Source organism: Acidimicrobiales bacterium, from assembly GCA_035536915.1.
Taxonomy (GTDB): domain Bacteria; phylum Actinomycetota; class Acidimicrobiia; order Acidimicrobiales; family JAHWLA01; genus JAHWLA01.
Genome location: DATLNE010000043.1, coordinates 1 through 56533 on the forward strand (window position 1 = coordinate 1; position 56533 = coordinate 56533).

The following is a 56533-nucleotide window of genomic DNA, read 5'->3' on the forward strand; positions in this document are numbered from 1 at the left end:
GACGCGTTCGACCGGCTGCAGGGCGCGCTCACCGCCGACCTGTCCAAGGTCAGCCCGGGGCGAACCCAGTACACCCACCTGCTCGACGAGGCCGACGGCTCGGTGCTCGACGACATCATCGTCTGGTGGGTCGGCGACGACGAGTTCCACGTCATGCCCAACGCCTCCAACACCGCCCGGGTGGTCGAGGCCGTCGGCGGTGACGACGTCACCCGCCAGAGGGCGGTGATCGCCGTCCAGGGGCCGGAGGCCCGGCGCCGGCTGGCCGACGTCTCGCCCGAGGCCGCCGAAGTGCCCCGCTTCGCGGTGCGCCGGGTCGACTGGAAGGGCGTGCCGTGCGTCGTGGCCGGCACGGGCTACACGGGCGAGGACGGCGTCGAGGTGGCGGTTCCGGCCGAGACGGCCGCCGCCCTCTGGCAGGCGCTGCTCGACGCCGGCGTGGCGCCGGCAGGGCTCGGCGCGCGCGACACTCTGCGGCTGGAGGCGGGCCTGCCCCTCCACGGCCACGAGCTGGGCCCCGGCATCACGCCCCTGCAGGCCGGCCTGGGATGGGTCGTCGCCTGGGGCAAGGGCGAGTTCCGGGGCCGGGCGGCGCTGGAGGCCGAGCGGGCGGCGGGCGTCAAGCGGGCCCTGCACGGCGTGGAGACCGAGGGCCGTCAGCCGCCCCGGGCCGGCTGCCCGGTGCTGGTCGACGGCTCCCCGGCCGGCGAGGTCACCAGCGGCAACTTCTCCCTGATCCTCGGGCGGGGCATCGCCCTGGCCTTCGTCCCGCCCACCGTCGAGATCGGCACCGACGTGGGGGTCGAGGTCAGGGGCCAAGTGCTCGCCGGTCGGATCGTGCCCACCCCCTTCGTCGAGGCCCGACGGGGCTGATGGGCCACTTCGTCCCTCACACCGACGAGGAGGTGGCGAGCATGCTCGCCGATCTCGGCCTGTCGTCGGTCGACGAGCTGTTCTCGGTCGTGCCCGAGGCGCTGCGCCTCACCGGCGCCCTCGACCTGCCCCCGGGTCTCTCCGAGCCCGACGTCGCCGTGCGGGTCGAACAGGTGGCGGGTGCCAACCGCCGCTCGGGCCCCGACCTCGTCTGCTTCGCCGGAGGTGGCGCCTACGACCACGACGTGCCCTCGGTGGTCCGCCGGGTGGCCTTCCGCTCCGAGTTCGTCACCGCCTACACGCCGTACCAGCCCGAGGTGTCGCAGGGCGTGTTGCAAGCCCTGTTCGAGTACCAGACGATGCTGACCCGCCTGACCGGCGTGGAGATCGCCAACGCCTCGTTGTACGACGGCGCCACCGCATGCGTGGAGGCGGTGAACCTGGCCGTGGCCGCCACCGGGCGCTCCGAGGTGTGGGTGAGCGGCGGCGTACATCCGCAGTGGCGCGAGGTGATGCGCACGTTCGCGGGCGGCACCGGCCACGAACTGGTCGACGTGCCGTTGGTCGACGGCGTGACCCGGTTCCCGTCAGAGGGCGCGCCGGGGGCGATCCTGTTGCAGTACCCCAACTACCTGGGCTGCCTCGACGACATCGCGGGCGCGGCCGCCGCGGCCAAGTCACTGGGCGCCCTGCTGCTGGTGGCCTTCGACCCGGTGGCGGGCGGACTGTTGCGGTCGCCGGGCTCGTACGGCGCCGACGTGGTGGTGGGGGAGGGCCAACCCTTCGGCACGCCGCTGTCGTTCGGGGGGCCGTACCTGGGGTTGTTCGCCTGCCGCCAAGAGCACGTGCGGCGGCTGCCCGGCCGGCTGGTGGGCGAGACGGTCGACACCGAGGGGCGGCGGGCCTACGTGACGACCCTGCGCACCCGTGAGCAGGACATCCGCCGGGAGAAGGCGTCGTCGAACGTCTGCACCAACCAGACCCTCATCGCTGTGTGCTGCGTGATCCAGATGGCGTGGCTCGGCACCAGCGGGTTGCGGGAGCTGGCGCTGCGTTGTGCTCGGGGCACCCGCTACGCCCGGGAGGCGCTGCTGGCCGTCGACGGCGTGTCGCCGGTGGCCTCGGCGCCGGTGTTCCGGGAGTTTGGCGTGCGGGCGCCGGTGGCGGGTGAGGTGATCGTGGAACGCATGGCCGAGGAGGGCTTCCTGGCGGGCGTGCCCCTCGACGACGGCGGCCTGTTGGTGGCGGTCACCGAGAAGCGCACGCGCGAGCAGATCGACGCCTACGTGACGGCATTCGAGAAGGTGGTCAAGTAGTGGATGCCAAGTCGATCCCGCTCATGGGGCGGGAAGAAGAGCCCACCATCTTCGAGCAGTCGGTGGCGGGGCGGCGGGCGTGGTCGTTCCGAGAGACGGGGGTGCCTGAGTGGGGCGCCGACGAACTGGTGCCCGCCGACCACCTGGCCGACGCGCCCGCCGACATCGCCGAGGTGTCGGAGCGCGACCTGGTGGCGCACTTCACCCGGCTGACCCACCGGCAGTACTCGGTCGACCTGGGGCCGTACCCGCTGGGGTCGTGCACCATGAAGTACAACCCCAAGCTGTGCGACGACGCCGCCGGCCTGCCCGGCCTGGCCGACGTCCACCCGGCGGCGCCGGAGTCGATGATCCAGGGTTGGCTGGCGTTGCTGGCCGACCTGGGTGACGCCCTGTGCGAGGTCACCGGCATGTCGGCCATCACCCTGCAGCCGCCTGCGGGCGCGTCGGGGGAGCTCACCGGGCTGCTGCTGATGCGGGCCTGGCATGAAGACCAAGGCCGCCAGCGCACCAAGGTGATCATCCCCGACTCGGCGCACGGCACCAACCCGGCGTCGGTGACCCTGGGCGGCTACGAGACGGTGACCGTGCCGTCCGACGACCGAGGCCTGGTCGACGTGGGCGAGCTGCGCAAGCGGCTCGACGAGGACGTGGCCGGGATCATGCTCACCAACCCCAACACCTTGGGGTTGTTCGAGGAAGACATCGTGGAGATCGCCGCCGCGGTCCACGAGGTGGGCGGGTTGCTCTACTACGACGGCGCCAACCTCAACGCCATCCTGGGCGTGGTGCGGCCCGGCGACATGGGCTTCGACATCGTGCACATGAACCTGCACAAGACCTTCGCCGTGCCCCACGGCGGCGGTGGGCCCGGGGCGGGGCCGGTGGCCGTGTCGCCCCGCCTGGCCAAGTACCTGCCGGGGCCGGTGCCCGAGCGGCAGCCCGACGGCTCCCTGCGCTGGGCCACCCCCGAGCGGTCGATCGGCCGGGTGCACGGCTGGCACGGCAACGCCTTGGCGTTGGCCCGGGCGTGGTCGTACATCCTCGTCAACGGGGGAGACGGACTGCGCCGGGTGGCCGAGGCCGCCGTGCTGAACGCCAACTGGCTTCGGCACCGCCTGCGAGGCGTGTACGACGTGCCCTACGACCGGCCCAACATGCACGAGTTCGTGGCGTCGACCACCTCGCTCAAGAAGGCCGGGGGAGTGCGGGCCCTCGACGTGGCCAAGCGGCTGCTCGAAGAGGGCTTCCACGCGCCCACCGTCTACTTCCCGCTGATCGTGGCCGAGGCGCTGATGATCGAGCCGACCGAGACGGAGTCGTTACAGACCCTGCAATCGCTGGCCGATGCGCTCGAGCGCATCGCGGCGGACTCCCACGACGAGGCCGCCGCCGCCCCCCGCACCACCCCGGTCAGCCGGGTCGACGAGGCCCGCGCCGCCCGCACACTGATCCCCACCTTCGACGCCCGCCGCTAGAAACAAAAGAATCCCAGCAATTCCGACACGCTGGGCCGCGGTGGTCGTATTACTGGCGACGGCGGTCGACTGGAAGTCCTGGTCGCGCTTACGGCGGAGCACATGACCAATTACACGTTCCCGCTCGGGGGGCGGACGTGTAACGGACAGGTCGACCAGACGGAATTGTCCGCGGCCCGAGCCTTCGAGTTGGCGTGGGGGCTGGGCACCGCAACAACCAGGGTGGCCGTGGCGCGCCTGTTGGACTCGGCCCGCGGCGACGGCGTCGTCTCCGAAGCGAGGCTGGCCGACCTGCGCACCGTGGCCCACGCCCGATTGGCCGATCGGGACCGGATGCAACTCCGTCTGTGTTTCGCCGAGGCAGCCGATGCCCTGGTCGAGGCGGCCGATGGATCGGGCGCCGACGTCGCCGTGCGGGAGTTCAACCGCCGAGTGGGGCGATCGGTCGACATCGTGGTCCACGAGGTCTGTGTGACGGATCGTCGGCTGCGAGCGACGTTGCCCACCCGGCCACCGACAGCTGCAGTCGACCAAGCCCTGCGCACGTGGGACGCAAGCGAGCCTGCCCCGCTGGCGATTGACGGGCTGATCGTGCCGCTCTTGATGGCAGACAAGGTCGTCGGCGTAGTGCGAATGACGGGCCGCCACCAGGCCGAGCCCGACGCCGATGTTGCCACCGCGGTGGGGGACACCTGGTGCGACCTACTCCAGCGCATCCGCCGTCGCCATGCGGCGACAGCACGGCAGGATCGATTCGTCGTGGAGGCGCACGAGGCGATTGCGCCTCAACTGGCAGGCCTGTGCCGGCAATTGGCTGAATACGCGGTGGCGGCGCCCGACAGAGCCTCGCGTGGGCGCTTCGAGGAGCTCCTGCGGGTGGCCGCGGTGGGGCACCGGCAGGTCCGCCAGGCGGGGTATGCCTTGGCCACCGTGAATGCTCGTGACGGTGACGTCGCTGTCGGCCTGCGACGCCTGGTGGCACGCTTCCAACGGCACTCGGTGCTCGATGTCCGCTTCACCCGGCACGGGGTGCAGCAGCCGGTGGAGGCCCGGGTGGCCGACACCCTGCTCGCTGTCGCCCACGCAGCGTTGGTCAACGCCGACGCCCACGGCCGGGCTCGATTGGCAACGGTGAAACTCGACTATCGGGCGGAGGCACTCACCCTTCACGTGCGCGACGACGGGATTCCGTTCAGCGGGCGGAGGGTACTTGGCTCTGAGCTCGGCGCCCTGGTGTCGCGGGTGCGGTCGTTGGGCGGCGCCATGACGTTGCAGGGCAGCACGCCGCGCGGGGCTGCTGTCGAAGTGACGCTTACGTACACAATCAAGGGGGACTGCTGAGCAATGCAGCCAGTTCGAGTCATCGTCGTCGACGACCAGGAGATTGTGCGAGCGGGGGTGTCGAGCTTGCTGTGCAAGAGCGTCGACATCCACCTCGTGGGCACGGCTGCCAACGGAGAGGACGCGCTCGACCTGATGGCCTTGCTGCAGCCGGACGTGGCCGTGGTCGATTACTCGCTGCCCCGCATGACGGGCGTCGAGGTATGCGAAGAGGCATCGGAGCGCTTTCCCGACACCGCAGTCGTCATCCTCACCGACGAATCGAACGACGATGTCGTCAGGCGATCGATCGAGGCGGGTGCCCGTGCTTACCTGTACAAGGATGTCGAGGGGAACGAGCTGAACCGGGCCGTACACGCGGTGGCGAACGGCGAGACCGTCCTCGACACCAAAGTTGCCGGGCGAGTCGCTCGGTGGGCCTATCGAGGGGTGAACCGGGCCCGCGGGGTCCGCTTGTCGTCGCAAGAAACCAAAGTGCTGCGCTTGGTGGCCGAAGGCGAGAGCACGGCAGGCATCGCCAAGCTGCTGTGCCTCAGTGAGAACACCGTCAAGACGTATGTCCGCCGGTTGCTCGACAAGCTCGAGTGCCATTCCCGAACCGAAGCGGCGGCCATCGCCGCCAAGAGGGGGTTGTTGTGAGCCGTCGCATTCGGGTGGTTGCCCTTGTTGCCGCCACCGTCGCTCTCGCTGCCGTCGTGCCTGCGCAAGCGGGGGAGAAGGTGCTTCCCGGGACCTGTCGGGTGGGGCATCCGAAGGTGGTGCCGCCGGGGTGCGCATCGTCGCTGCTGCCGCCCGGAGCCCTTCCCAACATCGTGCCCAAGCCACCGGCGTACGTGAGCGTCGGGCCTGATGCCATTGCCTTCGATCCGGTTGGCCTGGTGACGACCGTTGACCCGAACACCAAGGTGCTGCGGTTCCCGACCCTGGTGGCCAACGTGGGCAGCGTGGCGTTGGAGCTGCTCGGCGAACCCACTGCGGATCCGGAGCGGTGGCGGGCGTTGCAGTGCACGTCGTGGGCGACCAAAGCGTGCCTGACCCGGCAGGAGGTGGGCGAGTTGGCGTGGCATGCAGCCCACAACCACTTTCACTTCCAGGACTTCGCCGACTACGAGTTACGGCGGGTCCTCCCTGACGGGACGCCCGACTTTTCGGCTGGTGGCCAGGTGGCCACCAGCCCCAAGGTGTCGTTCTGCCTGATGGACTCCGAGGCCAACAGCGAGGACAGCCCACCGCAGACCTACGTCGGCTGCCCCGGTGCATTGCAGGGCATCTCGGCAGGCTGGGCCGACCTGTACGACATGGGCCTCCCGGGCCAGTCGTTGCCCATCGCCGGGCTTGCCGACGGCCTCTACGCCATCGTGATCCGACTCGACCCGACCAACCGCCTGCTGGAGTCGAACGACGGCGACAACCTCGCCTACTCGATCGTCGAGCTCTACGACAACGGCAATGAAGCGCGGGTGATCGGCTGATGTCCGTGCACCCTTGATTGGCCGGCGTCGTTCTCGCCGGCGGTGCGACGCTCACCCTGCTGGTGGTCCCCGCTGCTCCGGCGCACGCAGAGAGCGTGGTCCAGCTGCGCTTCACGGGCGTAGCCGAGATGTCTCCTGGCCTGGTGATCGACAACTCTCGGCATGTCTCCGGTGCCATGTACAGCAGTGCTTGCGTCAACGTCACCGCCGGCCTGAAGAAGAGCGCGGGGGCCGGCCCTTGTGCGTTCTCTGTCTCGTGGACCGCCTCCGGCACGTGCGCCTATTTCACCGGGTTCGGCACAGGTCGAATGACAACCCACGACGGGCATGTCTACGTAGCAGCCGTCAGCCTCGTTGGCGTCGACGGCAAGGTCGAGATGGTGTTCGACCCGGTGACAAAGCAGTCGACTGGGCAAATAGGGACCGGGGTAGGAGTCGCCACACTGCGAGCCAAAGACCACACAGGCGGAGATCTCGCGTGCCTGAACGCCGCGGGTGCGTCGCGCTATGACGTCCTGAACGGTCAGGTGACATTGGCAGTGGGGTGAGATGCAACGGCATCCAATTGGCCCTCGGACGACAACCGGGTGACAGACAGGGTGACAAAAAGATCACCCCGAGGGGTGTCGAGACATATCACCCGAAGCGTCACACTGAGGACAGCACTTGGAGGCGGGGACAGGAGCCCGCACGGGCTCCGTTGCCAAGTGTGATGGGAACCCTCCGGGCAGGTCGCTTGTTCAACGCGCCTGCCCGACGCACTCACCGCCGTTGACCGAACATCAAACGAAAATGGAGAGTTGCATGCACAAGCGTCTCGTCCGAGGTCTCCTCGGACTTGGAATGACCCTCGCCCTGGTAAGCGGCGGTTCGCCCGCTCAGGCCCAGAGCTCGGTCGCCCTGCAGTTCACCGGTAGCGCCACTATCCCTGTCGGTCTCGAAGCGGCGAAGATCGAGACAGGCAGCTTCTCGTTCACATCAAGCGCGTGCACCGATGTCACCGCCGGCGTGAAGAAGGCCGCAGGCACCGGGCCTTGCACGATCTCGGCTTCGGGCACACTGACGGGTGCCTGTGGCTCTATCACAGGCTCGGGAACAGCGCAGGTGAGGACGCACGACGGCCACCTTTACACTGCCACCATCACAGTGGCCAGCACCGGCGGGAACATCGGCATTGGGTTGACGGCAGTCGTGAAGGTGTCGACCAACCAGCGAGGTGCTGGTGCCGGTGACGCCACAGCCACCCCGTCGTCGAGCACAGGCGGGGCGCAGGCGTGCCTCACCGCCCCCGGGGCAACAAAGTACGACATCGTGAACGGCGCGGTGACGTTCAGCGTCGCCTGAGCCGCTAATCAGCACCAGGGATTTTGCCAGGGAGGGCGCCTTCGGGCGCTCTCCCTTTCCCTGTCGACCCCGATGCGGATTCACCAGGCAGACTGATCATGTCTCAACCTCCAGGGCAACACGGTGCGAGGCCTTGGACAAGGGGCGTCGTTCGACATCTGGATTCTTTCGAACAGGAAGGCGCTCGTACGCCCTCGGTCATGCAGCCGAACGCGACATGTCCCGGCGGGTCGCTACCCTGACGTCCAGCACGGGTGACAAGGAATGTGCATGTCGCCCGTCGAACAGCAGAACTAGCAACCAGAAAATGACTGCACCTGCGGTCGACGCGGCTACTTCGTACTCAACACGTAGGGGGAATACTTGACGGGCATCGCTGTACGGCGGACTCCACGTAGGCACATCAGCCATGTGGTGAGAGGTACAGCGAGGAGGGCAGCGGTGACGTCGTTGTTGCTGTCCGCTCTTGTTTCCGTTTCCCCGACCCTTCTGACGGGCTCGGCTGCCCAAGAAGCGGGCGCGTCCGGTGGTATCAGGGAAGTCGCACAGCTCCCCGTTGCCTCGCCCCCTGGCCTGAGCGTCGACGAGGAAGCTTCCATGGGGTGGCTGATCCTCAACCCCACCAGTCGCCGGGGGTATCAGATCTTCGAGACGGGCTTCTCTGCCGAGCCTTTCAACTCTGTGATCGTGCAGTCGTTCGACCTCGACACGCTCGCACTGAGACGACGGGTGGCATTTGCCGGTGACGCGTTGGTGACCGGGACCGCTTCCGGAACCAACAATGCGGCGGACGCGGGAGAGGTTTTCCACGCAGTCGACCAGAAGCGAGGCCTGGTCTACATCGCGCTGGCCAACAAAGCCGGCACCGGTAGCCGTATGACGAGCGGGGCCGACGGCGTCCGTCCGTTCAGTCGGATCGTCGTCATCGACGAGGCCGCACTCGACCGGGGCGACGCTGCCTTCTCCGCCACCTTCAGGGAACCCGTCGTCCAACTGCCGCTGCACGACTACTCCCTCAAGTCCATGCAGTTGGAGGAGCGTGGCGACCATGGCCGGCTGCTCATGCTCTTCGCCGACCCGCCGAAAACACCGTTCCGAGACGAAGGCGCCTACACCCACATGCTGGCCGCCTGGCGTTGGGACTCGACAACCAGTCCACTGCGGGCGAACGCGCCATCCGAGACGGCGACGCAATCGACTCCTGTCGTCGATTGGGCGTCCGCCAATCCCCCCCAGGCGGGCGCGCTTCCGGGCACCCGCGTCCTCGAGTCGTGCAGGACGGTCCCCGTCGGAGGTGACCGGGGCCGCTATCGCTGGGAGCTGCTGGTCACCCCTGGCAATCTGCACGTGGTGTGCCAAAGCGGACGCCTGAGCGCACAGGTGATACGGCTGCCGCGTAACGCCAACGGCGAACCGACGGGCGAGGACGCACAAGTACGGCTCGGTCGATTTGCGCTCGACGTCCTCGCCGACCCGTCATCGGGGCGGATGTTCCTGCGCGAGGACAACGGCCAGGGCGAGACGTGGTGGGTGTTCGACAGCAAGGTGCTGCGTTTCGTGGGGTCTATCGCGAGCATGCTCGGCTCGACGTCGTCAGCCGCTGCGGGTCTCGACCCGACCACCGGACGGCTGTACGCAAACATCTCTGACCACGTGTTTTTCAAGGGTGCAGGCACGGAGGTGACCCACAGCCGCTCTCCGGTTCGTGGCGGATTCCAGGTCGTGGACCCGTTCATCGACCCGGTACCGGCGTTCGAGAACGTCGTACCCGAGCTCGCTTACCCGGGGCGGCTGCGGATCCAGGTGGACCCCGTGCGACGTCGCCTGTTCATGCGGCGGGGAGTCCCGAACCCGAACAACATGCGGTTCGTCTATCCCGAGACCGATGCGGCAAAGATGGTCCCTGCGCCGGTTGAGCCGTTCTATCGGGTGCTCGAGGATCGCATCCCCCTCGCGACGCCGCCGCCGTCCTCGGGCGACGATGCTTTCACCACCCAAGTGAACGAGGCGCCGGGACTTACCCAAGCATCGTTCCTCGGCGAGGGCACCGGCTTCGGCAGTCGAGTGCTTCTCACGGGAGGGATTGCTGCAGCGACAGCGGCAGGCCCCGAGGCGGACAGTGGCCTAGGCGGTGACAGATCACCCATACGCGCGTGCGCCACGGTCGATCGCGAGCTGGTGGTGGCGGAGGCTACCTCGGCTTCGGTATCCGACCTGTCGGCCAGCGCAGCCGGATCCGGTTTCGACGCCGACCCAACGACCGAAGCCGACATGGAAGACCCGGCCGGACGGTGCTGGCAGATGACAAACCCTGCGGTCGTGGAGTGGCCAGGCCCGAATCCGGAGGGCTACTCCTTCGACGCCAACGACGACGACATCGACGATTTCCTCTCCGAGTGCGAAGGCGACGAGTCGACGACGAACCAGAAGGTCGGCTCCGACCGCGGTTTCACGGCGGCGGCCGACTGCAAAGCTTCGGAAGATCGCGCCGAGGTAAGGACGACGGGAGCCTTTTCGGTAACCGGCCTGGCCGGGGCCGGCAGCGGTTCAGCGGGTGCGACGTCGTCGTTCTCGACAGTCGAGGTGGAGCGCCCGAAGGACGGTGGAATCAAAGTCGTCGTCACCTCGGAGGCCCGAGGGATCGAGTTGCCGGTGAGTTCGAGTGCCCGCATCGACAGGGTTTGGGTGCAGGCAAAAAGCTGGGCCGGCGGCCGCAAGGAGACGGCGGCCACGTCGTTCGAGCGCCTGATCTGTGGTGTCGACCTTGGGCCAGGCAACTTTCAGCAGTCGGGCTGCCTGACGAAAGCCGACGAGCAGAGGTTCGCAGCCAGCTTCAACCAGGCCTACGGCAGCTCGGGACGGATGCAGTTGCGCGAGCCCGATCCCGACCTTGCCAAAGGCACGGTGCACGGATACCGCGCCGGAGTAATTCGTGACGATCTCGACCGGTTCACCGATCAGGTGATCCATCGGGACAGCTCGTTGGCGATACCTGGCTTGGAGATCATCTTCTTCCGGGGCGACAGCCAGTTCCGTGGAGCTGGTCGGCAGATCTACCAGTTCGCCGCCGCCCAGGCTGCCACCACCTACGGAATCGCCTGTGTGAACGGCATGGGAAGCGACGGTGGTTGCGCAGGAGGCCTCGGCAATCTCGGTGATAGCGGCTTCGGCGGTGTGGGCGACAGCTTCGGCACCGGCGCCACAGCGGGCACCGGTGAGATCCCTGGCCTTCTGTACGGCCTGGGGGCAGGATCGAGCCGGGACGCCGGTGACCCGCTCGGCCGCTTCCTGCGGAAGCTGCTGGGCCTTCCCGCCGACCTGGCCCGGTTGTTCTGGTCCTCGCCGGCCGAGTTCGGGCTGATGATGGCCATGTGGCTCCTTCTCTATTGGCCCTGTTACGCGGGGGAACGGCGCCGCACCTTGCGAAGGCTCGCCGCCGGACGGATGGCAGGGGGAATGGCCTGATGGCACTGCCCAAGATCGAAAGCGGCGTGAAGAGCTTCATCGTCGTGCTGGTGATGGTGCTGGTCGTTTCCGCCTTGCGGTACGAACCCGGCAACAACGCCGACCTGGCTGCTGGACAAGGTGCCGGCACCGACAGCGGCCCCTTGGCCGGTGACGCGGGCACCGCTGCGGGCGAGGGCGTCGCCGGCCCGGGCACCGAAGGTGTGGCGGGCACGGCGGGCAGCGCCGGGACTGCAGGAACCGCGGGCGGCGGCGGCGGTGCTGCAGGCGCCGAGTGCAAGGCCGGACGCAACGGCGGCAACACCGACACCGGCGTCACCGGTAACCAGATCCGCTTGGCCACCACGGCCGTGCTCGACGGCCCGGCCCGTAGCCTCTTGGGCGACTCGCCCGTTGCCATGAAGGCCGTGGTCGACAAGGTCAACAAGGCAGGCGGCATCTGCGGGCGCCTTCTCGACCTCCGCGTCGTCAACGACTCGTTCAAGCCGGAAGGCAGTTCGTTCATCCGCAGCTTCGCCGCCGAGGGGTACTTCGCCCTCCCGGTGGTGCCCTCCGCCGAGGGCCTCGGGGCCGCCATCAAGGGTGGCGTCATCGCCCGAGCGGGCATCCCCGTGGTGGGCACCGACGGCATGCGTGAGGAGCAGTACAACGAGCAGTGGGTGTGGCCCGTCGCATCGGCCACCGTCACCTCGATGCGGGTCATGGCCAAGTACGGGGCCACAAACCGCGGTGCCAAGACCTTCGCCATCGTCTGGGACGGCGAGTACAAGTTCGGTCAGGAAGGCAAGGACGCTTTCGAGCAGCAGGTCAAGGCCATGGGCCTGAACCTGGTGGCCACAGCCCGGCTCGACCCTGACCAGCAGTCGTACGCGTCGGAGGCCGAGGCCTTCAACGGGGCGTGCGGCAGCAGCGGCGAGAAGTGCGACATGGTGGCCATGCTCCTGCTGCCCGACACGGCCAAGAAGTGGCTCCAGCGTCGCCCCGCCCGCGGTCGCCTCTACACCGCCGGCGCCCAGACCCTTTTCACCGATCGCTTCGCCCAGGACTGCGTGCAGCAGATCGGCGGCGACTGCCACGGCTTCGCCGTGTGGACCGGCTACAACCCGCCCATCGGGCCGTTGGCCACCCTTCCCGGGGTCGCTGCCTACGTGAGCGACGTGCGCGCGCTGAAGCCCGACATCGACATCAACAACCAGTTCATCGAGGGCAGTTACCTCGGCATGAGCGTGTTCGTCGAGGCACTGAAGGCGGTGGGGCCGAACCTCACCCGCGCTCGCCTCAAGGCGCAGCTCGACTCGATGGACTTCAAGAACGACTTGGCGTCGACGTTGTCGTGGCGCCCGGGGAACCACGCGGCCAACGTGCGGTCGCAGTCGTTCTCCATGACCGTAAGCGGGGGGACCTTCCGGGGCTGGACCAACGACCAATCCGGTTTCATCCTCGACCCCGCCCGCGGCGGCTGACCCTCCAGAGGCCACCCACGTGACTCGCGTCTTCGTTTCGCTGGTCCTGTCGTTGCCGCTCGTCGGCGCCTACGGGATCTTTGCTATCGGCATCGTCCTCATCTACCGGGCCTCGCGCATGCTCAACCTGGCGCACGGCGCCATGGCGATGGTGCCGGCCTACCTCCTGTACGCCATGGTCCGAGTCGGCATCCCGGTGGTGATCGCGCTGCCGCTCGGCATCCTTGCGGGTGCACTGCTCGGCCTGGCGGTCGAGAAGGTCTTCGTCAGCCGGCTTCGGCCCGACGGGCCGACGGCCCAGACGGTCGGCACCGTGGCCGTGCTCGGGTTGCTGGTCGCCGTTGCCGCCCGCATTTGGGGCACGGCCAGCCTGGACGCCGTGCGGGTGTTCCCGGCAGGCCGCGTCGATGTCGGCCTTTCCAGCATCCAGTACGGCGAGATCGGCCTCTTCATCGTCATGCTGGTGCTGGCGGGCGCGCTGTTCGCCCTCATCCAGCGCACCGACATCGGCCTCATCATGCGAGGAACGGCCGAAAGCCGGCTTGCCGCCTCGTTGATGGGCGTCAATCCCGACCGCATCACGTCGATGACCTGGGCGCTCGGCGGCGCGCTGGCCGCACTGGCCGGGATCCTGTTGGCCGCGGTCACCTCGTTGCACCCGTACAACCTCGCCCTTCAGGTGTTGCCTGCCTTCATCGCCGCCCTCATCGGCGGCCTGGGCAGTCTCCCCGGCGCCCTCGTCGGGGCTACCATCGTGGGCGTCACCCAAGGCCTCGTGCCGGTGATCGGCTTCCTCGGCGAACTGCAAGGCGCGCCGCAGTTCCTGCTCGCCGTGTTGTCGGTCGTGGTGATGGCGACCCGGGGCAAGGCGCTCGTGGCCGCCGACGACGCCGGCGCCGCCGACGCGCCGACGACGGGCGCTGCGGTCAAGCGGGCGCAGCGGTCCGAAGCGCAGGCGAGCGGCGGCCGCATTCGCAACCCCAACGTCGCCCTGCTGGTGGTTGCGCTTGTCGTGGCCTTCCCGTTCTTCCCGAAGGTGCCGTCCTCCATCGTGGGCACGGCCAACCTGGCGGCCATCTACGCCATCATCGCCGTGTCGCTGGTATTGCTCACGGGCTGGGTGGGCCAGATCTCGCTCGGCCACGCCGCGTTGGTGGGCATCGGTGCCTACAGCACCGGCCACATCGCCGAGGGCCTCGGCATTCCGTTCCCCCTGAGCCTTCCGCTGGCTGCCGCCTGTGGCGCGGCGGCGGCCGCCATTCTCGGCGGTGTCGCCCTTCGGGTCCGTGGGTTGTACCTGGCGGTGGCGACCCTGGTTTTCTCGTGGATGGCGAGCGAGTTCCTCTTCCGACAGGACTGGTTCACCAAGCACGACCAGGTTGCAGCCCGTGCCATCGGCAAGCCCGACGCCATCCCGTACTTCGACTTCACCGACCGCCGAGTGTTCTGGTTGGTGGCCGTCGGCATCCTCGGCGGAGTCGTGTTCACCGCCGCCTGCGTGCGCGACTCCAAGACCGGGCGTGCCTTCTTCGCCCTGCGCGGCTCGGAGATGGCGGCCGCCTCCTTGGGCATCGACGTCATGCGCTACAAGCTGCTCGCCTTCGTCGTCTCCGGTGCGATCGCCGGGGCCGCAGGCAACCTGATGATGACAGACGCCGGTGTGGTCAGCGGCGACCAGTTCACCTTCAACATCTCGTTGTTCTTCGTCGCCATTGCCGTGGTCGGCGGGCTCACCAGCCTGCCCGGGGCAGTGGCGTCGGGGGTGTTGTTCGCCGCCCTCGCTGAGGTCTTCTACCGGGTGCAAGCGCTGGGCGCGTTCCTCGAGATCGTCTCCAGCTTGCTGCTGGCCGTCGTGCTGATCGCCTATCGCGGCGGCTTGGCCTCGGTTCCCGACCGTTTCGGGGTCGTGGCCGACCGACTGGAGCCGGTACTGAAGCGCCTGCGCGAGAAGGTGTTCCCCGGCCTTGGGCACTCGGGCGACGGCGAGGACACCCCGGAAGGGGAGCGGGCCAAGCAACAAGAGCCGGGGCCTGTCGCTGCCTTCTTCGCCCGAATGCGGGCCTCGGTGCGCGGGTTCGTCGCCACACTGCCGTTGGGCCGGTTCCGCCCGTCGCCCACACCGGCCTCGGTGACGGCGCGACCGCCGATCGACTTCAAGGACCGCCTGCGCATGGCAGCGCCGTCCACCACCAACGGCTCGGCCCATGCGACGCCGCAACCCGCCGAGAACGGGGCGGCGACGGCGCCGCCGAAGATCGAAGAGGGACTGCTTGTGGCCCGAGGCCGCGTGGCCGAGTTCCGGCCCACCGGTCCCCGGGAGGAGCGCGAGCTGCTCATCGAAGCGCGCGACATCACCGTTCGTTTCGGCGGCCTGACGGCGGTGAACGAGGCGTCGCTCGAAGTTCGTGAGAACGAGATCGTCGGGCTTATCGGCCCCAACGGGGCAGGCAAGACCACCTTCTTCAACGCCATCGCCGGCTACAACACACCGGCGTCGGGCACCATCTCGCTGTACGGCGAAGACGTCACCGCGCTGCCGGTGCACCGCCGTGCCCGCGTGGGCGTGGCCCGCACCTTCCAGCTCATCCAGCTGTTCCGCCAGCTCACCGTCTACGAGAACCTGTTGGTGGCCACCCACGTGCACAACCCGACGGGCATCGGCTCGCACGTCGGCGTCACCCGCAAGGCCTTGGAGGCCGAGCAGGCCGCCGTCGAGCGGGTCGACGAGATCCTCGAACTGCTCGACCTCAGCCACTTGGCCAACCGCTCGACGGGCGACCTGCCTTTTGGCGTGTTGCGCATGATCGAGGTGGCCCGCGCCCTCGTCACGGGCTTCAGCGTGGTCATGCTCGACGAGCCCGCGTCGGGCCTCGACAACAGCGAGACCGACAAGCTCATCGAGGTCCTGCGTTTCGTGCGGGGGCTCGGCGTGACGTTGCTCCTCATCGAACACGACGTGCGCATGGTCACCGGCGTGAGCGACTACCTCTACGTGCTCGACCAAGGCCGGATCATCGCCCACGGCGTGCCCGAGGAGATCCAGCGCAACCCCGAGGTCATCGCCGCCTATCTCGGCGAGCCCGTGAAGGAAACGGTGGGCTGATGGCGCTGCTCGAAGTTCGCGACATCGACGTCTTTTACGGCTCGGTGCAGGCGCTCCGTGGCGTCAGCCTCACGGTGGAAGCGGGGGAGCGGGTCGCCCTGCTCGGCGCCAACGGCGCAGGCAAGACGTCGACGCTGCGCACCATTTCCGGCCTCCTGTCGCCGCGACGGGGCAGCATCATGTTCGACGGCGAGGAGATCGGCGGCATGCCCGCCTACGCGGTGGTGGGGAAGGGGATTGCCCACGGCCCCGAAGGCCGGGCGCTGTTCCCCGGCCTGTCGGTCGAGGAGAACCTGCGCTTCGGCTACTTGCCCCGCCGCAAGGACAAGGCAGGCTACGAGCCGGCGTTGGAACGGGTCTTCGACTACTTCCCTCGACTGAAGGAACGCCGCAAGCAGGCGGCGGGGACCATGTCGGGCGGCGAGCAGCAGATGCTGGTGGTCGCCCGTGCCCTCATGAGCGCGCCCAAGCTGTTGATCGTCGACGAACTGTCGCTTGGCCTGGCGCCCAAGATCGTGTCGTTGTTGTTCGACATCATCCGTGACGTCAACGCCGAAGGCACGGCCGTGCTCATCGTGGAGCAGTTCGTGCACATGGCGCTGGAGAACACCGACCGCGCCTATGTGTTGGCCAAGGGCGAGGTCGTGGTCGAGCGGGCGTCGTCGGAGTTGGCGGGCAGCGAAGAGCTCCTGGCGTCGTACCTCGGTGGCGAGGTCGACCCCGCGGGGGAGATGGCCGAGGCGATGCCCGAGCCTGCGACGTCGTCCGCCCGGCGCCGTCGTCGCTGAACCGCTCAGACGCGTGTCGACGCGGCCCTGAGCACCTTGCCGGTCACGAACCCGTGGGCCGGGCAGTTGCCGTATGTGCGTCCGTCTGTCGTCTGGTCGGCCGTCAACTCGTGGGTGCAGCCGGGCTCGGTGCAGCCGAACCAATAGGTCTGCTCACGGGTACATGCCTGAGAAGCGCGTCGCAGTGTGAGCGGCATGTGCTTCAGGCTGGCAAACCGGGCTGCTGAGGTGGTGGACCGTCGTCAGTGTGTGAGCAGCCACGTCCCGCTGAGGACGAACTTACGGCCGCGGCCGCTGAGGCAGGAGTAGTACGACGTCTCGTCGTTTGTGAAGGTGAAGGCGCCGGCGAATTGGCCCGTGCTCACGCCCACTGTGCCCACCGCGGTCATCGAGAAGTAATGGCCGTTGGCTGTGCCGAACGCCGTTGTCTTCGCGCACGAGCCTGTGATCATGCCGCTCCCGGCCAAGTAGCCCCACTGACTGCAGGCGCCTGTGGCCATGCTCATGGTGAACGAGGTGGTGACCTCGGGAACGACACCTGTGGGCTCGGCCACGATCGGCATGTTCGCGCCCGTGAACAACACGATCTGTCCGGCGCACACCTCGTTGTGCGCCTCGGCGGGCGAGGGTGACACCACCACGGCGGAGACGGCCACGGCGGCGACGAGCAGGCGCTTGAGCGTTCTCATGACGGCACTCCCTTTCGGGCACCCCCCGGGTGCCTCTACAGGGAAGTACGTCCGAACGTCCCGTTCGTGTCGATCAAGGGCGGCCGATGCTCCCACGGCGCGAAGTTGGCTCAGTGCACCAGGGTGATCGCCGCGGTGACGTGGAACGCGTCGCCGGTGGTTGTCAGCGGGTTGGGCACCATTGTCATGGTCCCTGTCACCTGGCCCGGCAGGACGAGGTTGCCTCCCACGCCGGTGAAAGAGAACACGTGGCCGCCGCTGGCCGTCTCTGTGCCCGTTGTGGCGCCGAACACCGACCCTGTGATCTGCCCCCCGGCGATGGGCGGCACGCCTGTGGCGCAGTCGCCGAGCGAGGGGAGCAGAAACCAGTCGGCGGTCGGGCCGCCCACCACGGAGATCGCCGGAAGCGTGGGCCCGAAGGTCCATATGGTCCCTGTGAACGCGCACACATCTGTGTGTGCATCGGCCGGCGGTGCGGCCATGGCGGCGAGCCCAATCACGGCGACGGCAACGGCGGTACGACGGATCATTCGGGGCCCCCTGCTGGCGGTGGACCCTCAGTCGTCGAGGAGGTCGGGGTTCTCGCGCTGGATGCGTTGGAGCAGGGGCTGGAACGAGAACCAACCCACCAGGGGAGCGCCGACTTGGCCTGCGGTGAGCTGGGCCATATCGGGGTCGATGAGCACGGGCGTGCCCGCCGCCTCGGCCAGCAGTTGGACCTGGCACGAACGTTCCATGGTGATGAACCACCACGCCGCCTCTTCCACCGACTGCCCCACGGTCAGCAGCCCGTGGTTGCGCAGGATGGCTGCCTTGCAATCGCCCAATGCGTGGGCGATGCGCTTGCCCTCCTCGACGTCGAGCACCACGCCGGTGTAGTCGTCGAACAGGGCATGGTCTTGATAGAAGGCGCAGGCGTCTTGGCTGAGCGGGTCGAGCAGCCGCCCCAGCGACGACCACGCCCGGCCGTACGTCGAGTGGGTGTGGGCGGCCGCCACCACGTCGGGGCGGGCGGCATGGACCTGCGAGTGGATGGCGAAGGCCGCCTGGTTCACCAGCCCCTCGCCTTCGACGAGCTCGCCCGAGTGGTTGACGAGCAGGAGGTCGGACACCCGGATCGAGCCGAAGTGCTGGCCGAAGGCGTTGACCCAGAAGTGGCCGTCGAGCACCGGGTCGCGGGCGGTGATGTGGCCCGCCACGCCCTCGTCGAAGCCGAAGCGGGAGAACAGGCGGAAGGCGGCTGCCAGCATGCGCTTGCGGTGCAGGCGCTCGTCCTCGGGCGACTCGAATGTCGGCGGCACAGGCAGTTTCATGACAGCCCCCACAGGCAGTTGACGACTGTGCCAGTCTACGGCCGTGGACGGTTCGGAGCGCATCCAGCTCGACGAGACCTCCTGGGTCGACGTGGCCCGCGGTTGGGCGGCGGAACCCGACGTGCTGTTCGCCGCCTTGCTGGAGAACGTGCCCTGGCAGGCGAGCAAGCTGTTCCGCTACGACCACTGGGTGGAGGAGCGCAGGCTCGGAAGCATGTGGCGAATGGGCCGCCCGTTGCCGCATCCGGCGTTGGCCGACGTCCACAAGGCGTTGCAGCGGCGCTACAAGGTGCGCTTCGACAGCTTCGGCCTCAACCAATACCGCGATGGCAACGACGGCCAGGCCTTCCACCGCGACACCGACATGCGTTGGCTCGACGACACGCTGATCTGCATCCTGACCCTGGGCGCGCAGCGGCCGTGGTTGCTGCGACCGCGGGCCAACCGGCACAGCACCGAGCCGGGCAGGGGAGCCACCCACGACCTGGCACCGGGGCCCGGCGACCTCATCGTCATGGGCGGCCGTTGCCAGGCCGACTGGGAGCACTCGGTGCCGTACCTGCCGGGCCGCGCCGTCGGTACACGCATCTCGTTGCAGTGGCGCCACGCCACCCGCACCGGCAGGCCGTTCGTCGGTGCGGGCTACCGGGCTCCCGTCCGCTACGGGCGCTAAGTGGTGCGGCGCACCGCGCTCAGCGCCATCGACAAGGAGACGACCCAGCCGATGAACGTCCAGCCGAGGAACAGGTTGATCACGACGATCGAGCCGATGTTGTGGTGCCCCCGGGCCACAGCGACGATCGACGGCGCGAAGTAGGCCGACGCCAGGATGGCGAGTCCGAACAGTACGGCGATGCCACCGGAAGCGTCTTCGGCAGCGAACAGCAAGTACGACGAGGCGAGCAGCAAGGCGATTCCCCCCTGTGAGCGTCCCGGCCCTGCGCCCGGACGCCCGACAGCGTAGGAGACGGATAGGCACTGCCGCCGGAATTGGCCGCCGGTGCGGGACAGCCGGGGTTGAGGCCGGTACCGTCCTAAGCTGACCCGACGAACTTGCCCCCGAAACGTTGCGCTTTCCGCAACGTTTCGTACGCAGGTTCGGGAGAGGGTCCACCACGGCCCTGGCTGAAGCGGCGATAATTCTGCTTATGGGCGCCATAGGCCTGGACGAGCCGTTCACCCGGTGGGTCTCCCGCCTCACCACCAGGGACATGTCCCCCCACACCCGGGCGGCCTACATCAGCGACCTGGCCATCCTGGGCGGCTGTTTCCTCCAGGCGCTGGGCATCCCGCCGCCTGTCGTGCCCGAGCCCGACGACTGGGTGCAAGGGCTGCGCAAGGCAGGCGTGCGTCCTGAGAGCTTCGTCAAGGCCCGGGCCGCCCTGGCCCAGCTGCGCCCGGCCGACGTGACCCCACGGGCCGTCGAGGACGTGCTCGCCCTCCACGCCGCAGGCCGGTCGCCTGCCAGCCGAGCCCGGGCCCGCATCGCCCTCAACCAGTTCTGCCGCTTCCTGGTGCGCAACGAGTACCTGCCCACCAATCCGCTCGACCAGTTGGAGGTCGACCGGGCCCGCAGACGCCTGCCCAAGCCGCTGGAGATGAGCGTCGTCCAGCGCATGCTGTCGACCATGGCCCAGCCCGACCCCCGGGCCCGCCACCCCTGGCCGGGCCGCGACCTGGCCCTGGCCGCCGTGCTCACCGCCACCGGCGTGCGCCTGGCCGAGGTCATGGGCGCCAACGTGGCCAGCCTGGTCGACTTCGACGGCCCCACCCCGCTGCTGCGGGTGCTGGGCAAAGGCAACAAGGAACGGGTGATCGAGCTCAACGACGAAGCCGCTGCCCTCCTCCGCCGCTACCTGGCCGAGCGCGCCGAGCGCCTCGGCGCGCCCAAGGCCGACGAGCCGCTGTTCGTGCGGGCCGACGGCAGCCGCTTCACCCCTGCCGCCCTGCGCCGCCTGGTCGACACGTGGTACCGCCGGGCGGGCTACCAGCCGCCGCCCGGGGCGGTCGTGCACGCCTTCCGCCACACCTTCGCCACCGAGGCCGTGCGCAGCGGCGCTCCCCTGCGCGACCTCCAAGAGGTCATGGGCCACCAGTCGCTGGAGACGACGGCGGGCTACCTCAAGGTGCTGGGCCAAGCGGGCTCCACCGTGGTGCGCCGCCACGCCTCCCGAGACGCCCTACGCACCGTCCTCGAGGAATGACAGCGTGGCGTCGACGCACCCGAAGTCGCCGGGGGTCCCCAGGTGGTCGACGCCCCGCAGCACCTTGACGGTGACCTCGGCGTTGGGCAGCGCGTCGGCCAACGGCTCGGCCGGGCCGTTGCCGTCGCGGTCCCCCAGCACGATCAGCACCGGGCATTTCACCGCTGCCAGTCGTTCAGGCGAACGGTCGGGCAGCGGTCGGCGCAGGAACGCAGCCAGCGCCAGCGGGTCCTGCCCCGGCGAGTTTGCGAAACGCACGAACGCCTGGGCCATCGGGTGGTCGACCACCTCGGTCTTGCCCTCGAGCGCCAAGGCCAGCGGCTCGGGCACGTCGGTACGGAAGTAGCCCGCCCCCATGCCCAACAGGGCCAGGCGCCGGAAACGCGTCGGGTAGTCGACGGCCAAGTCGAGCAGCACACCCGCGCCGGCCGAGAAGCCGACGCCGTCGACCACCTCGTGGTCCTCCATGGCGGCCAGTACGCCCGCACCGATCTCGGCATAGGCGGCGGGGTCGTGGGGCTTGGGCGCGTCACCGTGGCCCAGCAGGTCGACACCGAGAACAGGCCGTCCGCTGTCGGCCACCAGGTCGGGCCACCCCGCCTGTCGCCACCCCCGATCGAACGACGACGTGAACCCGTGGACGAACAGAACAGGGATGTCGGTCGGCACAGGCCCATCCTGTCGCGTTGTAGGTTGATGGGCCTATGGCCCGCAGGATCGACATCGAGCTCACCAGCGCGCGCCCTGACGGCACGTGGACCTGGCGTGCCGCCGGGGCCAAGCAGCCGAAGGGCGTGCTGGAAGGCAAGCTCCTCTACGAAGGCGCGGCCGTCGGCGATGTCGTACGCGCCGATGCCGAGTTCGAGATCGAAGGCATCACCGTCACCGCCGTCCTGCCCCCCAAGGGCAAGGAACGCAAGGAGCCGCAGCGGCTGGAGATCATCGGCCCGCCGCGCGCCGAGCAAGGCGGCGTCACCTCGTCGTTGGTGCCCAAGGGCCGGGGCGGCCCCCGCCGCGATCGTGACGGCGACCGTGACCGCGGCCCGCGTCCTCCCCGCGAAGGCGGCGGCGATCGCCGCGGCACCCGTCCCCCGCGTCCGGCCTCGGAAGGACGCGAGCGTCCCGCCCGTCCGCCCCGCGAGCCCCGTCCGCCCCGTGAAGAAAAGCCCGCAGCGCCCAAGCCCAAGCGGCTCACCCCGCTGAACGTCCACCGCGCTGCCGTGCTCGAAGCGCTCTCCCCCGAGCAGCGGCCGGTGGCCGAAGCCGTGCTGCGCGGCGGCATCCCCGCTGTTCGCCAAGCGGTCGAGGCCCAGAACGCCAAGCTACGGGAGACAGGCGAGCCCGAGGTGCGCTCCGAGCCGTTCCTGGCCATGGCCGAAGAACTGCTCCCCCGGCTCAAGGTGGCCGAGTGGCGCGACCGGGCCGAGGCGGCGGCCAAGGAAGTCGACGAGATCGCCTTGCGCGACCTGCGCTCGGTGGTGTCGGGTGCCGACGCCGGTGCCCGCGACGACGAGACCCGCCTGTTGGCGGGCACACTGCGCGAGGCGCTCGAAGGCCGAGTGGCCAAGCAGCGCGAGGAGTGGGTCGCGGAGATCACCACGTGCCTCGACGACGGCCGGCTGGTGCGAGCCCTGCGGGTCTCGTCGCGGCCGCCCGATCCCGGCACCCGCTTCCCCGCCGAAATCGCCACCCGCCTGGCTACCGCGGCAGGCGAGGCCCTCAACCCCGAGGTCGCCCCCGACCGGTGGGCCACCGTGCTCGACGCCGTGGCCTCCTCCCCCGTGCGCCGTCAGGTCAAGCCCGCCGGGCTGCCCGCCGAGCCGGGCGAGCAGTTGCTGCAGGCGGCCAAGCAGGCCTCGGGGCTCGTGCCCGCGCTGGCGCCCATGCTCGGGCTCGACATGCCGCCGCCCCCGCCGACCCGGCGTCCGCCGGGCAAGCGGCCGGTCCCGCCCCCTCCCCCGTCGGCCCCACCCGCGGCGGCCGCACCGCCCGCGCCGGCCGAGGGCTGAAGTTCCCCAACATTTTGGTGCGGTTCAGGGCTTTGTCTGCCGATAGCACAGGCAGAGAGGAGTTTCCGATGGACGAGCGCCTGAAGCAATGGCATCCCCGTGGGGACGAGCTCGACAGGATCCTGGCGGAGATGCGCCCCGTCATCCTCGAGTTCGCCCGCCGCGCCCAAGTCGAGATCCAGCAGCTGCAGCCCGCGCGCTGAGCCTCAACCCCGCTGGCGGGGCATGAGCACCGACGAGCGATCGGCACGGCCGCGGTACTCGCCCGTGCCGCAGTCTTCGTCCCAACGGGCACCGCATCCGGCGCACTCACAGGCGTCGATGTTGACCGACGCCACGTAAAGACGACTGACGTCGTAGGAGTTGCAGAACGGGCACTGGAAGTGACCGGTTTCCGTCACCTCGAAAAGCGTACCTCCACCAGGTAGCTTCCTCGTTCATGGTCGATTACGAAGAACGAGGGCGAGTCGCGCTCATCACCATCCGCCGCCCGGAAGCCCGCAACGCGGTGAACGGCGATGTCGCCCAGGGCATCGAGGCCGCTATCGACCGGCTCGAGGCCAACCCCGACGTCTGGGTCGGCGTGCTCACCGGCGAAGGCCCGGTGTTCTCTGCCGGTGCCGACCTCAAGGCCATCGCCGGTGGCGACGCGGGCGCCCTGAGCACGGCTCGGGGGGGCTTCGCCGGCATCGTGCGGCGGGAGCGGGCCAAGCCCATCGTCGCCGCCGTGAACGGGCCCGCCTTCGCCGGCGGGTGCGAGATCGCCCTGTCGTGCGACCTGATCGTGGCCGCTCGCTCTGCTGCCTTCGGGCTGCCCGAGGTGAAGCGGGCGCTGGTGGCCGCCGCCGGCGGGCTGTTCCGCCTCCCCCGCGTCATCGGCACCAAGGTGGCCATGGAGGCCATCCTCACCGGCGACCCCATCCCTGCCGAGCGAGCCGAGCGGCTCGGACTGGTCAACGCGCTGGCCGACGACGGCGCCGTGGTCGATGTGGCCATGGCACTGGCCAAGCGCATCGCCGCCAACGCGCCGCTCGCCGTGCAGGCCAGCCGCCGGGTGGTGCTGGCGGCCGACGCCGGGGCCGACGACGAGACCCTGTGGCGCCTGTCGAACGAAGGCTTCGCCTCCATGATGACCACCGAGGACTTCGCCGAAGGCCCCCGGGCCTTCATCGAGAAGCGCCCCCCGGAGTGGAAGGGCCGCTGACCTCGCGCCCCGAGTACATAGCTCACCTGTCAGGTGAGCTATGTACTCGGGTCAGGTGATGACATCGAGGATGCCGTGTTCGTGGAGGAACTCGGCCAAGCCGTCGACCAGTCGGAGCTCGGCCACCTCAGGCAGCGGCACCCATGCCGCCTCGGCAGCGTCGTCGCCCGCCACCGGGTCCTGGTCGGCCAGCACGTCGACTCGGAAGTCGAGGATCACGTGGTGGTAATCGTCACCGATGCGTTCGACCCAGCCCACCAGCTCGCCACACACCCCCTCGACGCTCGTCTCCTCCAGCAGCTCGCGCACCACAGCTTCGACCAGCGTCTCGCCGCCCTCCACTCGGCCGCCGGGGACCGACCACTCGCCCGCCGCCGGCCCTCGCCCGCGCCGGACGAGCAGCAGGCAATCGTTGTCGACGGCCACCGCGCCCACGCAGACCTCAGGCCTCGACGGCATCGTCGCCCCCGCCCAGCTTGTGATGCATGACGAGCAGGCGAGCGCTGAACCCCGACCGCTCGAAGAAGTTCTTAGTCTGCCGCGCCCCGGGCAACGCCATGGCATCGACGCCTTGGCAGCCCTGCTCGCCGAACCACCCCAGAAGGTCGTCCATCATCTCCTCCCCCACTGCCACGCCCCGGGCGTCGGGCTCCACGTAGAGCTCTTCGACCACGCCGAGCCGCCCCCCGTCGCGCAACGACTCGACCCGCCCCACCGCGTAGCCCACGGCTATCTCGTCGATGGTGCCGACGACCACCACCCGCTCGGGATGGTCGAGGTCGAGCACCGGTGCGGGCGTGGCCTCGCGTCCCACGAACAGCGGCCCGCCGCGGTCCATGGCGGCCAGCTCCTGGCGGGCCAGGCGACCCAGTTCTGCCAGCCGGTCGAGATCGGCTGGGCCGGCCCGACGGGCGGCTTCCAACTAGCGCTCGGCAGCTTCGGCCTGGAGCTGCGCCACCCGGGTGAGGATCGTCTTGCGGTGGCGGGTGGCTTCTTCGTAGGCCCGCACCGCTTCCAGCTCCTCGACCGACAAGCCCGCCAGCCGCTGCACCACTTGCGATGCAGCCAAGGCGTCGTAGCCGGGAATGGCCAGGTGCTCGGCCGAGGGCCCCGAGCCGTTGGTCGCCGCCTTCGCCGCCTTCGGTGCACGAGGAGCAGGCGCAGGAGCGGGCGCCGGCCCCGCAGCGGGCTCGTCGGCAGGCAGGGGCGGCGGGGTGGGCCGGCCCAGTACGTCGCCCAGCATGTCGACGGCCTGCTTGACCGCCTTCTCGGCTTCCTTCTGGCCTTGCGTCAGGGCGAACTGGCCGATCATGCGGGCCATGGTCAGCTGGGGGTCGAGCGTGGCGCGCCCCTTCTCCACCAGCTTTGGCAGTTCGTCACGCGCGGCGAGGGCGAAGCCGAAGGGGGCGTACACGAAGAGGTCAAGCGCCTGGTCGAGCGGTCCCTTCTCGTCGGTCATAGCCGCATCCTCCTAGTCGGCGGTGTGCACGATCAAGACGTCGCACGGGGCATGGTGCGACACCTTGTTCGGCACGCTGCCGAGGATGAACCGGGTAGGCGAGGCCATGCCCTTGGAGCCGACGACGATGACATCGGCGCCCACGTCGGTGGCGGTGTCGATGAGGATGTCGGCCGGGTCGCCCGAGGCGGTGCGCGACTCGACTGTGGCGACGCCGATGTCGGTGGCCAGGCGCATGGCCTTGCCTGCCTTTTCGTCGGCGGCGACCGAGTCGCTGATGCGCCAGCGCACCTCTTCGGGGGCCTCGGCCCGGGCCCGTTCGGTGGCCGGGTCGGGGGTGAAGCCGGTGACCACTGTGAGGGTGGCGCCGCTGGCCGCGGCCAACTCGGCGGCGTGGCGCACCGCCAACGTGGCGGTGTCGCTCCCGTCAGTGCCCACGACGATCCTCCGGTAGGCCACGGCGTGCCCCTTCTCTAGACGCAGTCTCGGCAGTAGTTCCGCGCCGGGTCCGCCAACTGGCTCGGGTGCTTCACCAGGAAACACGACTGGCAGACGAACTCGTCGGGCTGCTTGGGCAGCACCTTCAGGGCGGTGTCGCCCCGCTCGTCGGCCTCGGGTGCCTCTTCGTCCTCGTCCTCGTCGTCGGCCACGACGAGCTTCTCTTTCAGGATCTCGTCGAGGCTGGCCTCCACGTCGTCGGCGTCGACATCCTCGTCGTCGTCGACTTCCTCTTCTTCGTCGGTGACCACGACAGCCACGGGTACCTCGACCACGTCGTCGTCGTCGACCACGGCGTCGTCGTCGACCACGTCGAGCACGGGATCGAGCTCGTCGTCGAGCAGTTCGTCTTCGTCGTCGGGAAGCTCGTCGATGTCGGCGTCGTCGAGGTCCTCGGGCTCCTCTGCGTCGTCGTCGAGAAGTTCTTCGTCGAGCTCGTCGTCAGCCATAGGTCCCTCTGGAGGCGGTTTGTGCGGGCGGAACCATACACCCGCTGATCGCGCTACCTCGGCGTCGTGGTCGGGGTGGTCCCTTGCCCGAAATTGAGGTTGGTCACACCATCGACCCGCCACTCGCCGCCGACGTGGACCAGCACGAGCTGAATGTAGGAGGCGACGCTGCGCCGAGTGCCCGTCGTGCCCTCGGTGGTGGCGTTGGCCACCACGATGGCTTTGGCCGTGTTGTCCTCCACCGGGCCGATGAAGATGTCGGTGACGGTGCCCGCCGAGGTGGCCTTGGTCTCCTTGATGAGCACGTCGAGCCCGCCCTTGAAGGCCTGCTCGTACTCCTCGCGGAACTTGCCGGTCGACAGGGCCAGCACCCGCTCCCGGGACTCGTCGAGGTTCTCGTGGTTGTACGTGAGCAAGGCGGTGGCGAAGCGGCCCGCCACCTCCTCGACGTCGTTGCGCCGGCTGCGCTCGGACTCCAGGCGGGAGGCGAGCACGGCGGCCAGAGCGGCCAGGGCCACGGACAGGACGAACAGGGCAACGCAGGCCGCCAGCAGGCGACGGCTGCCCTTGGCCTCCGGTGCAGCCTCCGGCGCGGCCTCGGGTTCGGGTTCGGGTTCAGCGGTGACGACGGGCGGCGGCGCGGGCGCCGGGACGGGGTCGGGCGGCGGGGGCGGCGGGACGGGGTCGGGAGCGTCGGGCGCGGCCCAGCCGTCGGCCGCGTCGGGCGTCGACTGCTCGGGGTCGGGGACGACAGGCTCGGCGTCGGCCGGACGGCCGGTGGGGTCCGTGTCGCTCACCGCGGGGAGCGTAGACGCACCCGCCGCGCCACCAGGGCCGTGAGCAACAGGGCCGCGCCCAGCACCGCCGTCGGCGTGCCGCCGGTGGCGGCCAGGCCGCCCGTGCTCGGCTGGGCCGTCGGCACCACCGACCCGCCCGCCACCGAGACCGGCCGCAGCGACGATGTGCACGGGCCGACGGCGGGCACCGCGGGCAGGTCCTTGGGCGGTGTGTACTGGAGCGGCCGCTCCTCGGGGAAGACCGCGCCCACCCTGATCCAGCGCTGGCCGTCCTCGACGTCGGTGGCGTCCCACACCTGGCCGAAGGCCTGCGGCCCGAGGTCGAGCAGCGTGGCCAGGCCTTTGATGCGCCGATCGGTGTTGGCGATGTCGGTCACCAGCTCCAGCGTCTTCAGGTCGCAGTCGAGGTTGCCCTTGTGCTTGGCCACGATGTCGGCCACCTGGGTGACGAGTTGCGAACCCTTGTCGAGCAGCACCGTGGTGTCGCCGCTCGCGCTCTTCAGGGTGTCGGCCAACTGGCGCAGGTCGCGGAGCGACTGGCCCAACGAGTTGCGGTGGTCGGCCACCACGTCGGTCACCCGGGTGCCGTTGGTGGCCAGGCGGTCGAGTGCCTCGGTGCGCGCCGCCAGCGCGCCCGACAGGCGGTCGCCTGCGTCGGCCAGGGCCCGCAGCGACTCGGTGCGTCCCTGCAGGGCGACGGAGCCTTCGTGCAGCAGCGTCGAGAGGTCTTCGGGGGGCACCGAGGCCAGCAGCGCATCGGCCGAACGCAGCAGCTCGGAGAACTCCAGCGGGATGGTTGTGCGCTCCTTGGGCACCTGCTCGCCCGGGCGGTAGGCGGCGCCCTCGCCGGTGTAGCCGGGCGGCGGAGCGAAGTCGATGTAGGGCTCGCCGATGACCGACTTGCGCAACACGTGGGCGGTGGAGCCCGCAGGGATCTCCTTGCCCCGTTCGATCTTGAGGCGCAGCACCACGCCGCCCGGCACCCGCTCCACGCTGTCGACGGCGCCGTAGCTCACGCCCAGGTAGGTCACCTCGGCATTGGCCCCCACGCCGAACGAGTTGGCCAGTTGCACCGAGAGGGGGTACGGCTTCTCCAACTGCTCGACGCTGACGATGTTGCTGACGGCCCAGCCGACCATGAGCACCGAGGCCACGAGGAACGTCATGAGGTTGACGAAGACGCGCCGACTCATCGGAGGTCCTCTTCCGTCGTTCTGGTCCGTACATCCGGCGCCACGGCGCCGGATGTACGGACCAGAACGGGGTGGGCGCGCCTCATGGGTGCCTGCCTTCGTCCTCGACCCGGGGGTCCTGCTCGGCAGGGATGGCCCACATGTAGACCTGGGTGAACTCGCCGGGGATCACCCGCGGGATGCGCTCGGTGAAGGTCTGCAGCCAGTCGAGCAGGTTCGACACCTCGGCCGTCTGCGTGGCGGCGATCTCCACGATGGCCTCGACCTGCTTGATCTGGCGGTCGATGTCGCCGCGGTAGCGATCGAGGATGCGGTTCTGGTTGTCGGCCAACGCGGCGATGCGGTCGAGGGCGGTGATGGCTCGCTGGCGGTTGTCGGACAGCACCTGGGTGGCGGTGGCCAGGTTGTCGAGCAGCTTGGCGATGTCGTCGGAGCCGGCGGCCAGGGTGACGGCCGCTCGGTCGAGGCCGTCGATGATGCCGGTGATGGCCGTGGAGCGGTCGGCCAGGGTGCGGCTGATGGTCGACAGGTCCGACAGCAGGTTGCCCAGCTCCTCCTGCTTGCCGCCGAAGCCTTCGGCGCCGGTGCGGATCATGGCGGCGAGGTCGTCGCCGTTCACGGCACCGAGCACGGTGACCGCCTCCTCGGCGATGAACTCGAGCTCCGGTGCTTCGGCTGTCTGGACGATGACGTCGCCGTCGGCCAGGTACGGCCCCGCTGCGGGGTCGCCGGTGGGCCGCAGCTCGACGAACTTCTCCCCCAGCAGCGAGGTGGTGCGAATCAACGCGGTGGACGCCTTGGGGATGCGCACGCCGTCGTTCAGCCGCAGCTTCACCCGGGCCTTGAAGTCGTCGGTGAGGTCAATGTCCTGGATGGAGCCGACCCGCACGTCGGCCACCTGCACCCCGCCGCGGGTCTGCAGGTCACCGACGTCGTCGAAGGTGGCCACCACTGTGCGGCTGCCGCCCGAGCAGCCGCCGAGCACCCCGGCCACGGCGGCCACGACGACCAGCAGGGCGAGCCGCCGCCTCACCACGCCGCCTCCATCAGGCCACGCACCATGCGCTTGAACGAGTCGAAAGAACCGGCGGGCGTGGCCTTGGCGGGCACAGCCATCGACAACTCCGGCAGCGGGGCGGCCGCCGACTGTGCCGAGGCCTCGGCCGGCGACTCCAGGGGCCGCAGCATGCCCCCGCCGTTGCCCATGGGCTGGCTGCGCGAGGCCCGTGACGCCGATGCGCTCGTCGGCCCGGGCGTGGCTTCGCAGTCGACGTCGAGCGGCAGGCACACGCCCTGTACCGGACCGAAGCCGACGGAGTCGAGGAACTGCGCCAACGTGGGCTCGGCCGCGTTGCGCAGGTCGATGTGGTGGTACGTCGGGTCCCATGCGGCGATCAGCCCGTCTTCGGTGCCCTCGAAGTCGTCGCCTGCCACCAAGGTGGGGCCGGAGTCGAGCAGGACGCCGACGGCGTCGATGTTGGCCCGCACCGACTGGAGCACCCGGGTGAGGGTGGTGAGGTCGCGGTCGAGGCGGCTGCCGTGTTCGTTCACCAGGTCGAGGCCGTCGGCCGACAGGCGCGACAGGGAGTCGACCAGCTTGGCGATGTTCTCGCGTTCTTCGGCCAGCAGGCTGGTGGCCGAGGCGAACTGGTCCATGACCTGGCCCAGTTGGCGTTCCCGGGTGCGCAGGGCGGCCGTGAACGTGTCGAAGTTCTCGATGATGCCGACGAGCTCGGCGTCCTTGGCCGCCAGTGTGGAGGTGAGGTCGGCCAAGCCGCGCAGGGCGTCGTTGATGCCCTGGCCGTTGCCCCGCAGGTCGTCGGCCAGGTTGGTGACCAGCCTGCCGGTGGCGTTGGGGTCGAGGCTGTCGAGCAGCTTCTTGAGGGCGGCCAGCGCTTCGTCGGGTTCGGTGGGGATGGTGGTGCGCTCCGCCGGGATGACCAGGCCGCCTTGGGCCCGGGGCTGGCCCGGGGTCCACGCCGGGAACAGCTGCACGTAGCGCTCACCGATGAGCGAGAACGGCACGATGGTGGCCTGCACGTCGGCGGGCAGCGGCTGGTCGCCGTTGATCGTCATGCGCACCCGCACCCGGGTGCCCTCGACCTCGATCTCGTCGACTGTGCCGGCCGAGAGGCCCAGCACCTTCACGTCGGACGCCTCGTAGAGCGAGACGGCCTTGTCGAAGTAGGCGGTCACCTGGTAGCCGTCGCCTCCGCCGCTGCTGCAGCCGGGCAGCACGCCGGCGGCCACCACCACCGCCACGGCCAGCGCCCGCCTCAGCACGGCTGCCCCGCTGTCAGTCGGAAGGCGCACACCAGGTCGGGGCCGATGGAGCGGATGTAGATGTCGGCCCACGGCCCGTGCGAGGTGGCCTTCGACAGGTGGTAGGCGCCCGGCCCCACCCAGGCCAGGGTGCGGTCGATGTCGTCGTAGTGCTTGGCCAGGATGTCGAGGGTGGGGTGCAGGGTGTCGAGGATGGCGTCGATGGAGGCGCGGCTGTGTGTGATGAGCAGCGACAGCTCGTCGAAGGCGCCCGAGCCCGACTCCAGGCCTGCGGCGATGTCGCGCTTGCGCTGTTCGAGCAGGGTGAGGATGCCCCGGCTCTGGTCGATGAGCGAGACCAGCGTCTGGTCCTTGTCGGCCAATGTGCCCGACAACGCTTCGGTGCGATCGAGCAGCGAGCGCAACTGCGTCTCGCGGGAGGTGACTGCTTCCGACACGGTGGCGATGCCCTCGACCAGATCCTTGATCTGGTCGTGCTTGCCTTCGGTGATGTCGGCCAACTGGGTGATGAACTGGTTGAGCTTGGCCGTATCGGTCTCCTGGGCGACGCGGGTGCCGATGCTGGTCAGTTCGAAGACGTCGAAGGGCGTCTTGGTGCGCTCCAGCGGGATGCGTCGGCGCTCGTCGGGCAGCGACTCCAGGTAGGGCTCCACCACCGGGCCGCTGAGGCGCACGAACTTGGTGCCCAGCAGGGTCTCGAGCGCCACCTCGGCGGAGGTTTCGGGGCCGAGCTGCACGCCGTCGTTGACCACCAGGTCGACGATGACGTTTCCCGCCTCGCGGTTGGCGCGCACCTTGTCGACCCGGCCTGCCTTTACGCCGGCCACCCGCACCTCGTCGCCCACCCGCACGCCCGCGGCGTCCTTGAACACGGCCTGCACCGAGTAGGTGGGCTCCAGCAGGTGGAGGATGCCGACCATGAAGGCCATGCCGGTAGCGGCGGCGATGACGAGCACCGAGACGATGCCGATGACGTAGGGGTTGCGGTCGGCGAACGACTTCATCGCGGCACCGCCAGCAGTTCGCTGATCGCACTGGCGCCCGACGTCGAGGCAGGCGTGGGGATGTGCGACTCCTGGTGGGGATCGCACGTGCCTGTCTGGGCAGGGACGGGTGTCGGATAGAAGAACTGGCCGCACGGGATGACCTGGTTGAGCCATTCGCCGTAGCGGGAGGCGTTGAACAGGCGCTTGGCCGTCTCGTCGAGGTTGGTGAGGATGGCGTCGAGTGTCGGCAGCTTGTTGTCGACCTCGTCGGTCAGCACCCGCAAGCCGGTGAGGATCGACTCGATCTGCGTACGGTTGCGCGTCAGCAGGAAGGCCAGGTTGTCGGAGAAGTCGCCCAGGTCGGTGACGGCCCGGTTGAGCACGTCGGTGTTCTGGCTGAACGTCTGGGCCAGCTTCACCAGGTTGTCGAGCACCACCTTGATCTGCTGGTCGCGGCTGGTGAGGGCGCCGGTGACGGTGTCGAGGTTCTCGATCATGCGGCCGATGGCCTCGTCCCGCGCCGCCAGGCTCTGGGCCACCGTGGCCAGGTCGTCGATGGCCCGCGACACCTTGGCCTCGTTGCCGTCGAGGGCGCCCACCACGGCGTCGAGGAAGGTGTTGACCTGCGTGGGGTCGATGGCCTGCACGATGGGGCCGAGCCGGTTGAACAGCTCGCCTAAGTCGACCACCGACCGTGTCTTGTCCACCCGGTCACCGTCGTCGAGCAGTGTGGCCCCACTGCCCGGGTAGAGGTAGACGTAGCGCTGGCCCAGGAGGTTGCGCCACCGCACCGCGGCCTGGGTGTCGGTGGGCAGGCGCAGGCCCTCGCGCACCTTGAAGCGCACCACGGCCTTGCCCTTGTCGATCTCGATGCCGGTCACCTTGCCGACCCGCACGCCGGCCACCTTGACGTTGTCGTCCTTGAGCAGGCCGGTGACGTCGTCGAAGGTGGCCGACAGTTCGTAGCTGTTGTCGAAGGGGCCGAGGTCGCCGATGCGGATGTTGCCGATGGTGAAGCCCAGGTAGGCGGTGAAGCCCAGGCACACGAGGATGAACGCCGCCAGCTTGACGATGGTGGCCTTCATTTCAGCAATCCGCCGAGGAGGTCGAGGATGCCTTGGGCGCCGGTGGTGGGCGCGGGCAGCGGCAGTGTGGGCCCGACGCCGGGGACGGGCGATTGCTCGGCAGGCGGGGCGCTTGCGGCCGACGACGAGGCGCCGCCCGACACGGCCGGGCAGTGGTTGCGGCCCTGCGGGCACTCCTCGCCTGTGATGAACTTCACGCCCGCCAGCAGGGTGCCGTCGGTGGCTTCGATGTGGGCCACCGAGGCCTGCACCTCGATGTACTGGCGCAGGCCGGTGACAAGGGCGGGGATCTTGGTGCGCCGGTCGAAGAGGGTCTGGATGGTCTTGCCGCCGACGGTCGCCGCCTTCACCTGGAACGACTCGTTGGCGTTGAGGATGTCGGCCAGGTCGGCGGTGAGCCGAGCCGTCTGGTCGAGCAGCACGCCGAGCTCGTCGCTGCGCTGGTTGAGGGGCGGCAGGGCCACGTTGAGGTCGCGGGCCGTCGCCACCAGGTCGTCGGCCCCGTAGGCCAGCTCGTCGGAGAGGGCGGCGAGGTCGTCGAGGAACTCCCGCACGTCGGCGTCGTGGCGGGCCTGGATCTCGGCCAGCTCGGCGAAGTTGCCGATCTGGCGGTTGATCTTCTCGCCTTGGCCCCGGCCGCCTTCGGCCAGGGTGTCGAGGATGACCGCCACCTGCTCCGGCTTCACCGCCTTGAGGATGGGATAGAGCTGGCTCAGCACCTTCTCCAGCTCGAAGCCGCCCACGGTTTTTTCGATGCGGTCCTCGTCGCTCAGGAACGGCCCCGCCGTCTCGTTGGGCCCCGGGTCGATGTCGACGAACTTCTCGCCGAAGAGGGTCTTGGGCCGGATGGTGGCCGTCGCCCCGACCGGGATGCGTTCACCCTTGTCGATGTCGAGGCGCACCAGCGCCTGGCCGTCCTTCAGCCGCACCTTTTTGACCCGGCCGATGTCGACGCCGTGGACCTTCACGTCGGACTCCGACTGCAACCCCTGCCCCGCGGCGCTGAACAACGCCTCCAACTGGTAGCGGGGTTTGAGGGCGCCGACGGCCACCTTCACCCCGAAGTAGGTCGACGACGCCAGGAACAAGATGGCGATGAGCCCGGCGGCAATGCGGAAGCGGCGTTCGTTCATTCGTCCGCTAGCCCGCGATCTTGACGGTGTTGCCGCCGCCCCAGAAGAGCAACGACATGATCAGGTTGAGCATGACGACGGTGACGATGCTGAGGCGGATGGCCCGGCCCACGGCCACGCCCACGCCCGCCGGGCCGCCGGTGGCGTAGTAGCCGTAGTAGCAGTGGATGAGGCTGACGGCGATGGCGAACACGCCCGCCTTGGCCAACGAGTAGGCCACGTCGATGGGCGGCAGGTAGAGCCGGAAGTAGTGCTCGTACACGCCGGGCGACAGCCCGAAGAACTTCGTGGTGACGAGTTCGGTGGCGTAGAAGCTGGCGTACAGCGAGAACAGGTAGAGCGGGATGATGCACACGAAGGCGGCCAGCACCCGGGTGCACACCAGGTAGACAAACGACGGCACCGACATGACTTCCAGGGCGTCGATCTCATCCGAGATGCGCATGGCCCCCAGCTCGGCCGTGAAGCCCGCCCCGACCTGGGCGGCGAAGGCCACGCCTGCGATGAGCGGCGTCACCTCCCGGGTGTTGGCGAAGCTGCCCACCAGCCCGGTGAAGGCTTCGGCCCCGATCTGCTGCAGGCCCTTGTAGCCCTGCAGGCCCACCTCGGTGCCGGTGAAGAACGACATCGAGAAGATGACGAACACCATGCCGCCGCCCACGATGATGGCCCCGGCCCCGATGGTGATGTCGCTGATGAGGACGAACAACAGCTTGGTGTAGCCCCGGGTGAAGATCTGGGGGATCTGGCTGAGGATGCGCAGGTAGAAGGTGAGTTGCTTGCCCACCTCCTCGAAGGCGTTGCCGGCGGTGACGGCCATGCGGCGGGCGCGAGCGACGGGGGCGATGGCGGCCATCAGAACTTCTGCGGGACCAGGGCGAAGTAGAGGGTGGTCAAGATGAAGTTGGCAAAAAAGATGAGGATGAAGGTGACGACGACGGCCTGGTTCACGGCGTCGCCCACGCCCTTGGGGCCGCCTTTGGCCGACAGGCCCTTGTAACAGGCGACCATCGCCGCGATGAAGCCGAACACCCACGCCTTCACCAGGGCCTGGAACAGGTCGGGCAGCTGCACCAGGGCGGTGAAGCCGGAGAAGTAGGCGCCTGCCGTGGTGCCCTGCACGATGACGTTGAACACGAACCCGCCCGCCAGGCCCGCCACGCTCACCAGCGACACCAGCATGATTGACACGGTGGAGGCGGCCCACAGGCGCGGCGTCACCAGCCGGTGTACGGGGTTGACGGCCATGACCTCCATGGCCGCGATCTCGTCGCGGATCTTGCGCGACCCCAGGTCGGCCGTCATGGCCGAGCCGCCCGCCCCGGCGATGAGCAAGGCGGTGGCGACGGGGGCGGCCTCGCGCACGATGGCCAGCACCATGGCAGCGCCCGTGGCCGCCTCGGCGCCGAGCTGGCGGTTGAACGAGCCCACGTGCAAGGCGATCACCATGCCGAAGGGGATGGAGATGAGGATGACGGGCAGGCTCGTCACCTTGGCGATGAACCAGCACTGGCCCACGAACTCGGGAAACCACTCGCGGATGCGCCACGAGGCGCGCAGCCCCTCCAGCGAGATGGCGAAGAGGTGGCCGGTCTCACGCAGCAGGAACTGGGGCTTGGCGATGAAGGCGCTGGCCACCGCTCAGACCGTCATGATCTCGGGCTCGTCCTCGTCCTCGAAGCGCTCGGCCTCTTGGGCTTCGAGCTCCCCTTGGATGGCAGGCACGTCCTGGGCCATCTCGTCCATGCCGATCGGCCCACGCGCCCGGCCCGACAGGAACTGCTTGATGATGGGGTCCTTGGTCGTGCGCATCTCCTCCTTGGAGGCGAACTTCACCAGGCCCGCCCGGAAGAGCACGCCCATGAACTCCGCGGTGCGCATGACCGACGGGATGTTGTGGGTGATGATGAAGAACGTCGCCCCCGTCTCCTTCTGGACGTTGACGACCAGCTCGTCGAGGTAGGCGACGCGCACGGGGTCGAGGCCCGAGTCGGGCTCGTCGAACAGCACGATCTCGGGATCGAGCACCAGCGCCCGGGCCAGGCCGGCCCGCTTCTTCATGCCACCCGACACCTCGCCCGGCGTCTTCTTGAGGTGGTCGAGCAGGCCGACGAGGCCCGCCTTTTCCTCGACGATGGCGCGCACTTCCTTGTCCTTCTTCTTGGTGTGCTCGCGCAGGGGGAAGGCGATGTTGTCGTACAGGGTCATGGAGCCGAAGAGGGCGCCGTCTTGGAAGAGCACGCCGAACTTGCGGCGGACCCGGTAGAGGTCCTTCTCCCGCATGCCGACGATGTTCTCGCCGTCGACCCAGATCTCGCCCGCCTCGGGGCGCAGCAGCCCGATGATGTTCTTGAGGAGGACGGACTTGCCGGTGCCCGAGGGGCCGAGGATGGCGGTGATCCGCCCTTTGGGGACGTCGAAGGTGATGTCTTCGAGCACGGTGTGTGACCCGAACCGCTTGGTCACGCCCCGCAGCGAAATGATCGCTTCCTCAGGCAAGGTCCCCACCCATCTCCTGCAACGAACGGCTGCGGGAACGAGACTAGCCGTGTGACCGTTGCCACGGAGGGCGGGGCTGGGGCCCGAGAAGCCGTTGGTACCGTCCGTCACCCGACCACCACCCCGTTGCCGGGATGGACGAGTTCTTAGGACGTTCTCTACTGAGCTTCTCGGGAACCCCCGCTACCCTCGACGGCCCCCTCCGCTTGCCTGGTTTCCCAGGAACCGGAGGCCCACGACCTGGCCAATGGGGCGTCTCGGAACGAGGATCACTCTCGCAAGACCGCCGCCGTCCGTCAAGGGGCAGGGCAGGTGGTCTGACCTGGGCTTTTACGCGTCGTCGCAGGTCAACGGCAATGTGGAATTTTCCTGTACGTCACCTGAACAGGCGCCGCTGCGCCTGGACGGCCGTCACATAGGTCTTGGTCTGCGGCAGCGGGCCTTGGCGGCGCATGGAGGCGAGCCCTTGGAAGTAGGAGCCGAGGGCTTTGTCGACGTCGCCGCCGTTCTGGTCGAGCAGGTAACGCAGGAAGCGGGCCGACATGCGGATGTTGTCCTCGGGCTTGCCGGGGTCGAGCTTGGCCCGCAGCAGGACCTCGTTGACGAAGTCGACGGTGTCGGGCATGAGCTGGCCCACGCCCATGGCGCCCGTGGAGGAGACCTTGGTGTTCTGCCAGCCCGACTCCTGCCACGTCATGGCCATGAGCAGGTCGGCGGGCACGCCGTAGCGGCCGGCCGCTTCTTGGAGGTGGCCGTAGAGGGCGAGGCGGTCCTTCGACTGGCGCAGGCGGGCGGGCAGCTTGGAGGACACCTTGCGGGGCGGCTTGGGTGTGGCAACCGCGCTGCGCAGGGTCGGCGTGCCGCGGCCGCCGGGCAAGGTCAGCACGGTGCCCGCGGCGACCCGGTTGACGTTCTTGATCTTGTTGGCTTGGGCCAGGGCCTGCACGGTGGTGCGATGGCGCTTGGCCACGGCCGAGAGGGTCTCGCCCTTGCGCACTTTGTAGGTGCGGCCGGTGGCGGCTTGGCCCGCAAAGGCCAGCGCCAGCAGGGTGGCGACAGCGACGAGGCGCTTCAGCACCAGCGTTTGGCCGTCGGGTACGGGTTGATCGGCTCGTTGCCGCCGAGGTGGATCTCCAGGTGGAGGTGCGGGGTGGAGCCCTTGGCGTTGCCGCTGTCGCCCACGGTCCCGATGCGCCCGCCGCGCTCGATGCGGCCCGGCTTCGACTGGTAGGCGTCGAGGTGGGCGCCGTAGTAGACGTTGCCGTCGTCGCCGTAGAGGTAGAAGGCGAGGCCGGCGATGCTGCCTTGGCGGTGGACCAGGCGGCCGCTCACCGGGGCCACGACGGCGGTGCCCTTGAAGGCGAACAGGTCGGTGCCCATGTGGCGTCGGCCACCGGGGCGGGGGGCGGTCCAGCTGTCGGAGAAGTCGACCCGGCTGCCCTGCACGGGGCACAACCAGTCGGCGGCGGCGCCGGGGATGGTCAGTGTCTGGCCCACCCGGATCTTGTGGGCGCTCTTGAGGCCGTTGGCCTTGGCGATGGCGGCTGAGGTGGTGCCGTAGCGCTTGGCGATGCTTGCCAGGTTCTGGCCCTTGGCCACGGTGTGGCGGCGTTCGCCGTTGCCCACCACGACCTGCTTGGTCGACAGGGCCGGTGCGCCTTTGGTGGTGGCGGCGGGCGCGCTGCCGCCGAGGTTGAGGACCTGGTCCTCGAAGATGCGGTGGGGGTTGGCCAGGCTGTTGGCCGCCGTCAGCGCCTGCACGGTGGTGCCGTGTTTCCTGGCGATGCGGGACAGGGTGTCGCCTCGCTGGACCCGGTACGTCCCGGCGGCGGCCTGCCCGGCGAGGGCGAGTACGGCAATGACGGCGATGGCGCGGAATCGTTGCATGGAACCTCCTTCCGCCCCCGGCAGGACACTTTACTTTGCCAACATCGACAACACAAACCCCAACCTGAACAGCGCCGCTCGAACTGTGCGGAGTTGCGGCTCGCTACGCGCCCCAACTCCGCACACTTCGAGGGGTCAGGGGCGCCGGCCGTCGGGCTCAAACTGTGCGGGGTTCGAGCTCGCTATGAGCCACAAGTCCGCACACTTCGCGGGGTCAGCGGCGCCGGGCGTCGTGCGCAAACTGTGCGGGGTTACGGCTCACCACGATCCCCAACTCCGCACAGTTCGAATGGGGGTCGGGGGCCGCCGATGTGAAGTGTGCGGGGTTTGGGCTCGCTATGAGCCTCAACCCCGCACAGTTTGCGGGTTAGGGGCGGGTGGCGCGGCGGGCTTCGGCGCGGTTCTCGGCCTCGAGGCGCTCGAGGTCGTAGGTGCCGTGGTCCACGAACTGCATGGACTCGGCCACGGCCCGGTGGCCCGCCTGCTCGGCGATGAGCCGGTGCATCTCCTGGCACACCCGGCGGTACTCCGGATGGCCCTGGGGCCCGGTGCGCAGTTCCAGCACGTGCATGGCCTCGCGGGCGTTCATGTGCATCGTGTAGCGGACCCGGTAGGCCAGCGCCACGGCGTAGCTCGCCTGCTTGGGGAAGCGTTCGGCGATGGCGTCGTGCAGCAGCCGCGACTTGTCCATCGACTCGGCGAAGCGGTCGGCCAGCCCGGCTTCCTCCACGGCCTCGGGCATGACGAAGCCGTGCTGGGGGGTGAGGTCCTGCCAGTCGATGGTGAGCAGCCGGTGGCGCTGGAGGTCGCGGAAGGCGCCGTAGTCGGACAGTACGTCGAAGCGGTAGTCGATGCGCTCGAAGCCCCGCCCGGGCCGGTGGCGCCGGTTGGAGCGCTCCCCCGCGTAGGCCCGCAGGATGCGCACCTTCTCCTCGCCGGCCAGCGACTTGACCCGCCGCAGGACCTGGTCCTCGGGCAGGTCGGTGTAGGCGTAGAGGGTGGCGGCGACGAGCTTGTCCTCGGCGTCGGGGTCGTAGTCGACGAGGGTGACCATGGGCCGGGGCTCGGGCTCGACGTCGGCGAACAGGTCGTCGGCCGCTTCCTCCATGGCCGCCCGGTTCGACTCCATATAGGCCGACCACACGCCGCCCCGGTCGGGCAGGTCGACCCGCTTGAGGAACGACGGGATGACCTTGCGCAGCTCCTCCAGCATGAGGTCGGCATACGCCCGCGCCTCGGGCAGCGGGTGCGAGCGCATGCGCAGCAGCAGCATCTCGTAGGCCTGGCCGGTGCCGTAGATGCCCACGTTCGACTGGGCGGCGGCGGGCAGCAGCCCCCGCAGGGAGTCGAAGGCCTTGGCCTTGATCGAGGTGCGGTAGGCGAAGTCGGAGTCGCCCTCGCCCTTGGGGTAGCGCTCGGCGAAGTAGGCGCCCATGGGGGCCAGCAGTTCGGCGTAAGTGTCGAACATGCGGTCCATGTCGCCCACGTAGCGGGCGCCCAGCGGCGAGTCGAGGATCTGGGGGTCGCGGAAGTAGCGGTAGCGGCCGTTGGACAGGCGGGCGTCGTAGGCGATGTAGCGGGTCGACTGCTCCAGGTAGGCCATGAGCCGGCCCCGCTCCAGCACCTTGGTCAGCAGGTTCGACGCCTGCTCGCAGGCCAGGTGCACGCCGCCCAACTGGGCCACCGAGTCGTCGCCGTACTCGAAGAACACCCGGTCGTAGAGCTCCTCGGCCCGCTTGAGCCCCACTGTGGCGTCGACCGTCTCGTCGCCGCTCATGTCGAGCTCGCCCACGAACTCGTCGAGGAACAGGCGCCGCAGGCTCTTGGCCGTGCGGGAGTAGCGGGCGAACAGCGCCCCCTTCACCACCTCGGGCAGGTTGACCAGGGCGAACACCGGCCGGTCGACGTTGGTGAAGTACGGCCGCAGGATGGCCTGTTCATCCTCCGTGAACGTCTCGACGGCGTAAGGCGGCATCGCTGCCGAGGTTAACGGCGCGCTCACACGATCACGCGGACTGCATCGGGGCGGAGGCGCAGCGACAGGTGGCGGGCGGGGCCGACGTCGTCGCCGTCGAGCACGACCGACAGCGCCCGGGGCAGGTCGACCTGGAGGGCGGCGGTGCGCCGTTCCTTGATCGCCGGGTGCGGGAGGTGGGCGCCATGGTGGAGGCGGCTGCGCACCTTGACCCGCTCCCCCATCGCCAGGCGCGCTTCGTAGGTGTCGAGCAACCCGTCGCCCGGGTGCGCCTTGGGGCCCGCGTTCCACCGGCCCACCCACTGGGCGTTCATGGCGGCGAAGGCGTACGACCAGGTGCGGGTGCGGGCCACCGCATGCGCCACGAACAGGTGCAGCCGCCCGTCGACCAGCACCTCGCCCAAGTCGACGGGGAAGGCCACGTCGAGGCTGCCTTCGCCGCCCAGCGTGTGGCACAGGTCGCCACCGGTCAGCCCCAGCGTGGGGAACGGCCGCCCCTCCAGCCGGGCCTGCTCCAGGGCACGACGAGCCTCGGCGTCGGACGCCACCACCAGGTCGGGCGGGCGAGCGGCGGGTTCGCCGTAGCCCGACCCCTTGCGGATGGTCACGTCGAGACGACAGACGACGCCGCCACCACGCCTCGGAACAGGCTGTCGGCCGCGGCCCGGGCCGCCTTGGCCGTCTCCAGGTCGGGGGCCATGTCGCCCAACTGCCGCAGCAGGTCGATGAGCTGCTTGACGTTGCGCACGAAGTCGCCGCCCGACATCTCCTCGTCGGCGATCACGTCGTCGAGGTCTTCCCCCGCCGCCCATGCATACGCCAGGGCCACGAACCCGGGGTCGGGCGGGCGGGTCATGGGCAGCCCGGCGTCCTCCTCGGCGGCATTGAGCTCGCGGGCCACACGCTCGATCTCCGTCCAGCGGTGGCGCACCTTGGGCGACGGGAACCACGGCGCCGGGCCCGCGCCCGGCCCCCGCGTCTCGTAGGTGAAGACCGACGCCAGCCCGGCCACCGCAGCCGAATCGAGCCCGTCGAACAGCCCTGTCTCGATGCACTCGGCGATCAGCAGGTCGGCCTCGTGGTAGATGCGGGAGAGCCGATCCCCCGCCGGCGTCAGCGACCAGCCGTCGATGTAGCCCCACGCCTCGAGCACCCGCAGCACCCGGTCGAACTGGCGGGCCAGCGACTCGGTGCGGCCCCGAATGCGCCGTTCCAGCCGGTCGACGTCGCCCCGCAGCCGCCCGGCACGCTCGGTGGCGCGCACGTGGGCGGCGGCGTCGGGGCACGAAGCCACGGGATGGTCGGCCGCCTCCTCCTCCCGGCGGCGGCGCCGCTTCAGCGAGGTCTCGGCGTCGGGGTGGAGGCGGGCCTTGATCAGCGCCGCGGCCACCGCCCGGCGGAACCCTGTGTTGTTGGGTGCATACGGTGTGGGCAGGTCGACCCGGCCCACCGGCCGCGGCGGCACCGGGAAGTCGTCGGGGCCGAGCGACACCATGCGCCGCTCCACCGTCAGCGCCCGCAGCCGGGCGTCGCCGCCCCGCCGCTGCGAGGTGGCCAGCACGGCGACCCGTCCCCCGCCGCCCGCGCCGGGCACCAGCACCACGTCGCCGGGCTTGAGCCGGGTCAGCGCCTCCACCGTCTCCGCCTTGGGCGACGGCTTGGCCTTGCGGTCGCCCAGCAGCGATCGGTACTCCTCCACGTCGCCCATCTCGCATGTGGCCGCCGCCTCGGCGTCGGACAGCAACGACGAGGTGCGCTCCAACTGCGTCTCCAGCCGCACCACGTCGGCGTCGGTGCGGTACTGGGCGAACGACAGGTTGAGCAGGTGGTGGGCCTCGGCCGCCGGATACCGCCGCACCAGGTTGGCCGCCATGTTGTAGGTGGGCCGGAACGACGACGACAGCGCGTAGGTGCGGGTCGAGGCCAGGCCCGCCACTTGGTCGAAGGGCACGAACGGCGACCACAACACGACGGCGTAGCCCACGTCGTCGATGCCGCGGCGGCCCGCCCGGCCGGTCAACTGCGTGTACTCCCCCGGCGTCAGCGGCTCGTGGCGTTCGCCCGTGAACTTGGTCAGCTTCTCGATGACCACCGAACGCGCCGGCATGTTGATGCCCAGCGACAGGGTCTCGGTGGCGAACACGACCTTGACCAACGCCGCCGTAAAGCACGCCTCCACCGCTTCCTTGAACGGCGGCACCATGCCCGCGTGGTGGGAGGCGATGCCCATCTCCAGCCCGCTCAGCCAGGTGCCGTAGTCGAGCACCCGCAGGTCGTCGTCGGACAGCGTCTCCACCTTCGACTCGGCGATGGCCCGGATCTGGCGCCGCTCCTCCGGGGTGGTCAGCCGCAGCCCGTACTCCAGGCAGCGCTTGACGGCGTCGTCGCACGCGGCGCGGCTGAAGATGAAGTAGATGGTGGGCAGCATGTCGTGCTCGCCCAACAGGTCGACCACCTCGGTGCGCCGCGGCGTGAACAGGCGGCCCGAGCGGGGACGGCCCCGCACCGGCGGCTGCTTCAAGCCCCGGCTGTCGAGGGCGGCGGCCTCCGAGTTGGGCCGACCGTCGACGAAGGTCGGCAGCAGGTGGGGCACTTCGGACGAGCGGTCGCCGATCATGTAGAGGTTGTGCAGCTCGACGGGGCGGCGCTCCTCGATGATGGCCTCGGTGGCCCCCCGCACCGTCTGGATCCAGTCGGCGAACTCCTCGGCGTTCGACACCGTGGCCGACAGGCAGACGAGGTCGACCTCCTGGGGCGTGTGGATGATCACCTCTTCCCACACCGCACCCCGGTAGGGGTTCTGCAGGTAGTGGACCTCGTCGAGCACCACGTACCGAAGGCCGTCGAGGGCCGACGACCCGGCGTAGATCATGTTGCGCAGCACCTCGGTGGTCATCACCACCACGGGCGCGTCGCCGTTGACGGCGTTGTCGCCGGTGAGCAGGCCGACCTTGTCTGTGCCGTGCGCCCGTACCAGGTCGCCGTACTTCTGGTTGGAGAGCGCCTTCAGAGGCGTGGTGTAGAAGGCCTTGCGTCCTTCCTGGAGCGCCTTGGCCACCGCGTACTCGGCCACCACCGTCTTGCCCGAGCCGGTGGGCGCCGCCACCAGCACCGACTTGCCCGCGTCGAGGGCGTCGAAGGCCCGCACCTGGAAGGCGTCCGGCTCGAACCCCAACCCGGCGACGAACGCCGCCCTCATCGTTCGACCCTCACGCTTTCTGGCCTGTCATTCGCGCCGCCTGCGGCGCGAATGACAGGCCAGAACGGCAGCGGCGTCACCGTTTCAGGAGGCGGCCGATGAGGATGGACGCCTCGTAGAACACGTACATCGGCCCGGCCATGGCGAGCAGCGACCACGGGTCCTGGCTGGGGGTGAGCACGGCGGCGGCGGCCACGATGCCCACCGCGGCCTGGCGGCGCCACGCCGCCAACGCCCGGCTGCTGAGCACCCGGGCCAACTGCAGGAACACCAGCAGCACGGGGAAGTCGAAGGCCAGCCCGAAGGCCACCACCATCAAGACGACCAGCCGCAGGTACGGCCCGGGGCTGAACAACGGCTCGATCTCCGAGCCCCCCACGCTCACCAGGAAGTCGAGCGCCCGGGGGAAGGTGATCAGCGCCACCGCCCCGCCGGCGGCGAACAGCACGATCGACGAGAAGATGAAGGGGATGGCGTAGCGCTTCTCCCGGGGGTGCAGCCCCGGCGTGACGAACCGCCACAACTGCCAGAGCACGACCGGCGAAGCCAGGAACAACCCCGTCCACCCCGACACCCGCAGCCGGGTGGTGAACCCCTCGACCGGGTCACGGATGTAGAGCGTGCACGGATCGCCCGGCGGCAGCACGTCGCAGTACGGATCCACCAGGAACCCGAGGATGTGGTTGTAGAGCCCGAAGGCGACGGCCATGCCCACGGCCACGGCGGCCAGCGAGATCATCAGCCGCGTGCGCAGTTCGGCCAGGTGGTCGATGACCGTCATGCGGCCGTCCGCCGGCCGGGGCGCGCCGCGCCGCGGGATGCGGAGGCGGATCACGCCCCCTGGTCGCGGGGTTCGTCGACGTCGGCGGGCGGCGCCTCGACGGCGGGCGACGGAGCGCCCGGCGGCGGTGCGCCTGTGGCCGAGGTGGGCGGCTCGGCGAAGACCCCCGGGTCGGAGAAGGCGTCACGCACGTCGGTCTGAAAGTCGGTGGTGACCCGGCGGAACTCCTGCAGCGCCTTGCCCATCTGGCGAGCGGCGCCGGGAAGCCGGTTGGGGCCGAGCACGAGCAAGGCGACCACCAGCACGACGAGGATCTCGGAAATGCCGATGTTGCCCATCGGCGGGGAGTCTACGGGTCGGCCGTCAGCGGCCGGTGCGAGTGCGCATCTCGTCGGCCGCGGCCCGCAGGTGGGCGGCGGCGGAGCGCACCTCGACCAGCGCCGGGCGCAGTTCGCCGAGGCGAACGGTGCTGCGGCGCAGTTCGGCGGCCTCCTGCGCGGCACGGCGGGCGAACGCCGCGATGAGCACGAGGCCGACGGAGGTGATGAGAAGGGGAACGAGCCAGATGGTGGTCACAGTGAATGGTCCTCGCCGGCCAACGTACCCGTCAGCCGCTCGAACCAGTCGTCGCCCTTCAGTTCGAAGTGGAACTCCAGCAGGTCGTCGTAGTTGACGGGGGCACCGGAGTGCTCCTCGTCGAGCTCGGCCGGCATCTGCCACACCGACAGGCGCACGCCGGATGCGACCAGGACGTCGACCACCCGCTGCTCGGCGGGCTTGGCCACCGCCATGCGGCAGGCCGGACAACGGAACGCGTAGGAGCCTTCGTTGGTCGTGGAGCACAACCGCACCTGCACGTCGCGGGTGGTGAGCTCGACATCCCCACACGTGGGGCAACTGGCCTTGATCGTGGCCACCCATGCCTCCTTGGTTCCCTTTGCAGTACCCATCGGCCTTCTCCCTCTGAGACCTTGAGCGAATCGTCCCCCGCTCCCTCTTCGCAGCATGCGCCATCGGAGGCTTCGCGGCTATGGCCCGAATGGGGCATTTTCGGGTGTGTGCGTAACTAGTCCCCATCTCAACCGGCGCCCCCGAAATGCCGATGGGAACAGCGTGCCGGACCCCCAGCATCTCGAGCGGCTGCACTCCGTCCTGCGCGGGCTGGCGGCGGGCGCGGACCCGGCTCGCCTCCTCTCCGACGTGCTCGGGGGCGCCTTGGCGGCCACCGGCGCCCGTGAGGGGCTGGTGCTGCGCGCCGGAGCGGACCGCAGCGCCGTCGTCGCCATCACCGGCGAGGTGTCCGACTTCCTCCGCGAGACGGCACACGCCGCCCTCGTCTCCGACCGCCTCCAGCGCCGCCGCGACGGCGACACCGGCATGGTCGCGGTGGCCGAGCCGTTGCGGGCGGGCGGCCGCATCGTGGGCGCCCTCGCGGTGGCGGGCAACGCCAAGCGGGTCGACGCTGCCGGCCTCCCCCTGTACGGCGATGCCACCACCCTGATCCTCGACCGCCGCGCCCCGTCGGGCTCGGCCGAACTGCCCGAGGTGCTGCACACACTGGCTGCCCTGGGCGCCGAGGTCGACACCTACGCCGTGCTCAGCCGCATCTTCGACGCCTGCCAGCAGCTCTTCGGCGTGGCCTCGGGCTTCTGCGCCCTCTTCCAGGACGGCGCAGTCAAGGTCGGCCACTACCGGGGCATCGACCACGAGCGCCTCCTGCGGGCTTCGCGCCACCCCGAGTTCCGTTCCATGCTGTTGCCCGACGAGTTGCGGGTGGAGCCCGCCAACCACCCCGTGGTGGCCCAGTTGGCCCGCCTCGGCGAAGTCGCCGTCTGCGTGCCCTTGGTGGCCGACGGCCGCAAGATCGGCCACCTCGTGCTGCTCTTCCCCGGCCCGCCCGACCCCGCTCGTGCCGCCGTGCTCTCGGCCTTCGCCGCCCACGCCGCCTCGTGCCTGCGCACCGCCGAGCTGTACCGCCTGGTGGGCGACCACGAGGAGCAGCTCACGTCGATCGTCCACTCCATGCCGAACCCGGTGGTCGTGGTCGACGAAGCGGCCCGCATCGTGGAGGTCAACGGCGCGGCCGGCGAGCTGTTCCGCATGGCGTCGAACTTCGAGTCGGGCCAGCCCGTGGCGGGCCGCCTGGGCAACGAGCTGTTGGAGGCCATGCTGGCCGAAGGGGCCGACGAAGGGGCCGCCGAAGTGGTGCTCGGCATCGAGGAGCAGCGGGTCTACCGGGCCACCGTGCGTCGGGTGCGCTCGGCCTCGGGCCGCACGCTGGGCCGGGTGCTGGTGCTCGACGACCTCACCGGCGAGCGCCAGGTCGACGCCCTCAAGGCCGACTTCGTGGCTGTCATCGGCCACGAGTTGCGCACCCCGCTCACCGTCATGAAGGGCTACCTCCACACCCTCACCAAGCGGTGGGCGACCCTGGCCGACGACAAGCGGGAGACCGCGCTGGGTGCCCTCCAGTCGAACGTGGGCCGCCTCGAACGCCTCATCGAAGACCTGCTGTTCGTCTCGGCGATCGAGCAGCGCCGCTGCCGGGTGGAGCTCGAACTGCACGACCTGGGCGGGCTGTTGGAAGAGCAGGCGGCCAACCACGAACGGGTGGTCGTTCGCCGCCCCCGTCGCCCGGTGGAGCTGGAGCTCGACGCCACCAAGGTGCACCAGGTCGTCCACCACCTGCTCGACAACGCGGTGAAGTACTCGGAAGGCGAAGTCGTCGTCGACCTGGTCGACAAGGGCGAGGTGGTGGAGGTCTCCGTCACCGACACCGGCCCCGGCATCTACTCGGGCGACATCGCCCACCTGTTCGAGCGCTTCCGCCAACTCGACGGCACCACCACCCGGGCCCACGGCGGCGTGGGCATCGGCCTCTACCTGTGCAAGCGCATCATCGAGGCCTTGGGCGGCCGCATCTGGTGCGAGAGCCGCCTCGGCGTGGGCAGCCGCTTCGCCTTCACCCTGCCCAAGGACGCGGCGGCGCCCGAGCCGGTGGGCGGCGCCAACCAGACGGGCATCCGGCTGCCGTAACGGGTAGTGCCGCCGTCATGCACGGCGAGCTCACCTTCATCGGCACGGCCACCGTCCTGTTGCGGGTGGGCGGCTTCACCATCCTCACCGACCCCAACTTCCTGCACGCGGGCGACCGCGTGTACCTGGGGCTGGGGCTGCGATCGAAGCGGCTGACCGAGCCCGCTCTGCAGATCGCCGACCTGCCGCCGTTGGACTTCGTCGTGCTCTCCCACCACCACGGCGACCATTTCGACAGGGTGGCCGCCGCCGAGCTCGACAAGGACGTGCCCATCGTCACCGAGCCCCACGCGGCGCGGAAGCTGCGCAGCCAGGGCTTCCGTCGTCCCATCGAACTGCGTACGTGGGAGTTCTGCGAGTTCACCCGGGGCGAGTCGAGGGTGCGGGTGACGTCGATGCCGGGCAAGCACGCACCGGCGCCGCTCGGCGCCTTGCTGCCGCCGGTCATGGGCTCGATGCTGGAGTTCGACGACGGGTCCCGCCTCTACATCACCGGCGACACCTTGGTCGACGACCGGCTGCACGACATCGCCACCCGTTACCCCGACATCGACCTGTGCGTCATCCACCTGGGCGGCACCCGGGTGGCGGGCATCCTGCTCACCATGGACGCAGCCCTTGGGGTGCGGGCGCTGCAGATCGTGCGACCCCGCACCGCAGTGCCCGTGCACTACAACGACTACCCGGTGTTCAAGTCGCCGCTGGCCGACTTCCAACGGGCGGCCGCCGAGGCGGGCCTGGCCACTGAACTGCACTACGTGGCGCACGGCGACACCTATCGGTTCTGATGAAGCGGTGGACCCGCTGCTCCGTCCCCCGCTCGGCTTCGCCCACCGCGGCGCTCGTGCCCACGCGCCCGAGAACACGCTGGAGGCCTTCCAGTTGGCGCTGCGCTTGGGCGCCTCGGGGCTGGAGAGCGACGTGTGGCTGACGGCCGACGGCGTAACCGTGCTCGACCACGACGGGGTGGCCCGGGGCGGGTTGCGGCGCAAGTCGATCGCCGAGGTCAAGCGTGCCGAGTTGCCCGGCCATATGCCGTCGCTGGCCGAGCTGTTCGAGGAGTGCGGCACCGGCTTCCACCTGTCGCTCGACGTGAAGGACCCGGCGGCCGCTGAGCCTGTGGTGCGCACGGCCGTCGAATGCGGCATGGCGCTCGACCACCTGTGGCTGTGCCACCCCGACTGGGAGCGGGTGGCGTCGTGGCGGGCGTTGGCCGATGACGTGCGCCTGGTCGACTCCACCCGCATGCGCCGTATCAAGGAAGGGGCGGAACGGCGGGCGGCGTCGCTGGCCGACGCGGGCATCGACGCCGTGAACATGCACTACAGCGACTGGACGGGCGGCATGGCCACGCTGTTCCACCGCTTCGGGCGCTACTGCTTCGGCTGGGACGCCCAACACGAGCGGGTGCTCGACGACGTCCTGCGCATGGGCATCGACGCCGTCTACTCCGACCACGTCGACCGCATGGTCGACGCCCTGGCCCGCGCCTCCCGCTAAAGACGGCCGAAGTCGCCGAGGGGCCAGAAGAGGAGGAAGGCGCGGCCCACGATCAGGTCCTGGTCGATGGGGCCGAAGACCCGGCTGTCCTGGGAGTTGCCCCGGTTGTCGCCCATCACCCAGTACTGCCCTTGCTTCAGTGTGGTCTTGGAGAAGTCGGAGATGACGGTGCGCTCGGGCAGGTAGGGCTCGGTCAGCGCCCGGTCGTTCACGAACACCTGGTTGTCGCGCCCCTCGACGGTCTCGCCGGGGAGGCCGATCACCCGCTTGATGAGGTCCTTGTTGAGCGGCCCTTCCACCACGCCGGGCGGGCGCTTGAACACCACGATGTCGCCCCGGCCCGGGTGCGTGCTGCGTTTGGCCACCAGCACCCGGTCGTCGACCTTCAGCGTCGGGTGCATCGACGGCGAGGGGATGTAAAACGGCTGGAACAGCCACGTCTTGACCGCCAGCGCGGCCAGCAGGGCGCCGGCGATGATGGCCACCCACTCCAGGCCGGTGCGCAGTGAGCGCGACCGGCTCGGCGGGGTCTCGTCGGCGAAAGCGGTCACGGTCGGGCCACGCTACCGGTAGCGGGCCAGCACCCGGGTGGCAGCGGCCGCCGCCACGCCCTCGGCCCCTTGGCGCACGGTGGCTCGCGGGCCGAGGCGCAGCAGCAGTCGTTCCAGCCACGCCTGCTCGCTCACCCGCAAGGTGACGGTGTCGCCTTCCACCTTCTCGGCCGGGTACTGCTCGATGACCCAGCGGGCTTCGGGGGCCAGTGCGAGGACCACCACGGGGTCGTCGGGCCGGGGGTGGTAGACGGCGCTGGTCGGGGCGTCGGCGGGCGGGTCGAAGGTCTCGTCGAGCAGGACCGGGTTGCGCATGCGGTCGACCCGGAACATGCGCTCGCCGTCCGCGTCGTGCGACCAGGCGGGCACGTACCACTGCCCGGCTTGGCTGAACACCCGGTAGGGGTCGATGACCCGGCGGGCCCAGCGGTCCTTGCCGTAGGAGTAGTAGTCGACCTCGACGCGGCGACGTTGGGCGGCCGCCTCGCGCAACGTGGCCAGCACGTCGGCCGGTGCCTCCCCCAGCTCGACCTCGACGGCTTCGTCGGGGTCGACGCCGAGCACGGCGGCCAGCTTGTCGAGGCCTCGGGCCAGCGGGCCTTCGGGGTCGGTGCCGGGCTCGCTCAACAGGGCGCTGCCTGCGGCGACCAGGGCCAGGCCCTCGGCCGGGGTCAGGCGCAACGGCCGGGCGAACCATTCGGCGTAGCGGATCCACACCCGTCCCTCGGCCACGTCGACTTCCATGAGCGTGTCGGGCGTGAAGGGGTGGACGCCGCACACGAAGAGCAGGTCGAGGTCGGCCAGCAGCTCGCGTTCGGTGCAGTCGAAGCGGGTGCAGACCTCTTCGACGGTGGGGCCGTCCTGCGACGCCACCCACGGCACCAAGGCCAGCAGCCGCCGCAGGCGCTCGTCGGCCGTCGCTCCCTTGGGGCTCATACGGCTTGCAACCAGGCGATCATGTCGTCGCGCAGGTCGGGCGAGGCGAGGACTTCGGCGTGGTCGAGGAAGCCGAGCACGAACGTGCGGAAGGCGTCGGTGTTGGTGACCCGCAACTCGACGACCACCGAGCCGTCGTCGCCGCGTTCGACCACGGCGTCGGCGCCCACCTTGGCCTCGGCCCACATGGCTTGTTCGACGTCGACCCACACCCGGGCCGTGCGCTCGTCCTCCTCCCCCATCTCCCACGGGTGCACCGGGCGGGTGGCCGGGGTGGACGGGCGTTCGAAGGCCTTGGGCTCGCCCGCCAGCGGCGCCGACTCGAAGCGGTCGAGGCGGAACGAACGCTCGCTCCCCTTGTCGCGGTCGAAGCCCGCCAGGTACCAGAACCCGTTGCGGTAGGCGAGGCGATAGGGGTCGACGGTCCGTTCGCTCCCCCGGTAGGCGAAGCGCACGGTGCGCCGCTCGCTCACCGCGCCGAAAAGGACAGGCAGGTGCTCGTTGCCTTCCAGGGCGGCGGCGGCCACGGCATCGACGTCGGCCGAGCCGCCCAGCTTCCAGATGGCGGCCTGGCTCTCCGAGCCTTCGAGACGCACGGTGGAGGCAGCCAGGTGCAAGGCCGCCAGCTCGTCGGCGGTGAGGTCGGGGTCGGGCAGCTCGTACTGCTCACGGGGGATGCGGTAGCCGTCGCCCAGGGTGGGCTCCTCGGGGTCGAGCACCTCCACGGTGATGGGGATGCCCATGGCCCGCAGCGCTTCCTTGTCGCGTTCGAAGGCGCGACGCGCGGCCTGTTCGTTGTCGTCGTAGCCGGGCACGAGCACGGTGAGCTCGTGGCGCGACAAGGGACGGTCGGCATCGAGCAGGGCGGCCACCAGGTTGATCAGCCGCTCCAGGCGGTTCACGAGGTCGACATTACCGAGCGCGCCGCGGCCACCCCGGCGGCGGCCGCATAGGCGAAGAAGCCGGGGTCGTCGGCCGCGCTGCGGCCCATGGTCGTGGCGGTGATGTCGAGTTCGGGCCCGTCGTCGGGCACGGGCATCAGCGGCGTTGCCTGCACGAGCTCGAGCACCGTGGTGGTGTGGTGGCTCATCCCGCGGTGCCGTTCCCTGGGGTCGGCGTCGCTGTAGCGGGGAGCGAGGATGGCCAGGCCACCCAGGGCGTGCACGAGGTCGACTGTGGCCGCCACGTCCAGGCTGCTGAAGCCGTAGGTGGTGTCGGTGCCCACCACGCCGGGGCCGGGGCCGACCACGACGGCGTCGGCGTCTGTGCCCACCAGCGCCGAGGCCACGTTCACTGCTTCGAGGTCGCCGCCGAAGGCCTGGCCCGCGGTGACCGTCACGTCGAAGAGGCCGTCGGCCACCAGGTCGGAGAGGGCCAAGGGCAACGCCGCGGTGTCGGTCATGACGTAGGCCAGGCGCTTGCCCGGCGCGCCGTGGCGAAAGGCTGCGGCCACCGCGGCCAGTTGGCTGTGCAGGAAGCAGGCCACCACCGGCTTGCCGTCGAGTGACCCCTCGCCCTCGACCACAGCCACGTCGGCCTGGAGGCTGGTGTAGCGCAGCTTGAGGATGTGGCCCGCGCCGGGGTTGTCCCATTCCCGCCGCGACAGGTTCCAGTGCACGACGTCCCAGCCGCCCGTGCCGAGGCCCAGGTCGACGGCGGTGGCGTTCACGACCACCTCATCGCCCACCGCGACGGGGCCCAGGAGCTCGGTGAGCACGTAGGCGCGCCTGCCGTTGTCGAGGGCGATCCGTTGCAGCCCTGGCCGTTCGAGGAGGAGCTCGGCGACGCTCGCCGTGGTGAAGCGCGGCACTAGGGGCGGCGGGCGATCACCGTGTACATGGGCCCGAACAGCGTGTTGACCTCGCCTGCCGCGTCGGCCCGCTGGAAGGCGGCCTCCCACCGGGCGATGTCGACATCGGTGGCATGGCCGCCGGCCTTCATGGCCTCGCGGGCCGCCCATGCAGGCGGGCGCAGGCCCGGCAGCAGGGGGATGGCGTCGATGCGGGGGTGGCGGGCCACCACTTCCAGGCCGGCGTCTTCGGCGAAGGCGCCCAGCCGGGGGCCGGCCAAGCGCTCGCAGCCGCGGTCGGCGAGCATCTGCCAGTAGCGGTCCATGAGGTCTTCCAAGTCGGGGTCGAGGTCGCGCTCCGAACGGAAGGCCGAGCCGTCGGAGTCGACGACATAGAGGTGGCCGCCCGGCTTCAGCAGGTCGCGGGCATGGGCCACGATGGCGGCGCAGGCCTCCGGGGGGTTGTGGGCCAGCACATGGCGGATGTTGACCACGTCGGCTTCGCCCTCGGGCAGGCCGGTGGCTGTGGCGTCGCCTTGGCGTACCTCGGCGTTGTCGAGGCCTGCCTCGCTGATCAGTCGGCGCGCCGCCTCCAACGACTCGGCCCCCTGGTCGACGCCGACGATGGTGCCTCCGGGGCCGATGCGCCGGGCCAGTTCGACCAGGACCGCAGCCGGGCCGCAGCCCACGTCGATCACCCGGGCGCCCGGCACGATGCCCGCCTCGGCCCACCAACTGTCTTCGGCGGCCGCTGCGAAGGCGGCCATCATGCGGTAGCGGTTCAGCTCTTCGTCATTGATGCGCAGCGAGTAGTCGGTCATGGTTTCGCCCCCACGATTGTGAACTGCGAAACGTAGACCACGCCGCGCGGGACGCGCTCGGTGAGGGCCTTGTCCCAACGGGCGATGTCGTCCTCGGTGCACACGCCCGCGGCCAGCATCGCTTGGCGGCCTGCCCACGACGGCGGCCGCACGTCGGTGGACAACGGGAAGGCGTCGAAGCGAGCCTGGCGGTGCACCACCTCGAAGCCCGCGTCGCCCGCGTAGCGGCCCAGGTGGGGGCCGACGGCCAGGTCGTTGCCCATCGACTCGATGAAGCGCCAGTAGCGCTCGTCCATGTCGGCGACGTCGGGCTCGATGTCGTACTCGGTGATGTGTGTATCCGCCCACGTCTCGTTGAGGTAGACGTGCCCGCCGGAGCGCAGCAGGTCGGCGGCATGGCGCAGGATCTCGCCGATGCGGGGGCCGTTGTGGAGGAGCACGTGGCGCATGTGCACGATGTCCCACTCCCCCTCCGGCAAGCCGGTGGCCGCCGCATCGCCGGCGCGGATCTCGACGTGGGGGTGGTCGGCGGCGAGGGCGGCGGCCGTCTCCCGTGCTTCCTCCGATTGGTCGACGCCCACCACTCGGCCTTCGGGGCCGACGGCTTCGGCCAGCTGCAGGAGCGGGAGGCCGGGGCCGCAGCCGACATCGACGATGCGGGCCCCGGGGCCGATGCCCGCGGCCTGCCACGACGGCTGTTCGGCGGCGCGGGCGTGGGTGGCCATCATGCGGTAGCGGTTGAGCTCGTGCTCGTTGAGGCGAAGCGTGTAGCCGCTCACAGCGAAGCGATGAGTTTCTCGACCCGCTCGTCGCGGGATTTGAACGGGTCCTTGCACAGCACGGTGCGCTGGGCCTGGTCGTTGAGCTTGAGGTGCACCCAGTCGACGGTGAAGTCGCGGCGGCGTTCCTTGGCCCGGCGGATGAACTCGCCCCGCAGCTTGGCCCGGGTCGTCTGCGGCGGGGTGTCCATGGCCGTCTCGATGGTCTCGTCGTCGCACATGCGCTCGACCATGCCCCGTTCCTGCATGCGGTAGAAGAGGCCGCGGTCGCGTGACACGTCGTGGTACTGCAGGTCCATGAGGGCGACCTTGGGATGCGTCAGCGGCACGCCGTGGCGCTCGCGGTAGCCCTCGATGAGCCGATGCTTGATGACCCAGTCGCACTCGCGGTCGAGCTTCATGGGGTCGTTCTCCAACTGGGTCAGGCAGTGCTCCCACATTGTGAGGGCTTGTTCCTCGAGGGGGCTGAGGCCCTTCTGGGCGTGGTACTTCTGGGCCCGCTGGAGGTACTCGGCCTGGATCTCCAGAGCGCTGGCCTCGCGGCCGTTGGCCAGCCGCACCCGGCGCTTGCACGTCGTGTCGTGGCTGATTTCGCGGATGGCGCGGATGGGGTTCTCCAACGTCATGTCGCGTAGGACCACGCTGGGGTCTTCGAGCATGCGCAGGAGGATGGACGTGGCGCCCACCTTGAGGAAGGTGGCGTACTCGCTCATGTTGGAGTCGCCCACGATGACGTGGAGGCGGCGGAAGCGCTCGGCATCGGCGTGGGGTTCGTCGCGGGTGTTGATGATGGGACGGCTCCGGGTGGTCGCCGAGGAGACGCCTTCCCAGATGTGCTCGGCCCGTTGGCTGATGCAGTACATGGCGCCGCGAGCCGTCTGCAGGACCTTGCCCGCACCCGCGTAGATCTGGCGGGAGACGAAGAACGGGATGAGGACTTCGGCGTAGTGGCCGAAGTCGTCGCGCCGGCTGGTGAGGTAGTTCTCGTGGCAGCCGTAGGAGTTGCCCGCCGAGTCGGTGTTGTTCTTGAACAGGTAGATGACCCCGCGGATGCCTTCTTCCCGCAGGCGCTGCTCGGCGCTGAGCAGGAGGTGTTCGAGGATGCGCTCGCCTGCCTTGTCGTGCACGACGAGGTCGAGGATGGAGTCGCACTCGGGGGTGGCGTACTCGGGGTGGCTGCCCACGTCGAGGTAGAGGCGGGCGCCGTTTTCGAGGAACACGTTGCTGCTGCGTCCCCAGCTCACGACACGGCGGAAGAGGTACCGGGCCACCTCGTCGGGGCTCAGGCGGCGCTGGCCTCGAAGCGTGCAGGTGACGCCGTACTCGTTTTCGAGGCCGAAGATGCGTCGATCCATTTGGCCCCACGGTACCGTTCACTGCATGGAGAGGAGCCCGATGGTGCACCTCACCACCGTGCCGAGCGCATTTGCCGCTCGCGTGGTGGCCGCCCGGCTGGGCGCCGACGGCATCATGGCGGAGTTGCGGGGCGCCGCCCTCGACAGCGTCTACCCCCTGCCGGGACACGTCGACGTGTACGTGTCGGTCGACGATTTCGAGTTGGCGCGGGACCTGCTGTCGGCCGACGAAGCCGAGGCCTGAATCAGCCGAGCAGGGTGGCCAGCTCGTCGTCCTCGACGCGGCGGAAGGACCGGCGGGCGTCCTTGGTGCTGCGTTCCAGCACCGCCACTTCGAGGTCCTTGGGCTCCAACGTGCGTTCTGGGCCGGCCAGCGACTTCACCGCCGCCTGCACCGCGGAGGGCAGGTTCCAGCCCGCTTGGTAGGCGGACTCCATGCGAGCGGTGATGGCGTCGGCCTCGCCGCCGAGCACGGTGAAGCGGTCCTCGTCGAACACGGTGCCGTCGTAGAGGATGTGGAAGAGCTGGTCGTCGTCGGCGTGCGGCGTGACCTCGGCGACGAGGATCTCCACCTCCATGGGCTTCATGTCGTGGGTGAAAATCTGGCCCAGGTGGCGGGCGTAGAGGTTGGCCAGGCTGCGGGCGTCGACGTCTTCCCGGCTGTACTGGTAGCCCTTGACGTCGGCGTGTTGGACGCCTGCCACCCGCAGCTGGTCGAACTCGTTGTACTTGCCGACGCCCGCGAAGGCGATGCGGTCGTAGATCTCGCTCACCTTGTGGAGGGTGTGGCTGGGGTTCTCGGCGGCGATGAGCACGCCGTCGTCGTAGAGGGTGCCGACCAGGGCGCGGCCGCGGGCGATGCCCTTGCGCGCGTAGTCGGCCTTGTCCTTCATGAACTGCTCGGGCGCGACGTAGAACGGCATGCTCATGATGACAGCATCGGCCCGTGGCCGATTCCTTTCTCATTCTCTCTAACTAAGGAGCGCTTCGACACACCGAGGGAGCGAACGGGTGGCGCCGATGGGAAGGGACCCGCCCGGCGGACGCCGGGTGGGAAGGGAGCCCGTCGGTGACAGGACCCGTGAGCGGTCACCTGTTCAACCCCTGTTCGGTCTTGCGGGCAATCAAGGCGGCGAAGCGCTCGGCCACCTCGGCATCCGGCACGCTCTCGTAGCCCCGCTCGGTGATGGTGGCCACCGTGGGGTAGATGCCGCGCACGGCGTCGGGGCCACCGGTGGCGCTGTCTTCGTCGGCCGCCTCGTAGAGGCCTTGCACGGCCAGCTCGATGGCAGTGTTGTGGTCGAGGTTCTCGCGCCACTGCATCTTCACCGCGGTGCGGGCGTCGCGGCCGCCGGAGCCGTCGGCGTGGAAGTCGCTCTCTTCGTAGCGGCCGCCCGTGACGTCGTAGGTGAAGATGCGTCCTTGGCGGCGGCGCAGGTCGTAGCCCGCGAACAGGGGGATGACGGCGAGGCCCTGCATG

Annotated in this window: 60 protein-coding genes (1 of these 60 cut by a window edge); 21 read left to right on the forward strand and 39 right to left on the reverse strand. The window is 69.7% G+C overall.

The annotated features are described in order from the left end of the window. The 12 genes from VM938_11855 to VM938_11910 all read left to right on the forward strand — a co-directional run. Positions 1-873: glycine cleavage T C-terminal barrel domain-containing protein (locus tag VM938_11855; GenBank protein ID HVF75735.1), on the forward strand; the 873-nt coding region annotated here is incomplete at its 5' end. 41 nt (positions 874-914) lie between these two features. Next, positions 915-2189 (forward strand): aminomethyl-transferring glycine dehydrogenase subunit GcvPA, encoded by a 1275-nt coding sequence (gene gcvPA, locus VM938_11860; GenBank protein ID HVF75736.1) that lies wholly within the window; start codon positions 915-917, stop codon positions 2187-2189. Beyond that, positions 2189-3667: an aminomethyl-transferring glycine dehydrogenase subunit GcvPB gene (gcvPB, locus tag VM938_11865; GenBank protein HVF75737.1), complete on the forward strand. Its 1479-nt coding sequence runs from the start codon at positions 2189-2191 to the stop codon at positions 3665-3667. Before gcvPA ends, gcvPB begins: the two co-directional genes overlap by 1 nt. Positions 3668-3769: 102 nt before the next feature. Next, positions 3770-5008 carry a hypothetical protein gene (locus VM938_11870; GenBank protein ID HVF75738.1) on the forward strand — a complete coding sequence of 413 codons (1239 nt, stop codon included), beginning with the start codon at positions 3770-3772 and terminating at the stop codon, positions 5006-5008. A gap of 3 nt (positions 5009-5011) precedes the next feature. After that, the gene (locus VM938_11875) at positions 5012-5647 is read left to right on the forward strand and encodes a response regulator transcription factor (GenBank protein ID HVF75739.1); all 636 of its coding nucleotides are present in this window, start codon (positions 5012-5014) and stop codon (positions 5645-5647) included. Beyond that, positions 5644-6480 (forward strand): lysyl oxidase family protein, encoded by an 837-nt coding sequence (locus VM938_11880; GenBank protein ID HVF75740.1) that lies wholly within the window; start codon positions 5644-5646, stop codon positions 6478-6480. Before VM938_11875 ends, VM938_11880 begins: the two co-directional genes overlap by 4 nt. A gap of 95 nt (positions 6481-6575) precedes the next feature. Beyond that, on the forward strand, positions 6576-7028 hold the full coding sequence (locus tag VM938_11885) for a hypothetical protein (GenBank protein HVF75741.1): 453 nt from the start codon (positions 6576-6578) through the stop codon (positions 7026-7028). 295 nt (positions 7029-7323) lie between these two features. Then, entirely contained in the window at positions 7324-7824 is a 501-nt protein-coding gene (locus VM938_11890) for a hypothetical protein (GenBank protein ID HVF75742.1), read from the forward strand. A 441-nt stretch (positions 7825-8265) separates the two neighbouring features. Then, positions 8266-11289: a hypothetical protein gene (locus VM938_11895; GenBank protein ID HVF75743.1), complete on the forward strand. Its 3024-nt coding sequence runs from the start codon at positions 8266-8268 to the stop codon at positions 11287-11289. Continuing rightward, positions 11289-12752: an ABC transporter substrate-binding protein gene (locus tag VM938_11900; protein HVF75744.1), complete on the forward strand. Its 1464-nt coding sequence runs from the start codon at positions 11289-11291 to the stop codon at positions 12750-12752. Before VM938_11895 ends, VM938_11900 begins: the two co-directional genes overlap by 1 nt. A gap of 19 nt (positions 12753-12771) precedes the next feature. Continuing rightward, on the forward strand, positions 12772-15855 hold the full coding sequence (locus VM938_11905) for a branched-chain amino acid ABC transporter permease/ATP-binding protein (protein ID HVF75745.1): 3084 nt from the start codon (positions 12772-12774) through the stop codon (positions 15853-15855). Further along, the gene (locus VM938_11910) at positions 15855-16643 is read left to right on the forward strand and encodes an ABC transporter ATP-binding protein (protein HVF75746.1); all 789 of its coding nucleotides are present in this window, start codon (positions 15855-15857) and stop codon (positions 16641-16643) included. Before VM938_11905 ends, VM938_11910 begins: the two co-directional genes overlap by 1 nt. A 242-nt stretch (positions 16644-16885) precedes the next feature. On the opposite strand, the gene VM938_11915 is transcribed toward VM938_11910, so the two are convergent. The 3 genes from VM938_11915 to VM938_11925 form a co-directional block, all read right to left on the reverse strand. Beyond that, positions 16886-17332 (reverse strand): hypothetical protein, encoded by a 447-nt coding sequence (locus VM938_11915; GenBank protein HVF75747.1) that lies wholly within the window; start codon positions 17330-17332, stop codon positions 16886-16888. A 110-nt stretch (positions 17333-17442) separates the two neighbouring features. Then, positions 17443-17862 (reverse strand): hypothetical protein, encoded by a 420-nt coding sequence (locus VM938_11920; protein HVF75748.1) that lies wholly within the window; start codon positions 17860-17862, stop codon positions 17443-17445. Positions 17863-17889: 27 nt separating this feature from the next. Further along, positions 17890-18645 (reverse strand): class II aldolase/adducin family protein, encoded by a 756-nt coding sequence (locus tag VM938_11925; protein HVF75749.1) that lies wholly within the window; start codon positions 18643-18645, stop codon positions 17890-17892. Between the two features lie 43 nt (positions 18646-18688). Here VM938_11925 and VM938_11930 point away from each other — a divergent pair, with 43 nt between their 5' ends. Continuing rightward, entirely contained in the window at positions 18689-19318 is a 630-nt protein-coding gene (locus tag VM938_11930) for an alpha-ketoglutarate-dependent dioxygenase AlkB (GenBank protein ID HVF75750.1), read from the forward strand. Here VM938_11930 and VM938_11935 read toward each other — a convergent pair. Next, positions 19315-19554, reverse strand: a complete 240-nt coding sequence (locus VM938_11935; protein HVF75751.1) for a superinfection immunity protein — start codon at positions 19552-19554, stop codon at positions 19315-19317. The two genes, VM938_11930 and VM938_11935, sit on opposite strands and share 4 nt — an antisense overlap. Before the next feature lie 239 nt (positions 19555-19793). On the opposite strand from VM938_11935, the gene VM938_11940 reads away from it, so the two are divergent. After that, a complete protein-coding gene (locus tag VM938_11940) occupies positions 19794-20849 on the forward strand; it encodes a tyrosine-type recombinase/integrase (protein ID HVF75752.1) in 1056 nt (351 codons plus the stop codon). Here the strand turns inward: VM938_11940 and VM938_11945 are convergent. After that, positions 20826-21518 (reverse strand): alpha/beta fold hydrolase, encoded by a 693-nt coding sequence (locus VM938_11945; GenBank protein HVF75753.1) that lies wholly within the window; start codon positions 21516-21518, stop codon positions 20826-20828. The genes VM938_11940 and VM938_11945 overlap by 24 nt on opposite strands. 35 nt (positions 21519-21553) lie before the next feature. Here VM938_11945 and VM938_11950 point away from each other — a divergent pair, with 35 nt between their 5' ends. Beyond that, a complete protein-coding gene (locus VM938_11950; protein HVF75754.1) occupies positions 21554-22858 on the forward strand; it encodes a hypothetical protein in 1305 nt (434 codons plus the stop codon). 68 nt (positions 22859-22926) lie between these two features. Beyond that, positions 22927-23061 (forward strand): hypothetical protein, encoded by a 135-nt coding sequence (locus VM938_11955; GenBank protein ID HVF75755.1) that lies wholly within the window; start codon positions 22927-22929, stop codon positions 23059-23061. A gap of 3 nt (positions 23062-23064) precedes the next feature. On the opposite strand, the gene VM938_11960 is transcribed toward VM938_11955, so the two are convergent. Beyond that, positions 23065-23259, reverse strand: coding sequence for a hypothetical protein (locus VM938_11960; GenBank protein HVF75756.1), 195 nt, complete (start codon positions 23257-23259; stop codon positions 23065-23067). A gap of 38 nt (positions 23260-23297) precedes the next feature. Between VM938_11960 and VM938_11965 the strand changes: the two genes are divergently transcribed. Beyond that, a complete protein-coding gene (locus tag VM938_11965; GenBank protein ID HVF75757.1) occupies positions 23298-24062 on the forward strand; it encodes a crotonase/enoyl-CoA hydratase family protein in 765 nt (254 codons plus the stop codon). 51 nt (positions 24063-24113) lie between these two features. Here VM938_11965 and VM938_11970 read toward each other — a convergent pair whose 3' ends face one another. The 24 genes from VM938_11970 to VM938_12085 all read right to left on the reverse strand — a co-directional run bounded on the left by VM938_11970 (position 24114) and on the right by VM938_12085 (position 45203). Next, positions 24114-24521: an NUDIX domain-containing protein gene (locus VM938_11970; protein ID HVF75758.1), complete on the reverse strand. Its 408-nt coding sequence runs from the start codon at positions 24519-24521 to the stop codon at positions 24114-24116. Next, positions 24505-24984 (reverse strand): GNAT family N-acetyltransferase, encoded by a 480-nt coding sequence (locus VM938_11975; protein ID HVF75759.1) that lies wholly within the window; start codon positions 24982-24984, stop codon positions 24505-24507. Before VM938_11975 ends, VM938_11970 begins: the two co-directional genes overlap by 17 nt. Beyond that, positions 24985-25521: a hypothetical protein gene (locus tag VM938_11980; GenBank protein HVF75760.1), complete on the reverse strand. Its 537-nt coding sequence runs from the start codon at positions 25519-25521 to the stop codon at positions 24985-24987. It abuts the gene before it with no gap. Between the two features lie 12 nt (positions 25522-25533). Next, positions 25534-26064: a universal stress protein gene (locus VM938_11985; GenBank protein HVF75761.1), complete on the reverse strand. Its 531-nt coding sequence runs from the start codon at positions 26062-26064 to the stop codon at positions 25534-25536. Beyond that, complete coding sequence (locus VM938_11990) at positions 25995-26468, reverse strand: DUF4193 family protein (protein ID HVF75762.1); 474 nt, start codon at positions 26466-26468, stop codon at positions 25995-25997. Before VM938_11990 ends, VM938_11985 begins: the two co-directional genes overlap by 70 nt. 53 nt (positions 26469-26521) lie before the next feature. Next, positions 26522-27265, reverse strand: a complete 744-nt coding sequence (locus tag VM938_11995; GenBank protein HVF75763.1) for a hypothetical protein — start codon at positions 27263-27265, stop codon at positions 26522-26524. After that, positions 27262-28458, reverse strand: a complete 1197-nt coding sequence (locus VM938_12000; GenBank protein HVF75764.1) for an MCE family protein — start codon at positions 28456-28458, stop codon at positions 27262-27264. The genes VM938_11995 and VM938_12000 overlap by 4 nt, the downstream gene beginning before the upstream one ends. An 82-nt stretch (positions 28459-28540) precedes the next feature. Beyond that, entirely contained in the window at positions 28541-29491 is a 951-nt protein-coding gene (locus VM938_12005) for an MCE family protein (protein HVF75765.1), read from the reverse strand. Next, entirely contained in the window at positions 29488-30741 is a 1254-nt protein-coding gene (locus VM938_12010) for an MCE family protein (protein HVF75766.1), read from the reverse strand. The genes VM938_12005 and VM938_12010 overlap by 4 nt, the downstream gene beginning before the upstream one ends. Next, positions 30735-31745: an MlaD family protein gene (locus VM938_12015; protein ID HVF75767.1), complete on the reverse strand. Its 1011-nt coding sequence runs from the start codon at positions 31743-31745 to the stop codon at positions 30735-30737. The genes VM938_12010 and VM938_12015 overlap by 7 nt, the downstream gene beginning before the upstream one ends. After that, positions 31742-32812, reverse strand: coding sequence for an MlaD family protein (locus VM938_12020; protein ID HVF75768.1), 1071 nt, complete (start codon positions 32810-32812; stop codon positions 31742-31744). The genes VM938_12015 and VM938_12020 overlap by 4 nt, the downstream gene beginning before the upstream one ends. Beyond that, positions 32809-33945: an MlaD family protein gene (locus tag VM938_12025; protein HVF75769.1), complete on the reverse strand. Its 1137-nt coding sequence runs from the start codon at positions 33943-33945 to the stop codon at positions 32809-32811. Before VM938_12025 ends, VM938_12020 begins: the two co-directional genes overlap by 4 nt. Before the next feature lie 7 nt (positions 33946-33952). Beyond that, positions 33953-34801, reverse strand: a complete 849-nt coding sequence (locus tag VM938_12030; protein ID HVF75770.1) for an ABC transporter permease — start codon at positions 34799-34801, stop codon at positions 33953-33955. After that, entirely contained in the window at positions 34801-35583 is a 783-nt protein-coding gene (locus tag VM938_12035; GenBank protein HVF75771.1) for an ABC transporter permease, read from the reverse strand. Before VM938_12035 ends, VM938_12030 begins: the two co-directional genes overlap by 1 nt. Before the next feature lie 3 nt (positions 35584-35586). Continuing rightward, on the reverse strand, positions 35587-36411 hold the full coding sequence (locus VM938_12040) for an ATP-binding cassette domain-containing protein (protein ID HVF75772.1): 825 nt from the start codon (positions 36409-36411) through the stop codon (positions 35587-35589). 409 nt (positions 36412-36820) lie between these two features. Beyond that, complete coding sequence (locus VM938_12045; GenBank protein HVF75773.1) at positions 36821-37522, reverse strand: transglycosylase SLT domain-containing protein; 702 nt, start codon at positions 37520-37522, stop codon at positions 36821-36823. Continuing rightward, entirely contained in the window at positions 37516-38331 is an 816-nt protein-coding gene (locus VM938_12050; GenBank protein HVF75774.1) for a M23 family metallopeptidase, read from the reverse strand. The genes VM938_12045 and VM938_12050 overlap by 7 nt, the downstream gene beginning before the upstream one ends. Positions 38332-38698: 367 nt before the next feature. After that, positions 38699-40306 (reverse strand): FAD-dependent thymidylate synthase, encoded by a 1608-nt coding sequence (locus tag VM938_12055; protein ID HVF75775.1) that lies wholly within the window; start codon positions 40304-40306, stop codon positions 38699-38701. Between the two features lie 23 nt (positions 40307-40329). Continuing rightward, positions 40330-40914 carry a hypothetical protein gene (locus VM938_12060; protein HVF75776.1) on the reverse strand — a complete coding sequence of 195 codons (585 nt, stop codon included), beginning with the start codon at positions 40912-40914 and terminating at the stop codon, positions 40330-40332. Then, entirely contained in the window at positions 40911-43505 is a 2595-nt protein-coding gene (locus VM938_12065; GenBank protein HVF75777.1) for a DEAD/DEAH box helicase, read from the reverse strand. Before VM938_12065 ends, VM938_12060 begins: the two co-directional genes overlap by 4 nt. A 76-nt stretch (positions 43506-43581) precedes the next feature. Further along, complete coding sequence (tatC, locus tag VM938_12070) at positions 43582-44340, reverse strand: twin-arginine translocase subunit TatC (GenBank protein HVF75778.1); 759 nt, start codon at positions 44338-44340, stop codon at positions 43582-43584. Further along, positions 44337-44624, reverse strand: a complete 288-nt coding sequence (gene tatB, locus VM938_12075; protein HVF75779.1) for a Sec-independent protein translocase protein TatB — start codon at positions 44622-44624, stop codon at positions 44337-44339. Before tatB ends, tatC begins: the two co-directional genes overlap by 4 nt. Positions 44625-44649: 25 nt before the next feature. Continuing rightward, positions 44650-44862, reverse strand: coding sequence for a hypothetical protein (locus tag VM938_12080; protein ID HVF75780.1), 213 nt, complete (start codon positions 44860-44862; stop codon positions 44650-44652). Continuing rightward, positions 44859-45203, reverse strand: a complete 345-nt coding sequence (locus tag VM938_12085; protein HVF75781.1) for a hypothetical protein — start codon at positions 45201-45203, stop codon at positions 44859-44861. Before VM938_12085 ends, VM938_12080 begins: the two co-directional genes overlap by 4 nt. Positions 45204-45399: 196 nt before the next feature. Here VM938_12085 and VM938_12090 point away from each other — a divergent pair, with 196 nt between their 5' ends. The 3 genes from VM938_12090 to VM938_12100 are packed head-to-tail and all read left to right on the forward strand — an operon-like array spanning position 45400 to position 48822. Continuing rightward, on the forward strand, positions 45400-47322 hold the full coding sequence (locus tag VM938_12090) for an ATP-binding protein (GenBank protein HVF75782.1): 1923 nt from the start codon (positions 45400-45402) through the stop codon (positions 47320-47322). A 17-nt stretch (positions 47323-47339) separates the two neighbouring features. Continuing rightward, a complete protein-coding gene (locus VM938_12095) occupies positions 47340-48110 on the forward strand; it encodes an MBL fold metallo-hydrolase (GenBank protein ID HVF75783.1) in 771 nt (256 codons plus the stop codon). Between the two features lie 7 nt (positions 48111-48117). Further along, positions 48118-48822 carry a glycerophosphodiester phosphodiesterase gene (locus tag VM938_12100; protein HVF75784.1) on the forward strand — a complete coding sequence of 235 codons (705 nt, stop codon included), beginning with the start codon at positions 48118-48120 and terminating at the stop codon, positions 48820-48822. Here the strand turns inward: VM938_12100 and lepB are convergent. From lepB to pafA, 7 genes are read right to left on the reverse strand one after another with little or no spacing between them, the layout of a single operon-like run. Further along, positions 48819-49373 carry a signal peptidase I gene (lepB, locus tag VM938_12105; GenBank protein ID HVF75785.1) on the reverse strand — a complete coding sequence of 185 codons (555 nt, stop codon included), beginning with the start codon at positions 49371-49373 and terminating at the stop codon, positions 48819-48821. The two genes, VM938_12100 and lepB, sit on opposite strands and share 4 nt — an antisense overlap. Positions 49374-49385: 12 nt before the next feature. Continuing rightward, positions 49386-50309 (reverse strand): WYL domain-containing protein, encoded by a 924-nt coding sequence (locus VM938_12110; protein ID HVF75786.1) that lies wholly within the window; start codon positions 50307-50309, stop codon positions 49386-49388. Further along, the gene (locus VM938_12115; protein HVF75787.1) at positions 50306-51211 is read right to left on the reverse strand and encodes a WYL domain-containing protein; all 906 of its coding nucleotides are present in this window, start codon (positions 51209-51211) and stop codon (positions 50306-50308) included. The genes VM938_12110 and VM938_12115 overlap by 4 nt, the downstream gene beginning before the upstream one ends. After that, entirely contained in the window at positions 51208-52119 is a 912-nt protein-coding gene (locus VM938_12120; protein ID HVF75788.1) for a DUF3866 family protein, read from the reverse strand. Before VM938_12120 ends, VM938_12115 begins: the two co-directional genes overlap by 4 nt. Beyond that, positions 52119-52919: a methyltransferase domain-containing protein gene (locus VM938_12125; protein HVF75789.1), complete on the reverse strand. Its 801-nt coding sequence runs from the start codon at positions 52917-52919 to the stop codon at positions 52119-52121. The genes VM938_12120 and VM938_12125 overlap by 1 nt, the downstream gene beginning before the upstream one ends. Continuing rightward, positions 52916-53698 carry a methyltransferase domain-containing protein gene (locus tag VM938_12130; GenBank protein ID HVF75790.1) on the reverse strand — a complete coding sequence of 261 codons (783 nt, stop codon included), beginning with the start codon at positions 53696-53698 and terminating at the stop codon, positions 52916-52918. The genes VM938_12125 and VM938_12130 overlap by 4 nt, the downstream gene beginning before the upstream one ends. Then, the gene (pafA, locus tag VM938_12135; GenBank protein HVF75791.1) at positions 53695-55053 is read right to left on the reverse strand and encodes a Pup--protein ligase; all 1359 of its coding nucleotides are present in this window, start codon (positions 55051-55053) and stop codon (positions 53695-53697) included. The genes VM938_12130 and pafA overlap by 4 nt, the downstream gene beginning before the upstream one ends. Positions 55054-55078: 25 nt before the next feature. On the opposite strand from pafA, the gene VM938_12140 reads away from it, so the two are divergent. After that, positions 55079-55297, forward strand: coding sequence for a hypothetical protein (locus tag VM938_12140; GenBank protein HVF75792.1), 219 nt, complete (start codon positions 55079-55081; stop codon positions 55295-55297). Position 55298: 1 nt separating this feature from the next. Here VM938_12140 and prcA read toward each other — a convergent pair whose 3' ends face one another. Both prcA and prcB read right to left on the reverse strand, forming a co-directional pair. Next, positions 55299-55982 carry a proteasome subunit alpha gene (gene prcA, locus VM938_12145; protein HVF75793.1) on the reverse strand — a complete coding sequence of 228 codons (684 nt, stop codon included), beginning with the start codon at positions 55980-55982 and terminating at the stop codon, positions 55299-55301. 160 nt (positions 55983-56142) lie between these two features. Next, positions 56143-56533: the end of a proteasome subunit beta gene (gene prcB / locus VM938_12150; GenBank protein HVF75794.1), read on the reverse strand. It continues 410 nt past the right edge of the window; only the last 391 of its 801 coding nucleotides appear in the window; its start codon lies beyond the right edge, outside the window — the gene reads right to left on this strand; it ends in the stop codon at positions 56143-56145.

Coding starts and splice junctions, on each gene's coding strand:
- VM938_12095 (HVF75783.1), top strand. CDS start 47,340: ATGCACGGCGAGCTCACCTTCATCGGCACGGCCACCGTCCTGTTGCGG.
- VM938_12025 (HVF75769.1), bottom strand. CDS start 33,945: ATGAACGAACGCCGCTTCCGCATTGCCGCCGGGCTCATCGCCATCTTG.
- VM938_11990 (HVF75762.1), bottom strand. CDS start 26,468: ATGGCTGACGACGAGCTCGACGAAGAACTTCTCGACGACGACGCAGAG.
- VM938_11955 (HVF75755.1), top strand. CDS start 22,927: ATGGACGAGCGCCTGAAGCAATGGCATCCCCGTGGGGACGAGCTCGAC.
- VM938_12125 (HVF75789.1), bottom strand. CDS start 52,919: ATGACCGACTACTCGCTGCGCATCAATGACGAAGAGCTGAACCGCTAC.
- VM938_12065 (HVF75777.1), bottom strand. CDS start 43,505: ATGAGGGCGGCGTTCGTCGCCGGGTTGGGGTTCGAGCCGGACGCCTTC.
- VM938_11915 (HVF75747.1), bottom strand. CDS start 17,332: ATGAGAACGCTCAAGCGCCTGCTCGTCGCCGCCGTGGCCGTCTCCGCC.
- VM938_12110 (HVF75786.1), bottom strand. CDS start 50,309: ATGAGCCCCAAGGGAGCGACGGCCGACGAGCGCCTGCGGCGGCTGCTG.
- pafA (HVF75791.1), bottom strand. CDS start 55,053: ATGGATCGACGCATCTTCGGCCTCGAAAACGAGTACGGCGTCACCTGC.
- prcA (HVF75793.1), bottom strand. CDS start 55,982: ATGAGCATGCCGTTCTACGTCGCGCCCGAGCAGTTCATGAAGGACAAG.
- VM938_11925 (HVF75749.1), bottom strand. CDS start 18,645: ATGAAACTGCCTGTGCCGCCGACATTCGAGTCGCCCGAGGACGAGCGC.
- VM938_12015 (HVF75767.1), bottom strand. CDS start 31,745: ATGAAGTCGTTCGCCGACCGCAACCCCTACGTCATCGGCATCGTCTCG.
- VM938_11890 (HVF75742.1), top strand. CDS start 7,324: ATGACCCTCGCCCTGGTAAGCGGCGGTTCGCCCGCTCAGGCCCAGAGC.
- VM938_11970 (HVF75758.1), bottom strand. CDS start 24,521: ATGCCGTCGAGGCCTGAGGTCTGCGTGGGCGCGGTGGCCGTCGACAAC.
- VM938_12030 (HVF75770.1), bottom strand. CDS start 34,801: ATGGCCGCCATCGCCCCCGTCGCTCGCGCCCGCCGCATGGCCGTCACC.
- VM938_11910 (HVF75746.1), top strand. CDS start 15,855: ATGGCGCTGCTCGAAGTTCGCGACATCGACGTCTTTTACGGCTCGGTG.
- VM938_12020 (HVF75768.1), bottom strand. CDS start 32,812: ATGAAGGCCACCATCGTCAAGCTGGCGGCGTTCATCCTCGTGTGCCTG.
- VM938_11950 (HVF75754.1), top strand. CDS start 21,554: ATGGCCCGCAGGATCGACATCGAGCTCACCAGCGCGCGCCCTGACGGC.
- VM938_12000 (HVF75764.1), bottom strand. CDS start 28,458: ATGAGTCGGCGCGTCTTCGTCAACCTCATGACGTTCCTCGTGGCCTCG.
- VM938_12140 (HVF75792.1), top strand. CDS start 55,079: ATGGAGAGGAGCCCGATGGTGCACCTCACCACCGTGCCGAGCGCATTT.
- VM938_11870 (HVF75738.1), top strand. CDS start 3,770: ATGACCAATTACACGTTCCCGCTCGGGGGGCGGACGTGTAACGGACAG.
- VM938_11940 (HVF75752.1), top strand. CDS start 19,794: ATGGGCGCCATAGGCCTGGACGAGCCGTTCACCCGGTGGGTCTCCCGC.
- VM938_11900 (HVF75744.1), top strand. CDS start 11,289: ATGGCACTGCCCAAGATCGAAAGCGGCGTGAAGAGCTTCATCGTCGTG.
- tatB (HVF75779.1), bottom strand. CDS start 44,624: ATGGGCAACATCGGCATTTCCGAGATCCTCGTCGTGCTGGTGGTCGCC.
- VM938_11920 (HVF75748.1), bottom strand. CDS start 17,862: ATGATCCGTCGTACCGCCGTTGCCGTCGCCGTGATTGGGCTCGCCGCC.
- VM938_11965 (HVF75757.1), top strand. CDS start 23,298: ATGGTCGATTACGAAGAACGAGGGCGAGTCGCGCTCATCACCATCCGC.
- VM938_12055 (HVF75775.1), bottom strand. CDS start 40,306: ATGCCGCCTTACGCCGTCGAGACGTTCACGGAGGATGAACAGGCCATC.
- VM938_11980 (HVF75760.1), bottom strand. CDS start 25,521: ATGACCGACGAGAAGGGACCGCTCGACCAGGCGCTTGACCTCTTCGTG.
- VM938_12050 (HVF75774.1), bottom strand. CDS start 38,331: ATGCAACGATTCCGCGCCATCGCCGTCATTGCCGTACTCGCCCTCGCC.
- VM938_11875 (HVF75739.1), top strand. CDS start 5,012: ATGCAGCCAGTTCGAGTCATCGTCGTCGACGACCAGGAGATTGTGCGA.
- gcvPA (HVF75736.1), top strand. CDS start 915: ATGCTCGCCGATCTCGGCCTGTCGTCGGTCGACGAGCTGTTCTCGGTC.